General features: G+C 70.4%; 40 protein-coding genes, 1 tRNA gene and 2 pseudogenes (1 of these 43 only partly in view). 18 read left to right on the top strand and 25 right to left on the bottom strand.

Translation table 11 applies throughout. The annotated features are described in order from the left end of the window. Positions 1-1,042: GlxA family transcriptional regulator (locus STSP_RS07580; RefSeq protein ID WP_078066963.1), on the bottom strand; the 1,042-nt coding region annotated here is incomplete at its 3' end. Positions 1,043-1,085: 43 nt separating this feature from the next. Here STSP_RS07580 and STSP_RS07575 point away from each other — a divergent pair. Further along, positions 1,086-2,516 (top strand): MFS transporter, encoded by a 1,431-nt coding sequence (locus tag STSP_RS07575; RefSeq protein WP_078066962.1) that lies wholly within the window; start codon positions 1,086-1,088, stop codon positions 2,514-2,516. Positions 2,517-2,627: 111 nt separating this feature from the next. On the opposite strand, the gene STSP_RS07570 is transcribed toward STSP_RS07575, so the two are convergent. Further along, complete coding sequence (locus tag STSP_RS07570) at positions 2,628-3,839, bottom strand: DUF445 domain-containing protein (RefSeq protein WP_232789554.1); 1,212 nt, start codon at positions 3,837-3,839, stop codon at positions 2,628-2,630. A 502-nt stretch (positions 3,840-4,341) separates the two neighbouring features. Between STSP_RS07570 and STSP_RS07565 the strand changes: the two genes are divergently transcribed. Beyond that, complete coding sequence (locus STSP_RS07565) at positions 4,342-5,682, top strand: SGNH/GDSL hydrolase family protein (RefSeq protein WP_067273806.1); 1,341 nt, start codon at positions 4,342-4,344, stop codon at positions 5,680-5,682. Between the two features lie 141 nt (positions 5,683-5,823). Here STSP_RS07565 and STSP_RS07560 read toward each other — a convergent pair. From STSP_RS07560 to STSP_RS07545, 4 genes and pseudogenes are all read right to left on the bottom strand, one after another. Next, positions 5,824-6,555, bottom strand: a pseudogene (locus tag STSP_RS07560) (DUF1707 SHOCT-like domain-containing protein); the annotation flags it as partial. A 10-nt stretch (positions 6,556-6,565) separates the two neighbouring features. Continuing rightward, on the bottom strand, positions 6,566-7,579 hold the full coding sequence (locus STSP_RS07555; RefSeq protein ID WP_232789550.1) for an ABC transporter ATP-binding protein: 1,014 nt from the start codon (positions 7,577-7,579) through the stop codon (positions 6,566-6,568). A gap of 3 nt (positions 7,580-7,582) precedes the next feature. Continuing rightward, on the bottom strand, positions 7,583-8,383 hold the full coding sequence (locus STSP_RS07550; protein WP_078066959.1) for an ABC transporter permease: 801 nt from the start codon (positions 8,381-8,383) through the stop codon (positions 7,583-7,585). Between the two features lie 22 nt (positions 8,384-8,405). Beyond that, positions 8,406-9,149: an ABC transporter permease gene (locus tag STSP_RS07545; protein ID WP_067273801.1), complete on the bottom strand. Its 744-nt coding sequence runs from the start codon at positions 9,147-9,149 to the stop codon at positions 8,406-8,408. Positions 9,150-9,443: 294 nt separating this feature from the next. Here STSP_RS07545 and STSP_RS07540 point away from each other — a divergent pair, with 294 nt between their 5' ends. Further along, positions 9,444-12,044 carry a transglycosylase domain-containing protein gene (locus tag STSP_RS07540; protein ID WP_078066957.1) on the top strand — a complete coding sequence of 867 codons (2,601 nt, stop codon included), beginning with the start codon at positions 9,444-9,446 and terminating at the stop codon, positions 12,042-12,044. A 260-nt stretch (positions 12,045-12,304) separates the two neighbouring features. Here the strand turns inward: STSP_RS07540 and STSP_RS07535 are convergent, their stop codons facing one another. Together STSP_RS07535 and STSP_RS07530 are read right to left on the bottom strand one after the other, a co-directional pair. Then, the gene (locus STSP_RS07535; RefSeq protein WP_067273799.1) at positions 12,305-12,646 is read right to left on the bottom strand and encodes a GroES family chaperonin; all 342 of its coding nucleotides are present in this window, start codon (positions 12,644-12,646) and stop codon (positions 12,305-12,307) included. A gap of 44 nt (positions 12,647-12,690) precedes the next feature. Next, positions 12,691-13,011, bottom strand: coding sequence for a DUF3618 domain-containing protein (locus tag STSP_RS07530; RefSeq protein WP_067273797.1), 321 nt, complete (start codon positions 13,009-13,011; stop codon positions 12,691-12,693). A 168-nt stretch (positions 13,012-13,179) separates the two neighbouring features. On the opposite strand from STSP_RS07530, the gene bcp reads away from it, so the two are divergent. From bcp to STSP_RS07515, 4 genes and pseudogenes are all read left to right on the top strand, one after another. Next, a complete protein-coding gene (bcp, locus tag STSP_RS07525) occupies positions 13,180-13,647 on the top strand; it encodes a thioredoxin-dependent thiol peroxidase (RefSeq protein WP_067273794.1) in 468 nt (155 codons plus the stop codon). A 143-nt stretch (positions 13,648-13,790) separates the two neighbouring features. Beyond that, positions 13,791-14,444, top strand: a complete 654-nt coding sequence (locus STSP_RS07520; protein ID WP_067273792.1) for an HNH endonuclease signature motif containing protein — start codon at positions 13,791-13,793, stop codon at positions 14,442-14,444. Between the two features lie 8 nt (positions 14,445-14,452). Continuing rightward, positions 14,453-15,119, top strand: a pseudogene (locus tag STSP_RS36735) (HNH endonuclease). A gap of 16 nt (positions 15,120-15,135) precedes the next feature. Then, positions 15,136-15,208: transfer RNA gene (locus STSP_RS07515), tRNA-Leu, on the top strand. A 55-nt stretch (positions 15,209-15,263) separates the two neighbouring features. Here the strand turns inward: STSP_RS07515 and rdgB are convergent. From rdgB to STSP_RS07495, 4 genes are all read right to left on the bottom strand, one after another. Next, positions 15,264-15,866 (bottom strand): RdgB/HAM1 family non-canonical purine NTP pyrophosphatase, encoded by a 603-nt coding sequence (gene rdgB, locus STSP_RS07510; RefSeq protein ID WP_067273789.1) that lies wholly within the window; start codon positions 15,864-15,866, stop codon positions 15,264-15,266. An 85-nt stretch (positions 15,867-15,951) separates the two neighbouring features. Beyond that, on the bottom strand, positions 15,952-16,344 hold the full coding sequence (locus STSP_RS07505; protein ID WP_067273787.1) for a hypothetical protein: 393 nt from the start codon (positions 16,342-16,344) through the stop codon (positions 15,952-15,954). Between the two features lie 196 nt (positions 16,345-16,540). After that, the gene (gene rph, locus STSP_RS07500) at positions 16,541-17,272 is read right to left on the bottom strand and encodes a ribonuclease PH (RefSeq protein ID WP_067273785.1); all 732 of its coding nucleotides are present in this window, start codon (positions 17,270-17,272) and stop codon (positions 16,541-16,543) included. 136 nt (positions 17,273-17,408) lie between these two features. Next, positions 17,409-17,642, bottom strand: a complete 234-nt coding sequence (locus STSP_RS07495) for a glucose PTS transporter subunit EIIB (RefSeq protein WP_067273782.1) — start codon at positions 17,640-17,642, stop codon at positions 17,409-17,411. Positions 17,643-18,023: 381 nt separating this feature from the next. Here STSP_RS07495 and STSP_RS07490 point away from each other — a divergent pair, with 381 nt between their 5' ends. Next, positions 18,024-19,283, top strand: a complete 1,260-nt coding sequence (locus tag STSP_RS07490; protein WP_067273779.1) for a PTS transporter subunit EIIC — start codon at positions 18,024-18,026, stop codon at positions 19,281-19,283. Positions 19,284-19,396: 113 nt separating this feature from the next. Here STSP_RS07490 and STSP_RS07485 read toward each other — a convergent pair whose 3' ends face one another. Beyond that, a complete protein-coding gene (locus tag STSP_RS07485) occupies positions 19,397-20,158 on the bottom strand; it encodes an MBL fold metallo-hydrolase (RefSeq protein ID WP_067273777.1) in 762 nt (253 codons plus the stop codon). 236 nt (positions 20,159-20,394) lie between these two features. Between STSP_RS07485 and STSP_RS07480 the strand changes: the two genes are divergently transcribed. Further along, positions 20,395-20,919, top strand: coding sequence for a type II toxin-antitoxin system PemK/MazF family toxin (locus STSP_RS07480; protein ID WP_067273774.1), 525 nt, complete (start codon positions 20,395-20,397; stop codon positions 20,917-20,919). 127 nt (positions 20,920-21,046) lie between these two features. Here STSP_RS07480 and STSP_RS07475 read toward each other — a convergent pair whose 3' ends face one another. From STSP_RS07475 to clpS, 7 genes are all read right to left on the bottom strand, one after another. Then, positions 21,047-21,997 carry a PLP-dependent cysteine synthase family protein gene (locus STSP_RS07475; RefSeq protein ID WP_067273772.1) on the bottom strand — a complete coding sequence of 317 codons (951 nt, stop codon included), beginning with the start codon at positions 21,995-21,997 and terminating at the stop codon, positions 21,047-21,049. A gap of 5 nt (positions 21,998-22,002) precedes the next feature. Next, a complete protein-coding gene (locus STSP_RS07470) occupies positions 22,003-22,281 on the bottom strand; it encodes a MoaD/ThiS family protein (protein WP_067273770.1) in 279 nt (92 codons plus the stop codon). A 109-nt stretch (positions 22,282-22,390) separates the two neighbouring features. After that, the gene (locus STSP_RS40915; RefSeq protein ID WP_309484478.1) at positions 22,391-22,492 is read right to left on the bottom strand and encodes a putative leader peptide; all 102 of its coding nucleotides are present in this window, start codon (positions 22,490-22,492) and stop codon (positions 22,391-22,393) included. 107 nt (positions 22,493-22,599) lie between these two features. Further along, the gene (locus STSP_RS07465; RefSeq protein WP_067273768.1) at positions 22,600-23,025 is read right to left on the bottom strand and encodes a Mov34/MPN/PAD-1 family protein; all 426 of its coding nucleotides are present in this window, start codon (positions 23,023-23,025) and stop codon (positions 22,600-22,602) included. Between the two features lie 86 nt (positions 23,026-23,111). Next, positions 23,112-24,572, bottom strand: a complete 1,461-nt coding sequence (locus STSP_RS07460; RefSeq protein WP_198547289.1) for an amino acid permease — start codon at positions 24,570-24,572, stop codon at positions 23,112-23,114. 401 nt (positions 24,573-24,973) lie between these two features. Continuing rightward, positions 24,974-25,579: a DUF2017 domain-containing protein gene (locus tag STSP_RS07455; RefSeq protein WP_067273765.1), complete on the bottom strand. Its 606-nt coding sequence runs from the start codon at positions 25,577-25,579 to the stop codon at positions 24,974-24,976. A gap of 66 nt (positions 25,580-25,645) precedes the next feature. Further along, positions 25,646-25,963 carry an ATP-dependent Clp protease adapter ClpS gene (clpS, locus tag STSP_RS07450; protein ID WP_067273764.1) on the bottom strand — a complete coding sequence of 106 codons (318 nt, stop codon included), beginning with the start codon at positions 25,961-25,963 and terminating at the stop codon, positions 25,646-25,648. Positions 25,964-26,161: 198 nt separating this feature from the next. On the opposite strand from clpS, the gene STSP_RS07445 reads away from it, so the two are divergent. Continuing rightward, positions 26,162-27,493, top strand: coding sequence for a nicotinate phosphoribosyltransferase (locus STSP_RS07445; protein WP_067273762.1), 1,332 nt, complete (start codon positions 26,162-26,164; stop codon positions 27,491-27,493). A 269-nt stretch (positions 27,494-27,762) separates the two neighbouring features. Then, positions 27,763-28,347 (top strand): isochorismatase family protein, encoded by a 585-nt coding sequence (locus STSP_RS07440; RefSeq protein WP_067273759.1) that lies wholly within the window; start codon positions 27,763-27,765, stop codon positions 28,345-28,347. Between the two features lie 82 nt (positions 28,348-28,429). Here the strand turns inward: STSP_RS07440 and STSP_RS07435 are convergent, their stop codons facing one another. Further along, positions 28,430-28,756, bottom strand: coding sequence for a hypothetical protein (locus STSP_RS07435; protein ID WP_067273757.1), 327 nt, complete (start codon positions 28,754-28,756; stop codon positions 28,430-28,432). Positions 28,757-29,462: 706 nt separating this feature from the next. On the opposite strand from STSP_RS07435, the gene STSP_RS07430 reads away from it, so the two are divergent. After that, on the top strand, positions 29,463-29,765 hold the full coding sequence (locus tag STSP_RS07430) for a hypothetical protein (RefSeq protein WP_067273756.1): 303 nt from the start codon (positions 29,463-29,465) through the stop codon (positions 29,763-29,765). Between the two features lie 91 nt (positions 29,766-29,856). On the opposite strand, the gene STSP_RS07425 is transcribed toward STSP_RS07430, so the two are convergent. From STSP_RS07425 to STSP_RS07415, 3 genes are all read right to left on the bottom strand, one after another. Then, positions 29,857-30,582, bottom strand: coding sequence for an RDD family protein (locus tag STSP_RS07425; RefSeq protein ID WP_067273753.1), 726 nt, complete (start codon positions 30,580-30,582; stop codon positions 29,857-29,859). A 147-nt stretch (positions 30,583-30,729) separates the two neighbouring features. Next, positions 30,730-32,331, bottom strand: coding sequence for an RDD family protein (locus tag STSP_RS07420; RefSeq protein ID WP_067273752.1), 1,602 nt, complete (start codon positions 32,329-32,331; stop codon positions 30,730-30,732). Positions 32,332-32,485: 154 nt separating this feature from the next. Beyond that, the gene (locus tag STSP_RS07415; RefSeq protein WP_067273823.1) at positions 32,486-33,856 is read right to left on the bottom strand and encodes an FAD-binding oxidoreductase; all 1,371 of its coding nucleotides are present in this window, start codon (positions 33,854-33,856) and stop codon (positions 32,486-32,488) included. A 97-nt stretch (positions 33,857-33,953) separates the two neighbouring features. On the opposite strand from STSP_RS07415, the gene STSP_RS07410 reads away from it, so the two are divergent. Beyond that, on the top strand, positions 33,954-35,471 hold the full coding sequence (locus STSP_RS07410; RefSeq protein WP_078066956.1) for a tetratricopeptide repeat protein: 1,518 nt from the start codon (positions 33,954-33,956) through the stop codon (positions 35,469-35,471). Positions 35,472-35,617: 146 nt separating this feature from the next. On the opposite strand, the gene hppD is transcribed toward STSP_RS07410, so the two are convergent. Further along, positions 35,618-36,772 carry a 4-hydroxyphenylpyruvate dioxygenase gene (gene hppD / locus STSP_RS07405; protein WP_067273749.1) on the bottom strand — a complete coding sequence of 385 codons (1,155 nt, stop codon included), beginning with the start codon at positions 36,770-36,772 and terminating at the stop codon, positions 35,618-35,620. A gap of 123 nt (positions 36,773-36,895) precedes the next feature. On the opposite strand from hppD, the gene STSP_RS07400 reads away from it, so the two are divergent. From STSP_RS07400 to STSP_RS07380, 5 genes are all read left to right on the top strand, one after another. Continuing rightward, complete coding sequence (locus STSP_RS07400) at positions 36,896-37,366, top strand: Lrp/AsnC family transcriptional regulator (RefSeq protein ID WP_067273748.1); 471 nt, start codon at positions 36,896-36,898, stop codon at positions 37,364-37,366. A gap of 74 nt (positions 37,367-37,440) precedes the next feature. Further along, complete coding sequence (locus STSP_RS07395; protein WP_067273745.1) at positions 37,441-38,088, top strand: ABC transporter permease; 648 nt, start codon at positions 37,441-37,443, stop codon at positions 38,086-38,088. After that, complete coding sequence (locus STSP_RS07390; RefSeq protein WP_078066955.1) at positions 38,081-39,385, top strand: betaine/proline/choline family ABC transporter ATP-binding protein; 1,305 nt, start codon at positions 38,081-38,083, stop codon at positions 39,383-39,385. The genes STSP_RS07395 and STSP_RS07390 overlap by 8 nt, the downstream gene beginning before the upstream one ends. A 101-nt stretch (positions 39,386-39,486) precedes the next feature. After that, positions 39,487-40,326 (top strand): ABC transporter permease, encoded by an 840-nt coding sequence (locus STSP_RS07385; RefSeq protein ID WP_078066965.1) that lies wholly within the window; start codon positions 39,487-39,489, stop codon positions 40,324-40,326. 35 nt (positions 40,327-40,361) lie between these two features. Then, positions 40,362-41,168 carry the 5' portion of a glycine betaine ABC transporter substrate-binding protein gene (locus tag STSP_RS07380; protein WP_198547288.1) on the top strand. It continues 153 nt past the right edge of the window, so the window shows 807 of its 960 coding nt (coding positions 1-807); its start codon is at positions 40,362-40,364; the stop codon falls past the right edge of the window.

The following is a 41,168-nucleotide window of genomic DNA, read 5'->3' as shown; positions in this document are numbered from 1 at the left end:
TGCCGGGCCGAGCGGACCTCGCCCCCTTCCCCCTGAACGTCGCCCGGTACGCCCCCGGCGACACCCCCAACGCCGCCTGGAAGTGCTGCCTCAGCGACGCCCCCGTGCCGAAGCCGGCCTCCGCTGCGACGCGGTCGACCGTGTGGTCGGTCTGCTCCAGCAGCTGCCTCGCGCGGTCGACGCGGCGCTGCGTCAGCCACTGGATCGGCGTGAGGCCCGTCTCCTCGCGGAAGCGGCGGCTGTAGGTGCGTACGCTCAGGGCGTCCTGGGCCGCCAGTTCGCGCAGCGTCAGGGGTTTCCCCAGGTGCTTCAGCGCCCAGGCACGCGACGCCGCGGTCGAACCCGCCGTCACCTTCTGGTCCGGGACCGGGCGTTGGATGTACTGGGCCTGGCCGCCCTCCCGGTGCGGCGGTACGACGGTGCGGCGGGCGACATCGGCCGCGACCGCCGAGCCGTGGTCGCGGCGGATCATGTGCAGGCAGAGGTCGACGCCCGCCGCCTCCCCCGCCGACGTCAGAACCCGCCCCTCGTCGACGTACAGCACGTCCGGGTCCACCGTCACGGACGGGAACGCACGCGCGAAGAGATCCGTCGACAGCCAGTGCGTCGTCGCGCGGCGGCCGTCGAGGAGCCCGGCCGCCGCGAGGACGAAGGCTCCGGTGCAGATCGACGCGGTACGGGTGCCGGGGGCCATGGACCGTATCGCGGAGGCCAGGGGCTCCGGCAGGCCTCCGGCCGTCAGCGTTTCGTCCTCCTCGTGTGACGCCGGGACGATCACCGTGTCCGCCGTTGCCAGCACTGCCCGACCGTGGGCCGCGTAGATCGGGAAGTCCGCGTCCGTTCGGATCTTCCCGGGCCTGATGGCGCAGGTCAGCACCTCGTACAGCGGGTCTCCGGAGGGCGAGCGGGCATTGCCGAAGAGCTGGTGGACGAGGCCGAGTTCCATGGGCAGCACACCGTCGCGTACCAGGACCGCCACCCGGTGGGACGGTTCGCCGGACCCGAGTCGGTTCATGGCGTAATCCTTGCACATCGTGGCCATCTGGCCACTCGTTGCGGTGCTGTCCCTGGCGGAGGGTCGGAGCATGAGCACTCAGCCGACACGCGTCCAGGCCGCCCAGGCCGTCCAAACAGCCCAGACCGTCCAGGCCGTCCAGACCGCCCAGACGCAGACCCGGACCCGGACCCGAGCCGAGAGGCGCCACCGCCACCGCCACCGCCACCACCACTCGCCCGGCATCCGCCCCACCCCCTGGACCATCGCCGCCACCGCCACCCTCGCCATCGTCACCGCCGGGGCCTTCACCACCCTCGCGGGACTGCTTGTCGGGCCGCTCCACGAGGAGTTCGGCTGGTCGCGGTCCGCGATCGGGGTGGGGACGCTCGTGAACATGGCGCTGTACGGGGTGGCGGCGCCGTTCTCGGCAGCGCTGATGGACCGGTTCGGCATGCGCCGGGTCGCCACCGCGGCGCTGGCGCTGGTGGGTGCGGGCGCCGGGCTGGCCATGACGATGACGGCGCCCTGGCAGTTCGTTCTGTACTGGGGTGTGTTCGTGGGGCTCGGCACGGGGGCCACCGCGACGGCTTTTGCGGCGACCGTCACGGAGCGGTGGTTCGTGGCGCGGCGCGGGCTGGTCACCGGGCTGCTCACGGCGGCGAGCGTCCTGGGGCAGTTCCTGTTCCTGCCGGTGTTGTCCGAGGTCATCGACGCGTACGCGTGGCGGGCCGCCGCCGGTTGCCTCGCGGTCGCGGCCGCCGGCGCCGTCCTGATCGTCGGGCTGGTGCTGCGCGACCGTCCGGCGGATGTCGGACGCCTTCCGTACGGGGCGGACGGGGCCGACGGGGCGGACGCTGACGGGGCCGAAGGCGCGGACGGGCCACGGGAGTTCACCTCCCCACCGTCCCCCGCACCGCACGCGGCCGGGCGAGCGGTTCGCGTTCTCCTCCGGTCGGCGGGCACAGCGCCCTTCTTGCTGCTCGCCGGGACCTTCGCCGTGTGCGGCGCGTCGACGAACGGCGTCATGTGGACCCATTTCGCCCCCGCGGCGCACGACCACGGGATGCCGGTGACCGTCGCCGCCTCGCTGCTCTCGCTGATCGGGATCTTCAACGTGGCGGGAACGGTCGGCTCCGGATGGCTCACGGACCGCGTGGACGCCCGTCGGCTGCTCGCCGTCTGCTACGCGCTGCGGGGCCTGTCCCTCCTCGCCCTGCCTCTGCTGCTCACGGCGACCGTCCAGCCGCCCCTCGTCGCGTTCGTCATCGTGTTCGGGCTGCTGGACGTGGCCACGGTGCCGCCGACCCTCGCGCTGTGCCGCGCCTACCACGGCGCCGACGCACCGGTCGTCTTCGGCTGGATCAACGCGGCCCATCAGCTGGGTGCGGGTCTTGTCGCCTTCCTGGGCGGCGCGGCGCGGGACGTGTCCGGTTCGTACGACATGGTGTGGGTGGCGGCGGGCGCCCTGTGCGCGGTGGCGGCGCTGATGGCGCTGACGCTGAGGGGGCGGCGGCGGTGACCTGACGGCACGCGGCGGTGAGGGCTCTGACGGCACGCGGTGGTGAGGGCCGACCCCGGGCCCACGCCACCCCGCCCACGCCGCGCCGGACAGCTCCGCGCCGTACCTTCCCTACGCCATGAACACCCGCGAAACCGTATAGATCAACAACCCCGCCAGTGAACCCACCACCGTGCCGTTGATCCGGATGAACTGCAGGTCGCGGCCGATGTGGGCCTCGATCTTCTTCGAAGTGTGCTCGGCGTCCCAGCCGGCGACCGTGTCGGTGATGAGGGATGTGATCTCGTCGCGGTAGGTCGTGACCACGTACACCGCGGCGCCCTCGATCCAGCCGTCGACCTTGCTCTGCAGGCGGCCGTCGACGGCCATCCGGGCGCCGAGCGACAGCAGCGAGGCCCGCACCCGCAGGCGCAGCTCGCTGCGCTCGTCCTCCGCCGCGGCCACCATCATGGCGCGGACGGCGGACCAGGCGGATGCGATGAGGTCCTGGACCTCGCCGCGGCCGAGCACCTCCCGCTTCAGGTACTCCACGCGCGCCCGCGTGTCCGTGTCGGACTGCAGGTCGACGGCGAAGTCGGCGAGGAAGCGGTCGATGGCGCCGCGTGCCGGGTGCTCGGGCATGTCGCGCATCTCGGTGACGAAGCGCACCAGCTCCCGGTAGACCCGCTCGCCGACCTTCTTGTCGACGAACCGCGGGGTCCAGCCGGGAGCCCCGCCCTGCACCGCGTCCATGACGGAGTCGGCGTGCTCCACCAGCCAGTCGTGGGCGCGTACGCACACCAGGTCGACGACGCGTTTGTGGCCGCCGTCCGCGACGATTTTCTCCAGCATCTTGCCCAGACCCGGCGCGATCTCCTGGGCGTCGGCCCGCCGGTTGATCGCCTCGCCGACGACAGCCTGGACGTCGGAGTCGCGCAGGACGGTCAGGGCGCCGCGCAGCGCCGTGGCCAGCTCCGCGGTGACGCGGTCGGCGTGCGCGGGCTCGGCGAGCCAGCTGCCCAGGCGGACGCCGATGCCGACGGCCCGCAGCCGTTTCCGTACGACGTCCTTGGACAGGAAGTTCTCGCCGACGAACTCGCCGAGCGAGACGCCCAGCTGGTCCTTCTTGGTGGGGATGATCGCGGTGTGCGGGATGGGCAGGCCGAGGGGGTGGCGGAAGAGCGCGGTGACCGCGAACCAGTCGGCCAGGGCACCGACCATGCCGGCCTCCGCGGCCGCGGCGACATAGCCGGTCCACGGGCCCGCGCCGGAGCTCTCCGCCCACTTGGCCAGGACGTAGACGAGCGCGACGAACAGCAGGAGGCCGGTCGCGGTGGCCTTCATACGGCGCACCCCGCGGCGCTTCACCTCGTCGGCGGCGCTGTAGGTGAACCCTTCGGGGGACACCTCGTGTGACGGTCCGCGGTCCCGGGCATGCTGCACCTTGCCCGCACCGACGTCCGCTTCATCCACTTTCGTACGTTGCATCCGATCCACCGACCCGTTCGACCTTCCGCCGTCGCCGTCGCCGCCGTCGTCGCTGATCTCGTCGGCGTCGCTGTTGCCGTCGGCGTCGCCGCTGTCGTCGTCCCCCGTACGCATTGTCCCTTCCTGCTCCCTCCTGTGCCTTTTCCTCCGCGCGCCGGACCAGTCCCGGTTCTGTGCGCCCTGCTCATCCGCGCCCGTCGACGCACACCCCTTTACTGACCGACTCCCGGAACGCTCCATGAGTTCCCGGCGTCTGAGAGGTCGGGGGTGGCGTCAGCTGCCCTCAACCCCATGCCTCATCATGGGGAGACCAAGATCGGAGCCTCGGGCTCCCTTTGCCCGAGGAGAAACGCACCGCATGACCAAGCGTCATGGTTATGCCTTGCTCGCCGCGATCATCGCGGTGGCCGTGGTCGTCTCGGCCGCCATATATCTCGGCGTCTCGCGCGCCGACACCAGCTCCCAGGACACCCTGGCCGGGCCGCGGAACCCGCAGAACTCCGCGGCTCCGGCCTCCGCCGGCACCTGGGTCGGTTCCTGGGCCACCTCGCCCGCGGCCGCCGAGCCCGGCACGGAGCAGGAGGGGCTCGCGGGCCACTCCATCCGTAACGTCGTCCACACCAGCGTCGGCGGCACCAGCGCTCGCATCACGCTGTCGAACCTGTACGGACAGCAGCCGCTGACCATCACGCACGCCTCCATCGCCGTGGCCGCCGCGCCGAGCAACCCGACGGCCGCGGCCGGCACGCTGCGGCGGCTGACGTTCTCCGGCGGCACCTCGGTGGTGATCCCGGCGGGGCAGCAGGTGGTGAGCGACGCGGTACGCATGGAGGTGCCGCACGACGCGGACATGCTCGTCACGACGTACTCGCCGACGCCGTCAGGACCGGTCACCTACCACCCGCAGGCCCGCCAGATCTCGTACGTCGCGGAGGGCGACCGGACCGAGGACGTGAGCGGGGCCGCGTACACCGAGCAGAGCCCGTACTGGCGCTATCTGACCGCGCTGGACGTGCTGAGCAACGAGTCGACGGGCACGGTCGTCGTCATCGGCGACTCGCTCACCGACGGGGTGACGTCCACGGTCGGGGCCAACCACCGGTGGACCGACATCCTCGCCGACCGGCTCCGGGACGAGTCCGGCGCGCCGCGCTACAGCGTCGTCAACGAGGGGATCAGCGGCAACCGCATCCTCGCCGACGGGCTCGGGCAGCGCACCGCCGGGCAGAAGCGGCCCGCCGACAACCCGAGCGCGCTGTCGCGGTTCGACCGCGACGTGCTCAGCCGCACGGGCGTCAAGGCCGTCGTCATCGCGCTGGGCGTCAACGACATCCTGCGGACCCCGCACCAGACCGATCCCGACAAGATCACGGACGGGCTGCGCGAGCTGACCCGGCAGGCCCACAGCCGGGGGCTGCGGGTCATCGGGGCGACGCTGATGCCGTTCCAGGGACACCGGGGGTACCTGCCCGGCCTGGAGCAGGTCCGGCAGGCCGTCAACGCGCAGATCCGTGCGGGCGGCGTGTTCGACGAGGTCGTGGACTTCGACAAGGCGCTGCGGGATCCGTACAACCCGCGCAGGCTGCGGGCCGAGTACGACTCGGGGGACCATCTGCATCCGAGCGACGCCGGCTACCGCCGGATGGCGGAGACGTTCAACCTGGCTCACCTGAAGGGGTCGGCGCCGGCCGAGCTTTAGGCTGCCGCCGGGCTGTACGGGGCCGGGGTGCCGCACTTTGCGAGGGCGCCCGCAGTCGTGGGTTGTGCCCACCTTTCCGCCCCAGCGGAACGATTGCCCACAACGGGAACGGGGCGCCCCCAGCTAGTCCTCCAGCTCTCCCCGCCGTGCCGCCTTCCGCTCGAGTTTCTCCCGGCGGCGTTCCTCCTTGAGGCGCTGCTTCTCCGCGCGGGTGATCTTGCGTTCGACGCTGACGCCGCCCCAGAAGGCGAAGCCCGTCACGATGACGCGCGGGGCGCCGGGCTCGCCCGGTGCGCCCTCCTCGCGGTGGTCGAAGCCGCCCATGATGCCGATCCCGCGCACGACGACCTCGACGCCGGGCGGCACGACGACGTTCACGCCGCCCATGATCGCGTAGCAGTCGATGACGACCTCGCGCTCGGCGAACCGGGCCTCGCGCAGATCGATCTCGCCGCCGCCCCAGAAGGCGAAGGAGGTGAAGCGCCGCGGCACGGTCCAGCGCCCCTTGCGCTGGAACCCCGACATGATCGCCACGCCCCACGAGGACGTGCCCTCGCCGCCGATCCGCGAGGCCCAGTCACCCGATGCGGCAGGCGACGTGGCGGACGGCTTCACGAGGGGCGCCGCCGCCGCGCCGACCGGCAGGTCGCGCGTGAGGGGCACCAACTCCCCGTACGTACGGGCGTTGTAGGTGGCCTCCAGCCGCTCCTCGAACTCCGCCATGTCGAGGCGGCCCTCGGCCAGCGCGTCCCTGAGGTGTTCGGCGACCCGCTCGCGGTCGGCGTCGGAGGCGCGCAGATCCGGGTCGGCGACTCGCAGTTCGGGGTCCTCGGGTCCCGGGCTCGCCCCGGGAGAAGGCACAGCGTCCGTCATACGGATCAGCCTACGAGTTCTCGGCCTGCGGGTGCAGGCGCTCGCCGCCAGTTGCGTACATGTTTGCGATGACCGCCTCGATGTCGGGCTCCCGCACGGAGAGGTCCACCAGCGGATACTCCGCCGCGATGCGTGCCACCAGCGGGGCCGCCGACTCCGAGGCGGGGAACGCCAGCCACTGCCGCGGACCCTCGACTTTCACCACCCGCGCGGCCGGGCCGATGTCGACCGGCGGCAGCTCGCGCTCCAGGTCCACGACCAGCAGGCGCTCGCTCTCCCCCACCTCGTGCAGCCCGGACAGCGCACCGTCGTACATCAGCCGCCCGTGGTCGATGACCATCACGCGGCGGCACAGCTGCTCGATGTCGGTCAGATCGTGGGTGGTGAGCAGCACGGTCGTGCCGCGCTCGGCGTTCAACTCGCGCAGGAACTCCCGTACTTTCGCCTTGCTGACCACGTCCAGGCCGATGGTCGGCTCGTCGAGGTAGAGCACGTCCGGGTCGTGCAGCAGGGCGGCCGCGATGTCGCCGCGCATGCGCTGGCCGAGCGACAGCTGACGGACGGGGACCTCCAACAGGTGGCCCATCTCGAGGAGTTCGACGCACCGGTCGAGGTTGGCGCGGTAACGGGCGTCGGGGATGCGGTACATGCGGTGCATCAGCCGGTACGAGTCGATCAGCGGCAGGTCCCACCACAGCGTGGTGCGCTGCCCGAACACGACGCCGATGTGCTGGGCGAGCCTCGTGCGCTCGCGCGAGGGATCGATGCCCGCGACGCGCAGGCGGCCGCCGCTGGGCGTCAGGATGCCGGTGAGCATCTTGATCGTCGTCGACTTCCCGGCGCCGTTCGGCCCGATATAGCCGACCATCTCGCCCCGCGCCACGGTGAAGGAGATCGAGTCGACGGCGCGCACCTGGTGTTTCTCGCGGCGCAGGAAGCCGTTCCTGCGCCGTACGTCGAAGACCTTCTCCACACCGTCCAGGCGGATGAACTCCTCGTCGCTCGCATGACTGCTGTCGATCACGGCTCAGCTCCCTGTACTGCGGTACGAACGAAGTCCCACGCGCCATGCCGCCCCGGCCAGCGCGCAGCACGCGACGGCTACCAGGGGCGGCGCGAACGCCAGCCACTGCGGCAGGTCCAGCGGGTAGGGCCGCCCCAGCACGTACAGCGCGGGCAGCCAGTTGACGAAGGCCAGGGGCATGACGAAGGTGACGCCGCGCACAAGCTCCTTGGAGAAGATGGTCGGCGGGTACCGCAGGAGCGTGTTTCCGCCATAGGTGAAGGAGCTCTGTACCTCGGCGGCGTCCTGCGCGAAGAACTGAAAGGCCGCGCCTGCCACGAACACGGACGCGAAGATGACGGTCCCGCTGAGCAGCATCAGCGGGATCATCAGCACCTTCAGCGGCGTCCAGGCGATGTCGAGGGCGGCCAGCGCATACGCGAGGATCAGCAGTCCCTGCGTGAGGCGGCCGAGGCGGCGCAGAGCGAAGCCGTCAGCGGCAATCTGGGCGAGCACCGGCGCCGGACGCACCATCAGTGTGTCCAGCGTGCCGTCACGCACCCGCTGACCCAGCTGCTCGATCGATCCGAGTCCCAGGTCGGCAAGGCCGAGGGCGATGCCCGCGGTGCCGTAGAGGAGGGCGACCTCGGGCAGGGTGTAGCCGCCGATCATGTCGACCTGCGAGAACATCAGCAGGATCGCGGCGAAGTCCAGCGCGGTGACCACGAAGTCCGTGACCACGGTCATCGCGAACGACGCGCGGTACGCCATCGTGGAGCGGATCCACATCGCGGCGATCATCCGGTAGGCGCGCAGCCCGTCCATGAGGCGCGGACCAGCGGGAAGCTCAGCCACCCTGCACCACCACCCGCTTCGTCGCCGCCGACTGCACCAGCCGTCCGGCCGCCAGCAGCGCCACTGCCCAGGCCCCCTGGAACGCGTACGTCTCCAGCAGTGCGAGGCCGGTGCGCTCGCCGAGGAAGACATCGGCGGGCTTCTGCAACAGCGCCGACCATGGCAGTGCCCGCGCGATCTCGCCGAGTACGCCCGGGAAGATGTTCAACGGCAGCAGCAACCCGGAGAAGAAGATCCCTGCCAGCGCCGCCATCTGCGCCGCACCCGCGCCGTCCATCAGCCAGAACGCGGACAGCGCCACGAGATAGCGGATCGCGAAACTGACGACCACTCCGAGAGCGACGGAGACCAGGAAGGCCAGCCACGTCAGCGGGTCCGACGGCACCGCCAGTTCGAACAGGAGCGCACCGAACGCCATCGGCACGAAGCCCCGGCCGAGCAGATGGAACGCGGCCCGCCCCACATCACTGGCCAGCCACCACGTCTGCAGATCGGCCGGCCGGTACAGATCGACGGCGATGTCGCCCGTACGGATCCGCCCGATCAGCTCCATCTCCATGCCGCGGCCCATCGCGGCCACCGCCGCGTGCAGCCCCTGACAGAGCCATACATAAGTGAGGGCCTGCGCCTGGTCGTACCCGCCGAGTCCCGGCCGCTCGTCCCACAGCGCGACGTAGGTGTACGCCAGGATCACCCCGAAGACGGTGTTGGTGAACACCCCGGCAGCGGTGGCCATTCGGTACGTCGCATACCGCCGGAAACCACTCACCGCGACGGCCGCGTACAACCGCCCTTGCCCCACGAAGAACCTCCCCCGACTACCGCGCCCGTCCGGCGGCCGACCGGTTTCCACCAGCCCGTTCCGCGTGTTCCGGGCCAAAGCGCAAGAGCCTAAGGGCAATACGCGCATGCCTGCCACTTGATTACGGCGCGCGGTGCGCGCCACCCCTCGGCGCGGAACTCATGATGCGACAGTGTGCAAAGGAGTATGCAAGGGGGCGTACGACGTGAAACGGGAGTACGGCACAAAATGAGCGACGAGCCGCAGCAGAGCAAAGGAGGCTGGGCGCCGCGGGACGCCGGGCCCAAGGCGCCCGGGGCCCCGGCCACGGGCCCGGCCCCGGGCACCGGCGCGGCCCTGGTTCTGGGCGGCGCCGCGGGCCGGCTCAAGTCCGCCGTCACGGGCAGCCCCGGAAGGCAGCAGGAGGGCACGCCGGGACCCGGCGGCCCCCGGCAGCCGCAGCGCACCGGCTGGCGCCGGTACGTCCCCACCTGGCGCATGGTCGCCGGCGGCTGCATCGGACTGGCACTGCTCTGCATCGGCGGCTTCGTCGCCGGCTACCTGCTCGTCCAGATCCCGCCGGCGAACGCGGCCGCGGTCGCGCAGAGCAACGTCTACCTCTACGCCGACGGCTCCCCGCTCGCCCGCGACGGCGAGGTCAACCGCGAGAACGTGACGCTCGCGAGCATCCCCAAAACCGTGCAGCACGCCGTTCTCGCCGCCGAGGACCGGGACTTCTACTCCGAGCCCGCGGTCGATCCCGCCGCCATGATCCGCGGCGCCTGGAACACCCTCATGGGCAAGGGCAAGCAGTCCGGCTCCACCATCACGCAGCAGTACGTGAAGAACTACTACCTCGGCCAGGAGCAGACCGTCACCCGGAAGGTGAAGGAGTTCTTCATCTCCATCAAACTGGCCCGCGAGGCGAGCAAGGACCAGATCCTCGAGGGCTATCTGAACACCAGTTACTTCGGCCGCAACGCCTACGGCATCCAGGCCGCAGCCCAGGCCTACTACGGCGTCGACGCGCAGCACCTCGACACCGCGCAGGGCGCCTACCTCGCGACCCTCCTCAACGCACCCAGCGCCTACGACGTCGTGGCCCATCCCCAGAACATGAACCGGGCCATCGCCCGCTGGGACTACGTCCTCGACGGCATGGTCAAGGAGAGCTGGCTCACCCCCGCCGAGCGCGCCGCCATGCACTTCCCCGTCCCCCACGAGGCCAAGCCCGCCGCCGCGATGTCCGGGCAGCGCGGCTACATCGTGCAGGCCGTCAACGACTACCTCATCAGCCACAAGATCCTCGACGAGGACACCCTGGAGTCCGTCGGCGGCTACCGGATCACCACCACGATCGAGAAGAAGCAGCAGCAGGCCCTCGTCGACGCCGTGGACGACCAGGTGATGTCCCAGGTCGACAAGGACAGCCGGCCCGTGGACAGCAACGTCCGCGTGGGCGGCGTGTCCGTCGATCCCGACACCGGCAAGGTCATCGCGATGTACGGGGGCGTCGACTACACGAAGCAGTACGTCAACAACGCCACGCGCCGCGACTACCAGGTCGGCTCGACGTTCAAGCCGTTCGTGTTCACGGCGGCCGTCGAGAACGGGGCCACGACCCAGGACGGCCGCCCCATCACCCCGAACACGATCTACGACGGCGACAGCAAGCGCCGCGTGGAGGGCTGGCACGGCACGCCGTACGCCCCAGAGAACGAGGGCGACACCGACTACGGCCCCATCAGCGTGCGCGACGCCACCGACAACTCCGTCAACGCCGTCTACGCACAGATGGCCGCCGACGTCGGCCCCGACAGGGTGAGGTCCACCGCCGTCCACCTCGGCATCCCCCAGGACACCCCCGACCTGAGCGCCTCACCGTCCATCGCGCTCGGCACGGCCACGGCCAGCGTCCTCGACATGGCGCAGGCGTACGCGACCCTCGCCAACCACGGCAGGTACGGCGCGGCCACGCTGGTCGAGAAGGTCACCAGGCAGGGCGAGTCCATCAGCCTGCCCAGGCAGCACACCCAGCAGGCCGTCAGCCGCGAGTCCGCCGACACGACGACCTACATGCTGCAGAGCGTCGTCGACGACGGCACCGGCTCCGCCGCCCAGGCGGCCGGGCGCCCCGCCGCAGGCAAGACCGGCACCGCGGAGAACGACACCGCGGCATGGTTCGCCGGCTACACACCGGATCTCGCCACGGTCGTCGCCGTCATGGGCCAGAACCCGGTCACGGGCGAGCACACCCCCCTGTACGGGGCGCTCGGCAATTCGCGGATCAACGGTGGGGGCTACCCGGCGCGCGTCTGGGCGCAGTACACCGAGGCCGCGCTGGTCGGCAGGGACGTCCAGGACTTCGACCTGTACCTGGCCGAGGGCGCCGACGAACCCGACCCGTACGAGGACTGGGCCGAGGAGGAGTGGTACCGGCGCCGAGGCCTCCCGGGCTCCCAGCCGAGCAAGAAGCCCACAGCGAAGCCCAGCAAGAAGCCGGGCGCCGCGCAGGGCGGTAAGCCAGGAGACAAGCAGGGCGGTAAGCCGGGAGACAAGCAGGGCGACAAGAAGGGCCGCACGCCCGAGAACCCAGGGCAGACCGGCGGCCGCACCCAGGGACCGGATCAGGGTGCGCAGCAGGGCCCGACGCAGGGTGCCGGTGGTGACGGGCGGCCTCCCGGCCTGACCGGAGGGGACCAGCCCCAGAGTCCCCGACAGCCCCAGGGCGGCACCGGAGACATCCGGCCCCAGGCACCGCCCGCCGCCGGGACGCCTGGCGGCCAGGGCGGCACGACCGACGGGGGCCCGAGCGGTCTGCAGGGCGGGGCCGCTCCGGGGCGGGGCTGAGACGAGAGGGCTGAGAACGAGGGGGGCTGAGCACGAGCCACCGCCCGGTGACACGGCGGCTCATGCGTAAGGCACCGCCCGGTGATACGGCGGCCATGCGTAAGGCCTGGTGACGGACGGCTGTCGGTCCGGTCGCCAGGCCTTACGGCGTCATGGTCAGAACTGTCTGCACTGGCTGCTTCACGGCGACGAGACGTACGCCATGGCTGCAACAGGCGGATGACGGATGCGTCAGAGATGTCAGAGACAGAGCCCGGCTGTCAGAGATAGAGCCCAGTCGAATCCTGCGAGCCCTCGAAGCGGTCCGCGGCCACGGCGTGCAGATCGCGCTCGCGCATCAGGACGTACGCCACGCCCCGCACCTCGACCTCGGCCCGGTCCTCGGGGTCGTACAGCACCCGGTCGCCCACCTCCACGGTCCGCACGTTCTGCCCGACCGCGACCACCTCGGCCCAGGCCAGCCGCCGCCCGACGGCCGCGGTCGCGGGAATCAGGATGCCGCCGCCGGAACGCCGCTCGCCCTCATTCGTGTCCTGCCGCACCAGCACACGGTCGTGCAGCATCCGGATGGGCAACTTGTCGTGGTGGGTCTTCTCGCTCACGCTCCGAACCTACCTGTCTCCACCCCGCCCGCACCCCGGAGGGGTCAGCGCTTCCGCTTGCGCGAGCTCAGGGCCAGCAGCCCCACGACCCCGACGACGACGATCGCCACCGGCACGATCCGCTCGAAGCGCGGCGCCCCCTCCTCCGACACCAGCCGCGCCCGAACACCGCTCACGGCCCGGTTGACACCGACATACGCCCGCCCCAGCGTGTGATCGACACCGGACACGACCTTCGCCCTGGCATCACCGACGATCGTCTTCGGGTGCACCCGCATCCCGATCTCATCGAGGGTCTCGGCCAGCCGCTCACGCCGGAGCCTGATGTCCGCCTCGATCTGCGCAGGGGTCCTGGCATCCGACACCGCGCCGCCTCCGTGGTCGTATCCGATGGTCTTGCGTCCTACGTACTGGTCGACAGTCTGTCAGCTTCCGGCCCACCGCACCCCACGGCACCCCTATTACCCTCGTTCCGTAACCAGCCACGGGGGATCCGCCCCCTTGCCGTCCCCCCTGCGAGGAGACCGAAGAACATGAGCGAGCGACTCCAGCCCGGCGACACCGCCCCCGCCTTCACCCTGCCCGACGCCGACGGCAACGAGGTCTCCCTCGCGGACCACAAGGGCCGCAAGGTCATCGTCTACTTCTACCCGGCCGCCCTCACCCCCGGCTGCACCAAGCAGGCGTGCGACTTCACGGACAACCTGGAGGTCCTCGCCGGCGCCGGCTACGACGTGATCGGCATCTCCCCCGACAAGCCGGAGAAGCTCGCGAAGTTCCGCGAGAAGGAGGACCTGAAGGTCACCCTCCTGGCCGACCCCGACAAGACGGTCACCGAGGCCTACGGCGCGTACGGCGAGAAGAAGAACTACGGCAAGACGTACATGGGCGTCATCCGCTCCACGGTGATCGTGGACGAGGAGGGCAAGGTCGAACGGGCCCTGTACAACGTGCGGGCCACGGGCCACGTCGCCAAGATCATCAAGGATTTGGGGATCTGAGACCCGCTCCCATCCTCTTCTCGAACGGCCCGCACCGGCATGATCCGGTGCGGGCCGCTCCACTTTTCCCACGTGACCGTCCGATGAGCAGATCGTTACTCCGTACGAGCCGCGAACACGCGGCCGGAGACGGAGGGGAATCGATGGGGGCCAGCGCGTACACCAGGGAGCGGCTGGAGGAGGCGGCTCGCGGGGCACGGACGTTGTCGGAGGCGTTGGAGAGGTTGGGGGTGGATCCGAGGAGTTCGACGCGGCGGTATGTGTTCGAGCGGATGAAGAAGCTGGGGGTGGAGACGTCGCACTTTGAGCGTGAGGGGGTCAAGTGGACCCGGGAGGTCCTCCAGGCTGCGGTCTCAGCGTCGACGAACATGTGTGAAGTGCTGCGGCAACTCGGACTCGAGGTCGTCGGCGGACACCACACGCACATCAGCCGCCGTATCAAGGCGTACGGCATCGACACATCGCACTTCCAGGTGCCGACGCGGCGGGGAAAGCCCTGGCGCCCTCGTACGCCGGAGGGTCTGCTCGTCGAGCAGGCGGCCACTCATGCCCGGCGCATCCCGAGCGACCGCCTCAAGTGGGCGATGACGGCTGTGGGAGTACGGGAGCAGTGCGCTCTGTGCGGCACGGAAGCGGTCTGGCGGGGGCACCCGCTTCCTCTCGAGGTCGACCACGTCGACGGCAACTGGCGCGACAACCGCATCGAGAACCTACGGTTCCTGTGCCCCAACTGCCACTCGACGACGGACAACTACCGGGGACGTGGTAAGGGTTTCGCCAGGGCTGGCGCCGCGTGAATGGGGGCGTGCAGTACACCCGCGAGCGACTGGCCGAAGCCGCCGCGCAGTGTTCCGACATCGATGAGGTCATCGCGTTCTTCGGCACCCGACCGTACGGCAACCTCCGCCGCCATCTCTTCCGGCGTTTCGACCACTTTGGGATCGACGTCTCCCACATGCAACGCCGGGGGCGAGCCAACGGAGTGCCCGCCAAACCGGCCGCCGACGAGTTGCACCGCGCGGTCGAGGGAGCGACCTCCATTCGCCGGTGCTCTCCGCGCTCTGGGGATGGAGCCCTACAGCGGCCGGCTGCGCACCCTGTTCCACCAGTGGGTAGCAGAGGACAACCTTGACGTCTCCCACTTCCTGGGGCAGGCACATCAGCGAGGAAGGCCGGGCACGGTCCCCGCCAAGCGTCCGGAGGACATCCTTATCCAGCACGACGGCAAGCGCCGGACAAGGACCCGTCTACTGCGTCGCGCGCTCCGTGACGCTGGCGTACCCGAGGAATGCGCCGAGTGCGGGATCGGACCGGAGTGGCTCGGCAAGCCCATGACGTTGGAGGTCGATCACATCAATGGGGACTGGAGCGACGACCGCGGCGAGAACCTGCGGTTGCTGTGCCCTAACTGCCACGCGACAACCAGCACCTGGTGTCGAGGCGGGCAGCGACGACATACTCTCCCCCAGTAAAGTAGGACGCTGTCGGGCGCCCGTACGCCAATGGCCGAGCGGCGATCTTTAGGTGGTCGTGTTTGTCGGTTCGAATCCGACCGGGCGCACAGCTAAGCAGAGCCCCGCACCTTCGATTCGTAGGTGCGGGGCTCTTTCGTGAAGTCAGCCCAGCAGCTCCCGCACCACCGGCACCAGCGCCCGGAACGCCTTCCCCCGGTGGCTGATCGCGTTCTTCTCCTCGGGGCTGAGTTCCGCGCACGTACGGGTCTCGCCGTCGGGCTGGAGGATCGGGTCGTAGCCGAAGCCGTTCGTGCCGGCGGGGGTGTGGCGGAGGGTGCCCGTCAGGCGGCCTTCGACGACGCGCTCGGTGCCGTCCGGGAGGGCGAGGGCCGCGGCGCAGGCGAAGTGGGCGGCGCGGTGTTCGTCGGAGATGTCGGCGAGCTGGGCCAGGAGGAGCTCGAGGTTGGCCTGGTCGTCGCCGTGGCGGCCGGCCCAGCGGGCGGAGAAGATGCCGGGGGCGCCGCCGAGTACGTCGACGCAGAGGCCCGAGTCGTCGGCGACGGCGGGCAGGCCGGTGGCCTGCGCCAGGGCGTGGGCCTTGAGCAGGGCGTTCTCGGCGAAGGTGACGCCGGTCTCCTTGACGTCGGGGACGTCCGGGTAGGCCTCGGCGCCGATGAGGTCGTGGGTGAGGCCGGCGTCGGCGAGGATGGCCTTGAGTTCGGTGATCTTTCCGGCGTTGCGGGTGGCGAGGATCAGGCGGGTCATGCCACCAGTATCGCGGGGTGTGGGGACCGCCCGTCCAGGGCCCCCGGGCGGCGGCCGGGACCCCGGACGGGCGGCTTGGCCTGCCTTATGGCGTGCAGACCTTCGTCAGTTCGCCCGCCGCGTCCGTGACCGGGGTGATGTCCGGTGTCTCGTCGCCGTTCTTGATGGCCTGGCGGACGTTGTCGACGGCCTTGCCGAGGTCGTCGACCGCCTTGTTGACGTCGGCGTTGTCGGTCTTGTCGCCGATCTCGTCGAGGTTCTGGTCGATGGAGTCGAGCGCCTCGGCGGCCTGGGTCGGGTCGTTGGCGGCGGTGTCGACGGCTTGCTTGAGTTCGGTGACGCTGTCGGCTATCGCGTCGGCGGTCTGCACGCAGTCCAGTGCCTTGTCGACGGCGCTGCAGCCGGCGGCGAGGGGCACGGCGAGCGCCAGGCCGGCCAGGGCGATGGCGGTGCTGATACGTCGGCGGCTCGATGCCATGTCGGCGGTTCCTCCCAGGGGGTTGCGGACGGGCGCACGGTGTTGCCCGTACGCCCGCACCTGTAATAACGCGCGGAGGAGCCTTCTTGGTTGCTTCTTTACTCTTTCCCCGCGCCGCCCTCGCCCGCCGGGCACCCGTGCGGGCAGCCGAGCACCCGTGCAGGCAGTCGGGCATCCGTGCAGGCCGAAGGCCCCGCTACCGCTGCTGTTCGAGCGCGGCGCGCTGGATGGCCGTGAGTTCCGTGCATCCGGAAACGGCCAGGTCGAGCAGTGAGTTGAGCTCCTCGCGGGCGAAGGGCTCGGCCTCGGCGGTGCCCTGGACCTCCACGAACCGGCCGTCGCCGGTGCAGACGACGTTCATGTCGGTCTCGGCGCGCACGTCCTCCTCGTAGCAGAGGTCGAGGAGCGGTACGCCGCCCACGATGCCGACGGAGACGGCGGAGACGGTGCCGGTGAGCGGGTTGCGGCCGGCCTTGACGAGCTTCTTCTTCTGCGCCCAGGCGACGGCGTCGGCGAGTGCGACGTAGGCGCCGGTGATGGCGGCGGTGCGGGTGCCGCCGTCGGCCTGGAGGACGTCGCAGTCGAGGACGATGGTGTTCTCGCCGAGGGCCTTGTAGTCGATGACGGCGCGCAGGGAGCGGCCGATGAGGCGGCTGATCTCGTGCGTACGGCCGCCGATCTTGCCCTTGACGGACTCGCGGTCGCCGCGGGTGTTGGTGGAGCGGGGCAGCATCGCGTACTCGGCGGTGACCCAGCCCTCGCCGCTGCCCTTGCGCCAGCGCGGGACGCCTTCGGTGACGGAGGCGGTGCAGAAGACCTTGGTGTCGCCGAAGGAGATGAGGACCGAGCCCTCGGCGTGCTTGCTCCAGCCGCGTTCGATGGTGACGGGGCGGAGCTGTTCGGGCGTACGGCCGTCGATTCTGGACATGCTGCCGAGCCTAGCCCGAATGGTGAAGACCCCGTTCCGGGCGGGTGCGGAACGGGGCTGCCGGGCGGCTTCGGCGTGGCCTCGCCCCCGGCTCACGTCATGTCGGCGACGAGGTCAGATTCCGTCGTCGACGGGGTCACATCATGTCTTCGATGTCGGCCGCGATCGGGTCGGCGTCGGTGCCGATGACGACCTGGATCGCCGTGCCCATCTTGACCACGCCATGTGCTCCGGCGGCCTTCAGCGCGGCCTCGTCGACCTTGCCGGGGTCGACGACCTCGGTCCGCAGGCGGGTGATGCAGCCCTCGATCTCTTCGATGTTGTCGATGCCGCCGAGCCCGGCGACGATCTTCTCAGCCTTGGTGGCCATTCCTTGCTCCGTTCACCTTGACCCGTTTTGCCACGGTAACCCACGGTCGGACCGTCTTCACGAGCGGTCACGCCACCCGTCACCCACTGGTCTACACCAATATTCCGACGGCCGCCAAGCCCCGCCCCTACCTCACTCGGGGATCGACCGACCCGAACTTCGGCGCCCCTCTTACGTGACCACACGCCCACCCGAACCCCACCACCCGGCTTTATGGCACGATGTCCCGATATGCCCAAAGCCACAATATTCGCGGGTTCCTTATCCAGCCTTCGCCGTGCTACAACAGGTCTACACCAGTCAGTGGTGTAGACCACACCCCCCTTGCTGCCCTCCATCTTCCCCCATGCCCCGGCAGCACCCGGCACACGGAGGACGTTCATGAGCACCGGTACCGACACGGCGGCCCCCGCGGCCCCTGCGAAGAAACGGGGAGCCGGCCTGTTCCAGGGCCTGCAGAAGGTCGGCCGCAGCCTGCAGCTGCCGATCGCCGTGCTGCCCGCCGCCGGCATCCTGCTGCGCCTCGGCCAGCCGGACGTCTTCGGCGCCGACGGGCTGGGCTGGGACAAGGTCGCCTCGGTCTTCGCGACCGCCGGTGGCGCGGTCTTCGACAACCTGCCGATGCTCTTCTGTATCGGTGTCGCCATCGGCTTCGCCAAGAAGGCCGACGGCTCCACCGCGCTCGCCGCGCTCGTCGGCTTCCTGGTCTACAGCAACGTACTGAAGGCCTTCCCGGTCACCGAGGCCAAGATCCAGGACGGCGCGGACATCGCCGCGACCTACAACAACCCGGGCGTCTTCGGCGGCATCGTGATGGGTCTGCTGGCCGCCGTGCTGTGGCAGAAGTTCCACCGCACCAAGCTGGTCGACTGGCTCGGCTTCTTCAACGGGCGCCGGCTCGTCCCGATCATCATGGCCTTCGTCGGCACCCTGGTCGGCGTCGTCTTCGGTCTGGTCTGGGAGCCCATCGGCGAGGGCATCAGCGCCTTCGGCGAGTGGATGACGGGTCTCGGCGCCGCCGGTGCCGGCCTCTTCGGTGCGATCAACCGCGCGCTGATCCCGGTGGGTATGCACCAGTTCGTGAACACCGTGGCCTGGTTCCAGCTCGGTGACTTCACCAACTCCGCCGGCCAGGTCGTCCACGGCGACCTGAACCGCTTCTTCGCGGGCGACCCGGACGCCGGTATGTTCATGTCCGGCTTCTTCCCGATCATGATGTTCGGCCTCCCGGCCGCCGCGCTCGCCATCGCGCACTCGGCCCGCCCCGAGCGCCGCAAGGCCGTCCTGGGCATGATGATCTCGCTCGCCCTCACCTCGTTCGTCTGCGGTGTCACCGAGCCGATCGAGTTCTCGTTCATGTTCATCGCGCCGCTGCTGTACGCCGTCCACGCGGTGCTCACCGCGATCTCGATGGCCGTGACCTGGGCGCTCGGCGTGCACGCCGGGTTCACCTTCTCCGCGGGCTTCCTCGACTACGCACTGAACTGGAACCTGGCCACCAAGCCGTGGCTGATCATCCCGATCGGCCTGGTCTTCGCGGTGATCTACTACGTGGTGTTCCGCTTCGCGATCACCAAGTTCGACCTGCCGACCCCGGGCCGCGAGCCCGAGGCGGAGGTCGAGGACCTCACCAGGGCGTAAGCAGGTCCTGGACAGCGCAGAGGCCCCCGGAGCAGACGAGCTCCGGGGGCCTCCGTCATGTCGTGCGGGCCCCGGCCTTCGTACGAGCAGACCTCGTACGCCTAGGTCGTCACCTACGACACCTGGATCTCGTACGACACCCCGGGCGCCGCCAGCTCCACCGGGCCGTCGAACACGGCACGGGCGTCCGCGGCGTTGACCTCGGGGTCCGTCCACGGCGGGATGTGGGTCAGGACCAGGCGCCGGACCCCGGCGCGCTGGGCGATCTCGCCCGCCTCGCGGCCGTTGAGATGGAGGTCGGGAATGGTCTCCTTGCCGTGCGTGAACGCGGCCTCGCACAGGAACAGATCGGTGCCGAGGGCGAGTTCGACCAGGGAGTCGCACACGCCGGTGTCCCCGGAGTACGTCAGCGAGGAACCGCCGTGCTCGAGGCGGATGGCGTACGCCTCGATGGGGTGGCGCACCCTCTCCGTGTGCACCGTGAAGGGGCCGATCTCGAAGGTGCCCGGCTTGACGGTGTGGAAGTCGAAGACCTCGCTCATGGACGACGCGGAGGGCGTGTCGCCGTAGGCGGTGGTCAGTCGCTGCTCGGTGCCCTCGGGCCCGAAGACCGGGAGGGGAGCGGCGCGGCCGCCGTCGTGCCGGTAGTAGCGCGCCACGAAATAGGCGCACATGTCGATGCAGTGATCGGCGTGCAGATGGCTGAGGAAGATGGCGTCGAGGTCGTAGAGACCGCAGTGGCGCTGCAGCTCGCCCAGGGCGCCGTTGCCCATGTCGAGGAGCAGCCGGAAGCCGTCGGCCTCGACGAGGTAGCTCGAGCAGGCCGATTCCGCGGACGGGAACGACCCCGAGCAGCCGACGACGGTGAGCTTCATGGAGCAGAAACCTCCGCTGGCAGGATGAGAAAACGGGGGTCGTGCGGTGCGTCGAGCGTAAGGCGCAAAAGCCTTCGTCGCTTCTCCGTCACGGGCTGTTGTGGGCGAACTCACCTGCTGTGTCACCGGATCGGATGGCTGTGCGGTCGGGGCGCGCCGACGCTGATCCGACGGGCGGCGCGGGCGTGGGAGGCGGCGGGGCGGCAGTGGGCCGGGCCCGCCGGTACCGTCGGTACATGGACACGTCCTGGTGGCTGGCCCTGGCCGCCGTGGTGCTGCTCGCGCTGGTCGCGGCGCTGGCCGACGGCTGGGGGCCGCACCGTGTGCGGCGCCGGCGCGGCAGGACCCGGCCGCCGGGACGGCCCGGTGAGCGGCCGGAGCGGCCGCGGCAGCGCGTGACCAGGGCGCCCAGGCCGAAGCCGGCGGAGATCTGGTGGGCGAACGTGCCGTTCGAGCCGGGCGGGGGTGCCCCGGGGGGTTCGGAACGGGCGGCGCAGGGTGCCGCGCGGGCCAAGGACCGGCCGTGTCTGGTGCTGTCGGTGCACGGCGACACCGCACTCGTGGCGAAGATCACCAGCAAGTACCGCGACGAGCGCCCGGGCGTGATCGCGCTGCCACCGGGGTCCGTGGGCGATGCGCAGGGCCGCCCGAGTTTCCTGGAGACGGACGAGCTGCGGAACGTGGCCGTGTGGGAGTTTCGCCGGCGGGCGGGGGTGGCGGACCCGGTCCTGTGGGACCAGGTCCGCCATCTCGCTCGGTAGCCGCCCCGAGGGGCTAAGCGGGTCTGCCGAAGTCCGGTGTAGTTCGGCAGCGCCCCAAAGGGCGCGGGGAACTGCGCGACGAGCCACGACGGACCCGCAGGGTTGCACCGGACTTCCAGCGGAGCGCTTAGGCCCAAAGCTGCCCGTGCAGCGTCTCGATGGCCTCTTCCGTCGTGGCCGCGGTGTAGACCCCGGTCGACAGGTACTTCCAGCCGCCGTCGGCGACGATGAAGACGATGTCCGCGGACTCGCCCGCCTTGACCGCCTTCTTGCCGACGCCGATCGCGGCGTGCAGTGCGGCGCCCGTGGAGACGCCCGCGAAGATCCCCTCCTGCTGGAGGAGTTCCCGGGTGCGGGTGACGGCGTCGGCGGAGCCGACCGAGAAGCGCGTGGTCAGCACGGACGCGTCGTACAGCTCGGGTACGAAGCCCTCGTCGAGGTTGCGCAGGCCGTAGACGAGATCGTCGTAGCGCGGCTCGGCGGCGACGATCTTGACGTCCGGCTTGTGCTCGCGCAGGTAGCGGCCGACGCCCATGAGGGTGCCGGTCGTGCCGAGGCCCGCCACGAAGTGCGTGATGGACGGCAGGTCGGCGAGGATCTCGGGGCCGGTGGTCGCGTAGTGCGCGCCCGCGTTGTCCGGATTGCCGTACTGGTAGAGCATCACCCAGTCCGGGTGCGATGCGGCGAGCTCCTTGGCCATGCGTACGGCGGTGTTGGAGCCGCCCGCCGCGGGGCTGGGGATGATCTCCGCGCCCCACATGCCGAGCAGGTCGCGCCGCTCCTGCGAGGTGTTCTCCGGCATGACGCACACCATGCGGTAGCCCTTGAGCTTCGCGGCCATGGCGAGCGAGATGCCCGTGTTGCCGGAGGTGGGCTCGAGGATGGTGCAGCCGGGCGTGAGGCGCCCGTCCTTCTCGGCCTGCTCGATCATGTGCAGCGCGGGTCGGTCCTTGACCGAGCCGGTCGGGTTGCGGTCCTCGAGCTTCGCCCAGATCCGGACGTCCTCGGACGGCGAGAGCCGCGGCAGCCGGACGAGCGGCGTGTTGCCGACCGCTGCGAGGGGGGAGTCGTACCGCATGCCGATCAGGCCATACCGCCGGCCACGGCCGGCAGGATCGTCACGCTGTCGCCGTCGGCCAGCTTGGTGTTGATGCCGTCGAGGAAGCGGACGTCCTCGTCGTTCAGGTAGACGTTGACGAAGCGGCGTAGCTGGTCGCCGTCGACGATCCGGGCCTGGATTCCGGCGTGCCGGGTCTCGAGGTCGGCGAAGAGCGCGGCGAGGGTGTCCCCGCTGCCCTCGACGGCCTTCGCACCTTCGGTGTACTGGCGGAGGATGGTCGGGATGCGGACCTCGATGGCCATGGATGGGCTCCTGTCGGAAGAAGTCTGGTCGGTGGGCGCGCGGCCGGCATGCGAATGCGCACGGTGGTGCTTGGGGGCGCCGCGGCTCACGGCCGTACGGCGGGACGGCTCAGCGCGGACAGATGGCGCTGGCCAGCCTGCACAGGTCGACGTGCAGCCGCGCCACGAGCAGCATGCCCGGCGTCTTGTCGCTCACGTCGTCGATAACCATGGGGTCATCGTATCGATTCCCGGTCCGGTCTCCGGAATGGCATCTCAGCTGCTGGACGATTGCCGTTCGCCAGCCGGACCGTTCCTGCACAGGGCCGTGTTCTGCGCTCAGCCGTAGGCCTCGACGATCTTCACTTCCTCCTCCGTGACCTCGCCGTCGACGATGCGGAAGGAGCGGAACTGGAAGGGTCCGGCGTCGTCGGTGTCCGCCGTGGAGACCAGCACGTAGTGGGCGCCCGGCTCGTTGGCGTAGCTGATGTCGGTGCGCGACGGGTAGGCCTCGGTCGCCGTGTGCGAGTGGTAGATGACCACGGGCTCCTCGTCGCGGTCGTCCATCTCGCGGTAGAGCTTGAGCAGGTCGCCCGAGTCGAACTCGTAGAACGTCGGTGAGCGGGCGGCGTTCAGCATCGGGATGAACCGCTCGGGACGGCCGGAGCCCACGGGGCCCGCGACGACGCCGCACGCCTCGTCGGGGTGGTCCTGGCGCGCGTGCGCGACGATCTGGTCGTGGAGGGCCTGGGTGATGGTGAGCATGCCGCTCAGGATATGCGGGCGGGCCGCCCGTACCGAAGGGTGGTACGAGCGGCCCGCATGCTGAACACCTGGGGCGTGGGTCCGGCTCAGCCGACCTTCTCGAGGGTGCCCTCACCGCGCTGCGCGACCTGCGGGTTGCGGGCCTTGAGGACGAACCAGCCGATGGCCAGCGCGGCGGCCCAGCCGGCCATGACGTACAGGCAGATCCGGGAGTCGGCGTCGTACGCGATGAGGCCGGTGACGAAGAGCAGGAACGCGATGGCGACGTACGAGAACACCGAGCCGCCCGGGGCCGGGAAGGAGGAGGCGGGCAGCCGGCCGGCGACGACCGCGCGGCGGTAGAGGACGTGGCTGACGAGGATCATGAGCCAGGTCCAGATGCCGGCCGCGGTGGCCACCGAGGTGACGTAGCCGAACGCCTTCTCCGGGACGATGTAGTTGAGGACCACGCCGATGCCCATGAAGAGCACCGAGACCGTGATGCCGAACGCGGGCGTCTTGGTGGCGGACAGCTTGTTGAAGGCCTTGGGCGCCTCGCCGTTGTCGGCCAGGGTGCGCAGCATGCGGCCCGTCGAGTACATGCCGGAGTTGCAGGACGACAGGGCCGCGGTGAGCACCACGAAGTTCACGATGGCGGCACCCGCCGGAATGCCGATCTTGGCGAAGGCCGCGACGAACGGGCTCACACCGGGCCCGAACTCGGTCCACTTCACCACGCACAGGATGACGGTGAGGGCACCGACGTAGAAGAGCGCGATACGCCAGGGCAGGGTGTTGATCGCCTTGGGGAGCGTCTTCTCGGGGTTCTCGGACTCACCGGCCGTGACGCCGACGAGCTCGACGGCGAGGTAGGCGAACATGACGCCCTGCAGGGTCATCAGCGAGGAGCCGACGCCCTTCGGGAAGAAGCCGTCGAAGGCCCAGAGGTTGGAGACGGAGGCGGTGTCGCCGGCGGCGCTGAAGCCGAAGGTGAGGACGCCCAGGCCGATCACGATCATGCCGATGAGCGCGGTGACCTTGACCATCGAGAACCAGAACTCGATCTCGCCGAAGAGCTTCACCGAGATCAGGTTGGCCACGAAGAGGATCAGCAGGAAGGCCAGGGCCGTGACCCACCGCGGGATCTCCGGGAACCAGTAGTTGATGTAGATCGCGGCGGCGGTGAGCTCCGCCATGCCGGTGACGACCCACATCAGCCAGTACGTCCAGCCGGTGAAGTAGCCGAAGAACGGGCCGAGGAACTCGCGTGAGTACTCCGCGAACGAGCCCGAGACCGGGCGGTAGAGCAGAAGCTCGCCGAGCGCCCGCATGATGAAGAAGATGATCACGCCCGCGAGGGCGTACATCAGGATGAGGCTGGGGCCGGCCTTGGCGATGTTCGCCCCGGCTCCCAGGAAGAGGCCGACGCCGATGGCGCCGCCGATCGCGATCATCTGGACCTGGCGGCTGCCGAGCCCGCGCTCGTACCCCTCTTCGGGGGCGTCGCCGCCCACGACTCCACTGCGACCGTGCTCGTCGTGATGCTTGTCGACCTGCGCAGAGGTCATGCTGATGTGCGCCTTTCTCCATGCCGATCCGAGCCACCTGACGGCTTCGGACCGGGTCTCGATCCCCCTGGATGTGATGGAGCTGTGCCGACCGGCGGTCTGCCGGCATGGGCGCCCCCGTCAGGGCATGGGTGACTCCTGACGGGTGGTCGTGAAGATCTATCACGGCCGCAGAGGTGATCGATTGAGGCGGATATGGCACACGCCACAGGAAGAAGCGGACAAAAAGGCGCTCGACACGCCATAAGCCGCCGCGTTGGTGACCGGATCGTTATCCGGAATTGAGCGTCCGTTGAGCGAACACTCTGCGTCATTGCTCGGGTACGACAAGTCCCCCATGTCGGGACATGGGGGACGAGTTCGGCGGTACGTCAGGACACCGGGCGTCAGGACACCAGGCGTCAGGACATCAGGGTGTCGACCAGCGTCTCCTGCAGCCCGCCCAGCCACAGATACGCCATCACCATCGGCTTGCGCGGATCCTCGTCCGGCAGCCGGTAGAGCACATCGGCGTCCTCCTCGTCCTCGATGTCGAGGCGGGATCCGATGGCCAGACGGAGGTCGTTGAGCGCGCCGAGCCACTGCCGGGACTGGTCGGGCGACAGCTCGAGCACGGCACCGCCGTGGCCCGCGACCGCCAGCGAGTCCAGGGAGCGGATCACCGCGAGGGCGTCCTCGCGCTTCCTCGCCCGCAGGTCGTTCTCGGTGAAGCGGCGGAACTCGGCGGAGTACGCCCGCAGCTCGTCGGCCTGGCCTGGCTGCGCCTCCTCGCCGCCCGGCCCGCTGTACGCGTCCGGGAAGAGCCGCTGCAGCACGGGGTCGGAGGGCGGCTCGCTCGGGCCCTCCGCGAAGAGTTCGGCGAGCGGGTCGTCGGACGCGTCGCCGCCCGGGCCCGGTCCGACGAGTTCCAGAAGCTGGACCGCCAGCGACCGGATGATGGAGATCTCGACCTCGTCGAGCGCGACGGCCGCGCCGCCCCCGGAGATCGGTTCGAAATGTCCTGGCATGAGGGAGAGTCGTCTGCTTCCGGTCCTGAGGAGAGTCGCTGCTTGCGGTCCGAAGGAGGAGGGGCGCTACTTGCGGTCCTGCTGGAGGGTGGCCCACAGACCGTAGCCGTGCATGGCCTGCACGTCGCGTTCCATCTCCTCGCGCGTCCCGCTGGACACCACCGCCCGCCCCTTGTGGTGGACGTCCAGCATCAGTTTCGTGGCCTTGTCCTTGGAGTACCCGAAGTAGGTCTGGAAGACATACGTCACGTAGCTCATCAGGTTGACCGGGTCGTTGTGGACGATCGTGACCCAGGGGACGTCGGGCTCTGGTACGGCGAAGGACTCCTCCGCGGACTCGGTGCGTTCGACTTCTAGGGGTGCTGGGGCCGTCACACGGCCCATGCTGCCACTTGGGATGGGGGACCGCACAAACGGCCCGGCGGTGCCCGCCACAAATGAACCACGGAAATCGTCAAAGTGACGAGATTTGGCGTAGCATCGCTCGTATGCCGCAATTCCGGGGGCACGCTCCCGGACCCCGGAACCCGACCGGGGTGCCCCACGAGTCACGAGTCACGAGTCATCGCGAGGAGATCCACAGTGAACGCCCCGGATCTGCGCCTGCCGGTGGACGTCCCGTCCACGGCCCTCTTCACGGACCACTACGAGCTGACCATGCTCCAGGCCGCGCTCCGCGCGGGCACGGCCGGCCGGCGGTCGGTCTTCGAGGTCTTCACGCGCAGACTGCCCGAGGGGCGCCGCTACGGGGTTGTGGCCGGCACCGGCCGCGTGCTGGACGCCGTGGAGAACTTCCGCTTCGACGAGGGCGTCCTCGGCTTCCTGCGCGAGCGCGGCATCGTGGACGAGCCCACGCTCGCCTGGCTCTCCGAGTACCGCTTCAGCGGCGACATCTGGGGCTACCCCGAGGGCGAGGTGTACTTCCCCGGCTCCCCCATCCTGCGCGTCGAGGGCACCTTCGCGGAGTGCGTGCTCCTCGAGACCGTGATCCTGTCGATCCTCAACCACGACTCGGCGATCGCGGCCGCCGCGTCGCGCATGTCGTCGGCGGCCGGGGACCGCCCGCTGATCGAGATGGGCGCCCGCCGCACCCACGAGCTCGCGGCCGTGGCCGCGTCGCGGGCCGCCTACGTCGGCGGCTTCACGAGCACCTCGGACCTGGCCGCGGGCTTCCGCTACGGCATTCCGACGGTCGGCACGTCCGCCCACGCCTTCACGCTGCTGCACGACACCGAGCGCGACGCGTTCCAGGCCCAGGTGGCCACGCTCGGCACCGGTACGACGCTGCTGGTCGACACGTACGACGTGGCCGAGGCCGTGCGCACCGCCGTCGAGATCGCCGGCCCCGAGCTGGGCGCCGTGCGCATCGACTCCGGCGACCTGTTGCTGGTCGCGCACCGGGTACGCCAGCAGCTGGACGAGCTGGGCGCCAAGAACACGCGGATCGTCGTGACGTCGGACCTCGACGAGTACGCGATCGCGTCGCTGCGGGCCGCCCCCGTGGACGCGTACGGCGTGGGCACCCAGCTGGTGACCGGCTCCGGCCACCCCACCTGCTCGATGGTCTACAAGCTGGTGGCGCGCGCCGACAGCGACGCCCCGACGGCTCCCCTCGTCCCCGTCGCGAAGAAGGCGACGGGCGGCAAGACGTCGATCGGCGGCCGCAAGTGGGCCGCGCGGCGGCTCGACGAGTACGGGGTGGCCGAGGCGGAGGTGGTCGGCACCGGCCCGGTCCCGGACGGGCTGCGGGACCAGCAGCTGCTCGTCGAGCTCGTCAAGGCCGGGGACGTGGTCGCCCGCGAGCCGCTCGACGTCGTCCGCGACCGGCACGTCGAGGCCCGCGCCCGGCTGCCGCTGTCGGCGACGCAGCTGTCCCGCGGCGAGCCGGTGATCCCGACCGAGTACTGCGTCTGACACCGCCCGGGCGGCGCCGGCGTGCGTACGTCTGGGGCTGCCGGTACGCAACGGCACTGCTGGGAAGGCCCGCGCATGAACGCCTGGTGAGCGGGAATGCAACGACAGGCACATACGAATCCGCAAGCGGGCAAGGGCCCCCTCCCGCACCGCACTTGAAGTCTCTAGGCTCGGTTCCACAGGCCGAGCCGCGCCCATCCGAGAGCCCCCGGGCCGGGGGCCCGGGGAGCCCTCCCCGGGACGTCACAGCCAGCCGAAGGACAGCCACCATGCGCCGCGCCTTGATCGTCGTAGACGTGCAGAACGACTTCTGCGAGGGCGGCAGCCTCGCGGTCGCCGGGGGTGCCGACGTCGCTGCCGCCATCACCGAACTGATCGGCCAGGCTCCCGCCGGGTACCGCCATGTCGTCGCGACGCGCGACCACCACATCGCCCCCGGTGACCACTTCTCGGACCGGCCGGACTTCCGCCACTCGTGGCCCGCGCACTGCGTAGCGGGCACGGAGGGCGTCGGCTTCCACCCGAACTTCGCACCGGCGGTGGCCTCGGGCGGGGTCGACGCGGTCTTCGACAAGGGCGCGTACGCAGCGGCGTACAGCGGCTTCGAGGGCGTCGACGAGAACGGCACGCCGCTGGCCGACTGGCTGCGCGACCGCCAGATCACCGAGGTCGACGTGGTGGGCATAGCCACGGACCACTGTGTCCGCGCGACGGCGCTGGACGCGGTCCGTGAGGGCTTCCGCACCCAGGTGCTCCTGGACCTCACCGCGGGGGTGAACGAGCAGACGACCGAGCTGGCGCTCGAGGAAATGCGCGAGGCGGGCGTGGAGCTGACGGGCAAGCCCATCGTGTAGCCGGCCCGTCGTGTAGCCGGCCGGCGCGCCACTCATCCCTGGTCCGCTCGCGCCCTCGCTCACGAACTCAGGGCCATCGTGCTCAGGTCCTCTGTGCTACCGGGCCCCGGAAGAGCGCCTTGATCGGGTGGTAGAGCTCCCTGGCGTCGTCCGGTGCCGTGCGCCAGACGAGGCTTTCGGGGTGATGGAGGACCGCCGTTATCTCGTCCGGCGTGGGCGGCGCGACGTTGCCCCGGAGGTAGACCGCGCGCAGACCGAGGTTGCGCAACCTCGTCAGAGCCCGGGCGCGGTTGCGTGCCTGCACGACCACCCGGACCTTCTGGCCCTCCCCGCACGCGGCGGGGTTCGGCAGCGTCAGCGCGACGACCACGCTTCCGTCCGGCAGCTTGCAAAAGCCTCCTGCGCCCATACCTGCCATACCCCCGTAAGACGTCGCGTCAATAGCGGACCCACAGGAGGCACCTAAACACGATCGGCCGCCGCCCGCCAGAGGGCACCGGCCGATCATGCTCTGACCTGCGATGACGCGTCCTACTTCGTGACCTCCGAGACCTTGACCGTGATCGCCGAGCCGCTCGGGGACTCCTTCACGATCGCGATCTTGGTGTTGGTGTCAGTGATCTCGACACCGCCCGTCGGGTTGCTCTCGTCGTGCGTCGCGGTTCTCCGCGATGTAGTACTGCTCGTACTCCCTGGTGAAGGACGTGCCGACGCGCGAGAAGCCGTTTGCGGTCCAGGCGGCGTCAGGCGGGCTCGGGCCTCGATCTCGATCGACCATTGTGGTCGGCGTCGTCCTCGTGCCCGCAGTGCACGCAGGAGAACAGCCGGCCGCAGCCTTGGCAGCTGCCGGGTCGGTATCCAGATGGATGCGAGGCTTTCAACAGGCGCGTTCGCCGCTCCACTTGATGGACTCGATGACTCCGTGCGCCCCCTGTGCACCGGCACCGTGGGTAAGGTCACGCTTACCGGCGTTCCACTCGGGCATGCAGCCGATTAGAGTCATTTGACGGCGCGTTACAGACAAGTCGACATAGTTACGCACCCTCGTTGATTTCCGCATCTCCCCCATGGCACGAGGGCATGGGGGGACCCCCATCCCGAGGACGGAATACGTCATGCCTCGTCCGACCGCCGCACAGCTCGCCTACGGTTCCGCGACCGTTGTCCTCTGCACCCTGGCCATGCTGCTGGTTTCACAGACGAGTTCGGGTCTGGTGGTGGCGGTCATCGCCCTGGCCGCACTCGGGCTGGGCCTGCTGGTCGCCCTGACCATGCCTCAGCCGAAGACGGTCCGCACCACTTCTCCCGCCACCGAGCCGGCCCTCAGGGCGTCCGCCCCCGCTTCCGGCTCCGAAGAGCGAGTGGTGGTACCGCGCGTGGCCGCACACGCGAGCGCGGAGCGGGTACACCAGCCCTGAGCGGAGCGGGTACACCAGCGCTCATCGGTAGTGCGCGCGAGATGCGCCCACCGCATAGGCCGCACCCTCACCGACCACGGCGGGCGCCGCCTCACGCGGTGCTGACCACCACCGTCTTGGCCGCCTTGTCGTGCAGCCCCTGCTTGTACGGCTTGTCGAAGAAGCTCCAGCCGCCGCAGATCACGGTCCAGATGCAGTAGCAGCAGAAGGCGAACGGCAGCCACAGGACGGCCGCCCGGACGAGCGAGGTCTGGACACTGGGGTTCGAGCCGTCGCTGAGGTTCGCCACGCGCATCTTCATCCACTGCTTGCCGAGGGTCTGGCCCGATCTGGCGGTCATGAACGTGTCGTAGGCGATGTAGAGCACGGCTGCGAGCACCGCCCGGCCGTACAGCGGCCCGGCGTCGACCTCGGTCTCGTTCATGTACAGCTGGTTCAGCCCGAACGCCCAGGACAGCAGCGCCACCACGATGCCGACGATGATCATGTCGATGATGCGGGCCAGCGTGCGCCTGCCGCTGTCGGCCAGCGGCGGCATGCCCGCCAGGGGGTCCTGCGGTCCGCCGCCGTAGGGACCGCCGGCTCCATAGGGCGGCGGGGGCTGCTGCCCGCCGCCGTACGGGGAGCCGCCGCCGGGCGGCGGTGGGGCGCCGTACGGGCCGCCGCCCTGGGGAGTGTCGTACGGGGAGCCGCCCTGCGGAGCGTCATACGGGGAACCGCCTTGCGGGGGCTCGGCCCCCGAAGGCGGCTGCCTCTTCCTGAACGGGTCGTCTTCCGGCGGCTCGCCGGAACCGGAGGGCGGCGGTTCGGTGCTCATGGCCCGAGTCGACCGCGAACCCGACGGGTCCGCAATGGGCGGGCCGCCGTCCGGAGTACCGGGACGGTACTGGGACACCGAACCGCTTATCCGCCGACACATCCGCCGACTCCGGCCGGCCCTCCGCGAACGTGTGAGCGGTGCCGGTCAGCCCGCCACGAACGTACGCGCCGCCTTGTCGTGCCAGCACTGGCGCCACGGCCGGTCGAACAGGCACCACAGGACGCCCACGACACCGATCACCAGCACGCCCGGCACGCTGTACACCAGCCAGCGGCGCAGCGCGGCGCCGAACGACGGCGGCGCGTGCTCCTCGATGTCCCGCACCTCGAGCCCGCACAGCCTCTTGCCGAGCGTGCGGCCCCACTTGGTGGTCGGCAGCACCTCGTAGACGACTCCGAAGAGGAGGAGGACGCCCAGGACGATGCCGAGATAGCCCGCGGTCGTTCCGTCGATCAGCCAGACCGTGACCGTCTCGCCGGAGAGCTTCGCGGCGTCGATCTTGGCGTCGATGTGGTCGATGGCCTTGGTGCCGAGCGGCACGGCGGCCGCGGCGGTCACGCCCCCGACGACGACGGTGTCGATCAGTCGTGCCGCGAGCCGCTTGCCGAGACTCGCGGGGCGCGCCGCCGCCTGGGCCTGGGCGGCGGCCAGGAACGGATCCAGGACCGGCGGCTTCCACGGCATGACCGGCTGCTCGCCCTCTCCCGCTGGGGCCGCCGGACCGGACTCGGGCTGCGCCAGCCGGTGCACCTGCTGGGCCCAGGACGGCTGTCCGCCGCCGGGCCCGGGGGTCACCGGCGATGCCGGTGCGGGCGTGCCCGGCTGGTGGGGCACGGCGGGGGTGCCGGAGGCAGTGCCCGCCCCCGGCACGGAGTGCTGCGTGGCCGGGGCGGATGCCTGCTGGGAAGCGGACTGGGGAGGAACGGGCTGCTGGGGAGCCGCCGGGGCCGTCGAGGTTGGAGCGCCATGGTGCGCGCCCAGTGCTCCGGCCGGTCCGGTGGACGGGAGGGCCATGGGGCCGTCGCCGCCCGTGGCTGCGGCTGGCGCGCTCCGGCCGGGCGCCGCACCGGGCACGGCGTCGGCGGGCTCGGTGGCGCTTCCGCTTCCCGGGCCGTCCGGCCGCCCCGCGGCGGTGGGGCGGCGGAACTTCATGGTGCCGTCCGCCGGGGGCGTGGCCGCGCCGCCCCGGCTCGCGTCACCGCCCGTGGTCGGGCCGGATCCTGCCGCCGGTCCGGGCTTCACGGCGCGCATCCGCACCGTGCCCGGGTTCGCTCCCGGGCCGTCCGCGCCCCTGGGCTCATCCGCGGGCCGCGGCGCCGGCATGCCGTCCGGCTGCGGCTGCTGGGAGCCCCAGGAGACACGGCGGTCCTGGTCGCCGCCGAAGCCGGTCTGCCGGGACGCGTCGGCGCCCCATGCCGAGGCGGGCTCCGGCCTGGTGCCGTGCTGTGCGTCTCCGGGCGTCGCCCTCGGGGCGCCCGGGTCCTCGTCGAAGAAGACCGGGCCGGTCTCCTCCGCGCTCGGCGACGCCGGAGCGGGTGCGGGGGCGGCCGGGGCCGGAGCGGGTACGGCGGCCTGGGAGACCCCGGGGGGCGGGGGGAGGGGTTCGCCGTCGCTGGGCGCCGGACGGCTCGTACCGGGCACCCAGGCAGCGCCGTTCCAGTACCGGACGTAGCCGGGGATGGACGGGTCCGGGTAGTAGCCTTCGCGGGGCCTGTCGTCGCCGGGGGCCGGGGTTGGGGCGCTCATGTCCGTCGTCCCGTATCTGCTCGGGGGCTGGAGTTGGGGTCCACATCTATCAGACCGGCGCACGCGCCTGGGCGGGTCCCGGGGGAAGCACCCCTATTCGGGCACTCTCGCGGAACGCGGCAGGGGCGTCGGAGGAGCTTGCCGGGCCGGGATGTCAGAAGAGCTTGCCCGGGTTGAGGATGCCGAGCGGGTCGAAGGTCTGCTTGATCGCGCGCTGCATCTCCACTCCCACGGGCCCGATCTCGCGCGCCAGCCACTCCTTCTTGAGTATCCCGACGCCGTGCTCTCCGGTGATGGTGCCGCCCAGCTCCAGGCCGAGGCCCATGATCTCGTCGAAGGACTCGCGGGCGCGCCGGGACTCGTCGGGGTCGGCGGAGTCGAAGCAGACCGTGGGATGGGTGTTGCCGTCCCCGGCGTGGGCGCAGACGCCGATGGTCAGGCCGTACTTCTCCGCGATGCGCTCGACGCCTTCCAGCATCTCGCCGAGCCGGGAGCGCGGCACGCAGACGTCGTCGATCATCGTCGTGCCCTTGACGGCCTCCAACGCGGTGAGCGACAACCGGCGCGCCTGGAGCAGCAGTTCGGACTCAGCGTGGTCCTCGGCCGGTACGACCTGGGTGGCGCCGGCGGCCTCGCACAGCAAGCCGAGCGCGGCCAGGTCGGCGGCCGGATCGGGGGTGTCGAACGCGGCGAGCAGCAGGGCCTCGGTGGTGTCGGGCAGTCCCATGTTCGCGAAGGAGTTGACGGCCCGGATGGTCGTACGGTCCATCAGCTCGAGCAGGGACGGGACGTGGCCGCCCTCCATGATCTTGCAGACCGCGTCGCAGGCGGCGGCCGCTGAGGCGAACTCGGCGGCCAGGACCAGCTGCTGGGGCGGCTTCGGCCGCAGGCCCAGGACGGCGCGGACGACGATGCCGAGGCTGCCCTCGGAGCCGACGAACAAGCGGGTCAGGTCGTATCCGGCGACGCCCTTGGCGGTGCGGCGGCCGGTGTGCATCAGCCGTCCGTCGGCGAGGACGACGTCGAGCCCGAGGACGTACTCGGCGGTCACGCCGTACTTCACGCAGCACAGGCCGCCCGACGCGGTGCCGATGTTGCCGCCGATGGTGCACATCTCCCAGCTGGAGGGGTCCGGCGGGTAGTACAGGCCGTGTTCGCCGACGGCGCGGGAGAGGGCGGCGTTGACGACGCCCGGCTCGACGACCGCGATCCGGTCGACCGGGCTGATCTCGAGGATGCGGTCCATCTTGACGAGGGACAGCACGATGCAGCCGTCGGTGGCGTTGGCGCCGCCGGACAGGCCGGTGCGGGCGCCCTGCGGCACGACCGGGACGCGCAGCTCGGTCGCAGTCCGCATGACGTGCTGCACCTCTTCGACGGTGCGCGGCAGGACCACGGCGGCGGGCTCGCCCGCCTCGCAGAAGCTGGCCATGTCGTGGGCGTAGGAGGCCGTGATGTCGGGGTCGGTGAGGATCGCCTCGGCCGGCAGACCTGCGCTGAGGTGTTCGACGAGAGTACGGCTCATGATCACAGCGTGACACCCGCAGCCATCGGTGTGAACCCGTCGGCGAGGCCGTTCGTGTGGCGCCGATGTGATCTTCACATTGGCGCACAGTGGCGTCATGGAGATCGAAAAGGGACAGCAGGGTCCGCCGTCCGAGGCCGGGCGGCAGCAGGTTCCGGCCGCGATCCAGACCCCGCCCGGGACCACGCCGCCTGGGATCTCGGTGACACCGTCGCGGGGCCGGCGCCTCCCCCGCGCCGTGAAACGCGCGCTGGCCGTCGCGGTCGTCGGCGGCGTGGTGGCCGGCGGTGTGCTGGCGCTGCTCCCGTGGCTGCCGGGGCAGCGGCACGAGGCTCCGCTGCCCGCGCCCGGGCCCGGGGCCGTCACGCGGGCGGCGACCGCCCTCGGCGCGGGGATGCCCGCCTCCACGGCCGATCTGACCGCCCTCATCGACGACCGCGTGGCACATCTGCGCACGCACCCCGGGGACCAGGAGTCCTGGGCCGTGCTCGGCACCGCGTACGTCGAGAAGGGGCGGCAGACCGCCGACGCGGCGTACTTCCCGAAGGCCGAGAAGGCGCTGCGTACGTCGCTGAAGGCAAAGCCGGAGGACAACGTCCAGGCGCTGGCCGGGCTGGCGGCCCTCGCCGGCGCGCGCCATGACTTCCGTGCGGCGAAGCGGTGGGGCGAGCAGGCGGTCGAGCTGGCGCCCAAGCGGTGGACGTCGTATCCCGTGCTGATCGAGGCGTACGGGCAGCTCGGCGACCAGGAGGCCGCAGCCAAGACTCTGGACAAACTGCGCGGACTCGGCACCTCCGCGTCGTCCCGGGCAGCGGGGATGCTCAGCGCGGGGCAGGTCTACTGGAACCGCGGGTGGCGCGAGGACGCGGCCGCGGTGCTGGCGGACGCGACGGTGCTCGCCAGGTCGCCGGCGCAGGAGTCCCTGGGCCTGTTCCGGTCCGGAGAGATCCTGTGGGAACGGGGTGAGCCGGCCCAGGCGCTGCGGTACTACGAGGCCGCGCTGCGCGCCGACCGCGGCAACCACGCGGCCCTCGCCGGGAAGGGCCGCGCGCTGGCGGCACTGGGCCGGACAGCGGCGGCGGTGCGCGCCTACAAGGCCGCGATCGCGAAGCAGCCCACGCCCGAGTACGCCCTGGAGCTGGGCGAGTTGTACGAGTCCCTGGACGACGCCAAGGGCGCCCTGGCCCAGTACGACGCGCTGCACGCCCGTGTGCGGCGCGACGACGCGGGCGGCGTCAACGACGAACTGATCCTCGGTCTCTTCGAGGCCGACCACGGGGATCCGGCTTCGGCGGTGCGGCGGCTGCAGGCGGAGTGGGGGCGGCACGGGAGTGCGGAGGTCGCGGACGCGCTGGGGTGGGCGCTGCATCGGGCCGGTGACGACGAGGAGGCGCTGAAGCACGCGGTCAAGGCGATGGATCAGGGGCAGATCAGTGCGGTGTTCGCTTATCACCGGGGGGAGATCGAGCGGGCGCTGGGGCGGTACGGGGCTGCGCGGCGGCATCTGCAGCAGGCGTTGCGGATCAATCCGTACTTTTCGCCGTTGCTGGCGCCTCGGGCTGAGGCGGTGCTGGAGGAGTTGGGGGAGCCGGCCATGTCGGCTCCCCCGGACTGAATGAACGTTGCCGTGCGTCGTGGTGCTGTGCCCACCCTCCCCCAGCTACCGCTGGGAGGTGCCCCCAGCCCTGCGGAACGATTGCCCACAGCGGGGTGGGGCGGCTGCCCACAGCGGTGCGGTACGCGGCCCCACAGCAGGAGCTCCTACAGGTTGCCCCTCCTTGCCTGTTCCCTTTCGATTGCTTCGAAGAGGGCCTTGAAATTGCCCTTGCCGAAGCCCATCGAGCCGTGGCGTTCGATGAGTTCGAAGAACACCGTCGGGCGGTCCTGGACCGGCTTCGTGAAGATCTGCAGCAGGTAGCCGTCCTCGTCGCGGTCGGCGAGGATCTTCAGCTCGCGCAGGGTCTCGAGGGGCACCCGGGTGTCGCCGACCCACTCGCCGAGCGTGTCGTAGTACGAGTCGGGGGTGTCCAGGAACCGGACGCCCGCGGCGCGCATCGTGCGTACCGTCTCGACGATGTCGTTCGTGGCGAGCGCGATGTGCTGGACGCCGGGGCCGCCGTAGAACTCCAGGTACTCGTCGATCTGCGACTTCTTCTTGCCGACGGCCGGTTCGTTGATCGGGAACTTGACCTTGAGGGTGCCGTCGGCGACGACTTTCGACATCAGCGCCGAGTACTCGGTGGCGATGTCGTCGCCCACGAATTCCTTCATGTTCGTGAAGCCCATGACGTTGTTGTAGAAGGCCACCCAGTCGTTCATGCGGCCGAGTTCGACGTTGCCGACGCAGTGGTCGATGGCCTGGAAGGTGCGGCGGGCCGGGGGCTCGACGAGCGGGTCGGCGGCGACGAACCCGGGCAGGTAGGGGCCGTCGTAGCCGGAGCGGTCGACGAGCGTGTGGCGGGTGTTGCCGTAGGTGGCGATGACCGCGAGCGCGACTGTGCCGTGCTCGTCCTTGATCTCGTGCGGCTCGACGAGGCCCCGGGCACCATGCTCGATCGCGTACGCGTAGGCGGCGTAGGCGTCCGGGACCTCGATGGCGAGGTCGATCACGCCGTCTCCGTGCTCGGCGACATGCCCGGCGAGGAACCGGCCCCAGTCGGTGGATGCCTTGATGACCGAGGTCAGGACGAAGCGCGCGGAGCCGTTCTCCAAGACGTAGCTCGCCGTTTCGCGGCTGCCGTTCTCCGGTCCTGAGTACGCCACGAGCTTCATGCCGAACGCCGTGGAGTAGTAGTGGGCCGCCTGCTTGGCGTTGCCGACGGCGAAGACGACCGCGTCCATGCCCTTCACCGGGAAGGGGTCGGCCTCGCGTGCGGTGGCCGGGGTGGAGTAGAGAGGTGCAGATGTGGCTGCCATGGCAGCAGGCTCCTCCCGCCCCACAAGGTGCGCAACAGTTCGCAGTTTTGCTGGTCAATGTGGCCACCTGGAAGCCAGGATGGCCGGGCGTTCTGTACAGGATGACCACCATCGGAGGCCGGCATGGCGATCGATCATCTGGACGGCAGGCTCATCGTGTTGCTCGCCCGAGAACCCCGGATCGGGGTCCTGGAGGCCTCGCGGAGGCTGGGCGTCGCGCGCGGCACCGTCCAGGCCCGTTTGGACCGTCTTCAGGCGAATGGAGTCATCCGCGGATTCGGCCCCGAGGTGGACCCGGCGGCGCTCGGCTACCCGGTCACGGCCTTTGCGACGCTGCAGATCCGGCAAGGGCAAGGAGCCGAGGTCAGGACGCATCTGGCGACCGTCCCCGAGGTGCTCGAGCTGCACACGACGACGGGCAGCGGGGACATGCTGTGCCGCCTGGTGGCCCGGTCGAACGCAGACCTCCAACGTGTGATCGACCGGGTTGTGGGTTTTGATGGCATCGTCCGGGCTTCCACGGCGATCGTCATGGAAAATCCCGTTCCGCTGCGGATCATCCCGCTGGTGGAACAGGCGTCGGGAGACTCCTGACGCGGGCACCGGACGGTGCCCAGGGCAGGACGGGCAGCACACCGGACGGCGGCCGGCAGGGTGAGTGAGGTCAGGTGAACTTCTGGGACTTCGTGCGCAGCACCCACGAGCAGCTGCTCACGGACGCGTACCAGCACGCCTCCGCGGTCTTCCAGTGCATGGTCGTCGCGACCGTCCTGGGAGTGCTGATCGGCGTCGCCACGTACCGCAGCGAGTGGGCGGGGAACCTGGCCACGCTCACGACGTCCACGATTCTGACCATCCCGTCCCTCGCCATGATCGGTCTGCTGATCCCGGTCGTGGGCCTGGGCGTGGCGCCGACGGTGATCGCGCTGACGCTGTACGGGCTGCTGCCGATCGTGCGCAACTCCATCGTCGGGCTGCGCGGTGTCGACCCGACGCTCGTCGACGCGGCGAAGGGCATCGGGATGTCGCGGGTGGCCCGGCTGCTGCGGATCGAGCTGCCGCTGGCGTGGCCGCCGATCCTGACGGGCATCCGGGTCTCCACGCAGATGCTGATGGGCATCGCCGCCATCGCCGCGTATGCGTCCGGGCCCGGTCTCGGCAACGAGATCTTCCGCGGCATCGCGTCCCTGGGCAGCGCGAACGCGCTCAACCAGGTGCTCGCGGGCACGCTCGGGATCATCGTCCTCGCGTTGCTGTTCGACGCCGCGTACGTCCTGATCGGACGGCTGACCATCCCGAGGGGGATCCGTGTCTGAGACTCCAGGTACCGCGACGGACCCCAGAGCGACCGGTGAACCGGTCCCGGCGGGCGCCGCCGCGGACCACGGCAAGACGGGCGCCACCATCGAGCTGGAGAACCTGACCAAGCGCTATCCCGGCAGCGCCGCCCCGGCCGTGGACAACGTCAACATGGAGATCAAGGCCGGCGAGATCGTCATCTTCGTCGGCCCTTCGGGCTGCGGGAAGTCCACGACGCTCAAGATGATCAACCGGCTGATCGAACCGACGGGCGGCCGCATCAGGATCGCCGGCGAGGACGTCACGCACATGGACCCGGTGAAGCTGCGCCGCAAGATCGGGTACGCGATCCAGGCCTCCGGCCTGTTCCCGCATATGACGGTCGCTCAGAACATCGCGCTCGTACCGAAGATGGTCGGCTGGCCGAAGTCGAAGATCGATGCCCGGGTCGAGGAGATGCTGGACCTCGTCGGCCTCGACCCGGGCGAGTTCCACGGCCGCTACCCGCGCCAGCTCTCCGGCGGCCAGCAGCAACGCGTGGGCGTGGCGCGGGCGTTGGCGGCCGATCCGCCCGTCCTGCTGATGGACGAGCCGTTCGGCGCCGTCGACCCGATCACCCGCGACCACCTCCAGGACGAGCTGATCCGGCTCCAGCGCGAGCTGCACAAGACGATCGTCTTCGTCACGCACGACTTCGACGAGGCCATCAAGCTCGGCGACCGCATCGCGGTGCTGCGCGAACGCTCGCGCATCGCCCAGTTCGACACGCCGGAGGCGATCCTGACGAACCCGGCGGACGACTTCGTGTCGGGTTTCGTGGGCGCGGGTGCGGCCCTGAAGCGGCTGAACCTGACGCGCGTACGCGATGTGGAGATCACCGACTATCCGACGGTCAAGATCGACGATCCGCTGCAGGACGTCTTCGACAAGCTCCGTTCGGGCAGTACGAACGAGATCCTGCTGCTCGACAAGCGGGGCCGCCCCTACAAGTGGCTGCGCCGCGGCGACCTGATGCGCGCCAAGGGGTCGCTGGCGCGGGCGGGGACGCTCGTGGCCGACACGGTGACGCGGGACGCGACGCTGCGGGACGCGCTGGAGGCCGTCCTCACCGACAACACGGGGCGGGTCGCGGTCACCGGGCGGCGCGGCGAGTACGAGGGCGTCGTCGACATGGAGACGCTGATGAACTCCGTCCACGAGCTCCTGGAAGCCGACCGGCTCGACGCCATCGAGCACCAGCACCAGCTCGAGGAGGCCCGCGCCGACCAGACGCACGCGGACCAGGAGGGCGACGGCGGAGGGGCGAGGGCGTGAAGCGCGTTCCCGGCGACCGCGGCACGAAGCCTCCCAGGGGCCCGAGGCTTCCGAAGGACCGCGACACGACGCTTCCCAAGGACGAGGCGCCCGGCACCGGGCTGTCCGACGGCGAGCGGGACTACGAGGAACTCCTGGCGCGGGAGGAGCGCGCGGCCGAGCAGCAGACGCTGGGCGCCGCGGCGGTGCGTGCCCGCGAACCGGCCCGGGTGACCTGGCAGAAGCTCACGTATCTGCCCGCGGTGGTCATGGCCGTGCTGCTCGCCACCTGGATCTGGTTCGCCACCGCCGACCTGGACCCCATCTCCAGGAACGCCCTGGCGGACGGTGTGGTGTGGCTGCGCCTGCGCCAGCACGTGGCGCTGACGGTGATCTCCACCTTCTTCGTACTGATCATCGCGATCCCGCTGGGCATCCTCCTGACCCGCGGGAGGATGCGCAAGGCGGCGCCCTTCGCCGTCGCGCTCGCCAACATCGGCCAGGCCACCCCGGCGATCGGCCTGCTCGCGCTGCTGGTGATCTGGCTGGGCATCGGCCAGAAGGCCGCGCTGATCGGCATCATCATCTACGCCGTGCTGCCGGTGCTGTCCAACACCATCGCGGGCCTGAAGGCCAACGACCCGACGCTTCTGGAGGCGGCCCGCGGCATCGGCATGTCGCCGCTCGGCGTGCTGGCGAAGGTCGAACTGCCGCTGGCCGTCCCGCTGATCCTGGCCGGCGTGCGGACGGCGCTGGTGCTGAACGTGGGCACGGCGACGCTCGCGACGTTCGGCGGGGGCGGCGGGCTCGGCGACCTGATCAGCACCGGCATCACCGGCCAGCGGATGCCGGTGCTGATGCTCGGCTCGGTCCTGACGATCGCGCTCGCGCTGCTCGTCGACTGGCTGGCGTCGCTGGCCGAACTGGTGCTGCGCCCGCGGGGTCTGGAGGTGCGACGGTGAGGCGGCGACAGATGCGCGTAGGGGCGCGCCGGAGGATGCGCGGAGTGGCCGCCGTCCTGGTGGCCGGTGCGCTGCTGGCAGGGTGCGGCCTCGCGAGCGGCTCCCCCATGACCGACGACGTGGAGCCCGGCTCGATCGGGCAGGGCAAGCCGCTCGAGGGCGCGGATCTGACCGTGACCTCCAAGGAGTTCACGGAGCAGCTGATCCTGGGCGCCATCATGGGCATCGCCTTCCAGGCGGCCGGCGCGAACGTCCTGGACCGCACCGGCATCCAGGGCTCGATCGGTGCCCGCGAGGCCGTCAAGAACGGCGACGCGGACGCGATGTACGAGTACACGGGCACGGCGTGGATCACGCACCAGGGCAACTCCGATCCGATCCCCGATCCCCAGAAGCAGTGGCAGGCCGTACGGGACGCCGACCTGAAGAACGGCCTGACCTGGCTGCCGCCTGCCGAGCTCAACAACACCTATGCGCTGGCGACCAACCAGGCCAACCTCAAGAAGTACGGCTCGAGGACGCTCTCGGACGTTGCGGCGCTGGCGAAGAAGGACCCGAAGGCCGTGACGCTGTGCGTGGAGGGCGAGTTCGCATCCCGCCAGGACGGGCTCCCGGGCATGCAGCGGGAGTACGGGATGGACATTCCCTCGTCCAACATCACCAAAATGGACACCGGGATCATCTACACCCAGGTCGCCGACGGAAGGTGCACGTTCGGCGAGGTCTTCACCACCGACGGCCGCATCAAGGCGATGAACCTGACAGTGATGGAGGACGACAGGCACTTCTTCCCCAACTACAACGCGGCACCGTCGATCAACACCAAGACGCTGGAGAAGTAC

Origin of the sequence: Streptomyces jeddahensis (genome assembly GCF_001642995.1) — a bacterium.
In the GTDB taxonomy this organism is placed as follows: domain Bacteria; phylum Actinomycetota; class Actinomycetes; order Streptomycetales; family Streptomycetaceae; genus Streptomyces; species Streptomyces jeddahensis.
The sequence above is the reverse complement of the archived record's forward strand: the minus strand, read 5'-3'. Positions and strand labels throughout refer to the sequence as shown.

Excerpts from the sequence above, each read along its gene's own strand:
- STSP_RS07470 (WP_067273770.1), bottom strand. The coding sequence starts at position 22,281 with ATGGCCATCGAGGTCCGCATCCCGACCATCCTCCGCCAGTACACCGAA.
- clpS (WP_067273764.1), bottom strand. The coding sequence starts at position 25,963 with ATGGGCCGTGTGACGGCCCCAGCACCCCTAGAAGTCGAACGCACCGAG.
- STSP_RS07570 (WP_232789554.1), bottom strand. The coding sequence starts at position 3,839 with ATGAAGGCCACCGCGACCGGCCTCCTGCTGTTCGTCGCGCTCGTCTAC.
- STSP_RS07415 (WP_067273823.1), bottom strand. The coding sequence starts at position 33,856 with ATGAGCCGTACTCTCGTCGAACACCTCAGCGCAGGTCTGCCGGCCGAG.
- rph (WP_067273785.1), bottom strand. The coding sequence starts at position 17,272 with ATGTCCAGAATCGACGGCCGTACGCCCGAACAGCTCCGCCCCGTCACC.
- STSP_RS07520 (WP_067273792.1), top strand. The coding sequence starts at position 13,791 with ATGGGGGCCAGCGCGTACACCAGGGAGCGGCTGGAGGAGGCGGCTCGC.
- STSP_RS07480 (WP_067273774.1), top strand. The coding sequence starts at position 20,395 with ATGGACACGTCCTGGTGGCTGGCCCTGGCCGCCGTGGTGCTGCTCGCG.
- STSP_RS07425 (WP_067273753.1), bottom strand. The coding sequence starts at position 30,582 with ATGAGCACCGAACCGCCGCCCTCCGGTTCCGGCGAGCCGCCGGAAGAC.
- bcp (WP_067273794.1), top strand. The coding sequence starts at position 13,180 with ATGAGCGAGCGACTCCAGCCCGGCGACACCGCCCCCGCCTTCACCCTG.
- STSP_RS07485 (WP_067273777.1), bottom strand. The coding sequence starts at position 20,158 with ATGAAGCTCACCGTCGTCGGCTGCTCGGGGTCGTTCCCGTCCGCGGAA.
- STSP_RS07465 (WP_067273768.1), bottom strand. The coding sequence starts at position 23,025 with ATGCTCACCATCACCCAGGCCCTCCACGACCAGATCGTCGCGCACGCG.
- STSP_RS07565 (WP_067273806.1), top strand. The coding sequence starts at position 4,342 with ATGACCAAGCGTCATGGTTATGCCTTGCTCGCCGCGATCATCGCGGTG.
- STSP_RS07460 (WP_198547289.1), bottom strand. The coding sequence starts at position 24,572 with ATGACCTCTGCGCAGGTCGACAAGCATCACGACGAGCACGGTCGCAGT.
- STSP_RS07490 (WP_067273779.1), top strand. The coding sequence starts at position 18,024 with ATGAGCACCGGTACCGACACGGCGGCCCCCGCGGCCCCTGCGAAGAAA.
- STSP_RS07410 (WP_078066956.1), top strand. The coding sequence starts at position 33,954 with ATGGAGATCGAAAAGGGACAGCAGGGTCCGCCGTCCGAGGCCGGGCGG.
- STSP_RS07430 (WP_067273756.1), top strand. The coding sequence starts at position 29,463 with ATGCCTCGTCCGACCGCCGCACAGCTCGCCTACGGTTCCGCGACCGTT.
- STSP_RS07495 (WP_067273782.1), bottom strand. The coding sequence starts at position 17,642 with ATGGCCACCAAGGCTGAGAAGATCGTCGCCGGGCTCGGCGGCATCGAC.
- STSP_RS07545 (WP_067273801.1), bottom strand. The coding sequence starts at position 9,149 with ATGGCCACCGCTGCCGGGGTGTTCACCAACACCGTCTTCGGGGTGATC.
- STSP_RS07435 (WP_067273757.1), bottom strand. The coding sequence starts at position 28,756 with ATGGGCGCAGGAGGCTTTTGCAAGCTGCCGGACGGAAGCGTGGTCGTC.
- STSP_RS07400 (WP_067273748.1), top strand. The coding sequence starts at position 36,896 with ATGGCGATCGATCATCTGGACGGCAGGCTCATCGTGTTGCTCGCCCGA.
- STSP_RS40915 (WP_309484478.1), bottom strand. The coding sequence starts at position 22,492 with ATGGTTATCGACGACGTGAGCGACAAGACGCCGGGCATGCTGCTCGTG.
- STSP_RS07440 (WP_067273759.1), top strand. The coding sequence starts at position 27,763 with ATGCGCCGCGCCTTGATCGTCGTAGACGTGCAGAACGACTTCTGCGAG.
- STSP_RS07420 (WP_067273752.1), bottom strand. The coding sequence starts at position 32,331 with ATGAGCGCCCCAACCCCGGCCCCCGGCGACGACAGGCCCCGCGAAGGC.
- rdgB (WP_067273789.1), bottom strand. The coding sequence starts at position 15,866 with ATGACCCGCCTGATCCTCGCCACCCGCAACGCCGGAAAGATCACCGAA.
- STSP_RS07505 (WP_067273787.1), bottom strand. The coding sequence starts at position 16,344 with ATGGCATCGAGCCGCCGACGTATCAGCACCGCCATCGCCCTGGCCGGC.
- STSP_RS07550 (WP_078066959.1), bottom strand. The coding sequence starts at position 8,383 with ATGGACGGGCTGCGCGCCTACCGGATGATCGCCGCGATGTGGATCCGC.
- STSP_RS07455 (WP_067273765.1), bottom strand. The coding sequence starts at position 25,579 with ATGCCAGGACATTTCGAACCGATCTCCGGGGGCGGCGCGGCCGTCGCG.
- STSP_RS07475 (WP_067273772.1), bottom strand. The coding sequence starts at position 21,997 with ATGCGGTACGACTCCCCCCTCGCAGCGGTCGGCAACACGCCGCTCGTC.
- STSP_RS07575 (WP_078066962.1), top strand. The coding sequence starts at position 1,086 with ATGAGCACTCAGCCGACACGCGTCCAGGCCGCCCAGGCCGTCCAAACA.
- hppD (WP_067273749.1), bottom strand. The coding sequence starts at position 36,772 with ATGGCAGCCACATCTGCACCTCTCTACTCCACCCCGGCCACCGCACGC.
- STSP_RS07540 (WP_078066957.1), top strand. The coding sequence starts at position 9,444 with ATGAGCGACGAGCCGCAGCAGAGCAAAGGAGGCTGGGCGCCGCGGGAC.